The 57671-nt window shown below is 39.6% G+C and carries 55 protein-coding genes (2 of these 55 cut by a window edge); 22 read left to right on the forward strand and 33 right to left on the reverse strand.

From position 1 onward, the window contains the following. Positions 1-493, reverse strand: the 5' end (the start) of a protein-coding gene (locus AAEY55_RS07530; RefSeq protein ID WP_041455000.1) for an LLM class flavin-dependent oxidoreductase. It extends 497 nt beyond the left edge of the window; only the first 493 of its 990 coding nucleotides appear in the window; its start codon is at positions 491-493; its stop codon lies off the left edge, out of view. 128 nt (positions 494-621) lie between these two features. Beyond that, positions 622-1365: a siderophore-interacting protein gene (locus AAEY55_RS07535; RefSeq protein WP_350550683.1), complete on the reverse strand. Its 744-nt coding sequence runs from the start codon at positions 1363-1365 to the stop codon at positions 622-624. A 120-nt stretch (positions 1366-1485) separates the two neighbouring features. On the opposite strand from AAEY55_RS07535, the gene AAEY55_RS07540 reads away from it, so the two are divergent. From AAEY55_RS07540 to AAEY55_RS07550, 3 genes are all read left to right on the forward strand, one after another. Further along, positions 1486-1905 carry a MarR family winged helix-turn-helix transcriptional regulator gene (locus AAEY55_RS07540; RefSeq protein ID WP_086999137.1) on the forward strand — a complete coding sequence of 140 codons (420 nt, stop codon included), beginning with the start codon at positions 1486-1488 and terminating at the stop codon, positions 1903-1905. An 82-nt stretch (positions 1906-1987) separates the two neighbouring features. Beyond that, positions 1988-2401, forward strand: coding sequence for a translesion error-prone DNA polymerase V autoproteolytic subunit (gene umuD / locus AAEY55_RS07545; RefSeq protein ID WP_011330160.1), 414 nt, complete (start codon positions 1988-1990; stop codon positions 2399-2401). Further along, a complete protein-coding gene (locus AAEY55_RS07550; protein ID WP_350545721.1) occupies positions 2389-3648 on the forward strand; it encodes a Y-family DNA polymerase in 1260 nt (419 codons plus the stop codon). The genes umuD and AAEY55_RS07550 overlap by 13 nt, the downstream gene beginning before the upstream one ends. An 18-nt stretch (positions 3649-3666) precedes the next feature. Here AAEY55_RS07550 and AAEY55_RS07555 read toward each other — a convergent pair whose 3' ends face one another. The 5 genes from AAEY55_RS07555 to AAEY55_RS07575 form a co-directional block, all read right to left on the reverse strand. Beyond that, positions 3667-4128 carry a hypothetical protein gene (locus tag AAEY55_RS07555; protein WP_306288241.1) on the reverse strand — a complete coding sequence of 154 codons (462 nt, stop codon included), beginning with the start codon at positions 4126-4128 and terminating at the stop codon, positions 3667-3669. 200 nt (positions 4129-4328) lie between these two features. Next, complete coding sequence (locus AAEY55_RS07560) at positions 4329-4847, reverse strand: DUF4240 domain-containing protein (RefSeq protein ID WP_011330157.1); 519 nt, start codon at positions 4845-4847, stop codon at positions 4329-4331. Beyond that, positions 4847-5038, reverse strand: a complete 192-nt coding sequence (locus AAEY55_RS07565) for a YwbE family protein (protein WP_011330156.1) — start codon at positions 5036-5038, stop codon at positions 4847-4849. Before AAEY55_RS07565 ends, AAEY55_RS07560 begins: the two co-directional genes overlap by 1 nt. A 69-nt stretch (positions 5039-5107) precedes the next feature. Further along, positions 5108-5389, reverse strand: coding sequence for a hypothetical protein (locus tag AAEY55_RS07570; protein WP_350545725.1), 282 nt, complete (start codon positions 5387-5389; stop codon positions 5108-5110). Between the two features lie 96 nt (positions 5390-5485). Beyond that, positions 5486-5698 carry a hypothetical protein gene (locus AAEY55_RS07575; RefSeq protein WP_011330154.1) on the reverse strand — a complete coding sequence of 71 codons (213 nt, stop codon included), beginning with the start codon at positions 5696-5698 and terminating at the stop codon, positions 5486-5488. Positions 5699-5778: 80 nt separating this feature from the next. Here AAEY55_RS07575 and AAEY55_RS07580 point away from each other — a divergent pair, with 80 nt between their 5' ends. After that, a complete protein-coding gene (locus AAEY55_RS07580; protein ID WP_172459253.1) occupies positions 5779-6588 on the forward strand; it encodes an ion transporter in 810 nt (269 codons plus the stop codon). Between the two features lie 138 nt (positions 6589-6726). Here the strand turns inward: AAEY55_RS07580 and asd are convergent, their stop codons facing one another. Then, on the reverse strand, positions 6727-7866 hold the full coding sequence (gene asd / locus AAEY55_RS07585) for an aspartate-semialdehyde dehydrogenase (RefSeq protein ID WP_058375120.1): 1140 nt from the start codon (positions 7864-7866) through the stop codon (positions 6727-6729). A 267-nt stretch (positions 7867-8133) separates the two neighbouring features. On the opposite strand from asd, the gene AAEY55_RS07590 reads away from it, so the two are divergent. Then, complete coding sequence (locus tag AAEY55_RS07590) at positions 8134-8331, forward strand: hypothetical protein (RefSeq protein ID WP_231618002.1); 198 nt, start codon at positions 8134-8136, stop codon at positions 8329-8331. A 275-nt stretch (positions 8332-8606) separates the two neighbouring features. Here AAEY55_RS07590 and AAEY55_RS07595 read toward each other — a convergent pair whose 3' ends face one another. The 14 genes from AAEY55_RS07595 to AAEY55_RS07660 form a co-directional block, all read right to left on the reverse strand. After that, positions 8607-8954 (reverse strand): hypothetical protein, encoded by a 348-nt coding sequence (locus AAEY55_RS07595; RefSeq protein WP_089369299.1) that lies wholly within the window; start codon positions 8952-8954, stop codon positions 8607-8609. A 274-nt stretch (positions 8955-9228) separates the two neighbouring features. Beyond that, positions 9229-11952 carry a TonB-dependent receptor domain-containing protein gene (locus AAEY55_RS07600; RefSeq protein ID WP_197182647.1) on the reverse strand — a complete coding sequence of 908 codons (2724 nt, stop codon included), beginning with the start codon at positions 11950-11952 and terminating at the stop codon, positions 9229-9231. 72 nt (positions 11953-12024) lie between these two features. Continuing rightward, positions 12025-13632 (reverse strand): hypothetical protein, encoded by a 1608-nt coding sequence (locus AAEY55_RS07605; protein WP_089369297.1) that lies wholly within the window; start codon positions 13630-13632, stop codon positions 12025-12027. Positions 13633-13941: 309 nt separating this feature from the next. Further along, positions 13942-15267, reverse strand: a complete 1326-nt coding sequence (locus AAEY55_RS07610) for a lipopolysaccharide assembly protein LapB (protein ID WP_192531745.1) — start codon at positions 15265-15267, stop codon at positions 13942-13944. Positions 15268-15318: 51 nt separating this feature from the next. Then, a complete protein-coding gene (locus AAEY55_RS07615; RefSeq protein WP_011330148.1) occupies positions 15319-15924 on the reverse strand; it encodes an energy transducer TonB in 606 nt (201 codons plus the stop codon). Between the two features lie 9 nt (positions 15925-15933). Further along, entirely contained in the window at positions 15934-16344 is a 411-nt protein-coding gene (locus AAEY55_RS07620; protein WP_011330147.1) for a biopolymer transporter ExbD, read from the reverse strand. Positions 16345-16398: 54 nt separating this feature from the next. Next, positions 16399-16926 carry a MotA/TolQ/ExbB proton channel family protein gene (locus AAEY55_RS07625; RefSeq protein ID WP_089369295.1) on the reverse strand — a complete coding sequence of 176 codons (528 nt, stop codon included), beginning with the start codon at positions 16924-16926 and terminating at the stop codon, positions 16399-16401. Positions 16927-16929: 3 nt separating this feature from the next. Further along, on the reverse strand, positions 16930-18297 hold the full coding sequence (locus tag AAEY55_RS07630; RefSeq protein WP_179806785.1) for a MotA/TolQ/ExbB proton channel family protein: 1368 nt from the start codon (positions 18295-18297) through the stop codon (positions 16930-16932). A 10-nt stretch (positions 18298-18307) separates the two neighbouring features. Continuing rightward, positions 18308-19060: a DUF3450 domain-containing protein gene (locus tag AAEY55_RS07635; protein ID WP_011330144.1), complete on the reverse strand. Its 753-nt coding sequence runs from the start codon at positions 19058-19060 to the stop codon at positions 18308-18310. Between the two features lie 298 nt (positions 19061-19358). Beyond that, positions 19359-19973 (reverse strand): DsbA family protein, encoded by a 615-nt coding sequence (locus AAEY55_RS07640; protein ID WP_350545736.1) that lies wholly within the window; start codon positions 19971-19973, stop codon positions 19359-19361. Positions 19974-20076: 103 nt separating this feature from the next. Next, positions 20077-21966: a methyl-accepting chemotaxis protein gene (locus AAEY55_RS07645; RefSeq protein WP_350545738.1), complete on the reverse strand. Its 1890-nt coding sequence runs from the start codon at positions 21964-21966 to the stop codon at positions 20077-20079. Between the two features lie 278 nt (positions 21967-22244). Next, positions 22245-22757, reverse strand: coding sequence for an RNA methyltransferase (locus tag AAEY55_RS07650; protein WP_339683759.1), 513 nt, complete (start codon positions 22755-22757; stop codon positions 22245-22247). Beyond that, entirely contained in the window at positions 22757-23269 is a 513-nt protein-coding gene (locus AAEY55_RS07655; protein ID WP_011330139.1) for a YcgN family cysteine cluster protein, read from the reverse strand. Before AAEY55_RS07655 ends, AAEY55_RS07650 begins: the two co-directional genes overlap by 1 nt. Before the next feature lie 93 nt (positions 23270-23362). Continuing rightward, on the reverse strand, positions 23363-25216 hold the full coding sequence (locus tag AAEY55_RS07660; protein ID WP_339683756.1) for a DUF885 domain-containing protein: 1854 nt from the start codon (positions 25214-25216) through the stop codon (positions 23363-23365). 157 nt (positions 25217-25373) lie between these two features. Here AAEY55_RS07660 and AAEY55_RS07665 point away from each other — a divergent pair, with 157 nt between their 5' ends. Further along, positions 25374-26645 carry an amidohydrolase family protein gene (locus AAEY55_RS07665; protein ID WP_011330137.1) on the forward strand — a complete coding sequence of 424 codons (1272 nt, stop codon included), beginning with the start codon at positions 25374-25376 and terminating at the stop codon, positions 26643-26645. A 293-nt stretch (positions 26646-26938) separates the two neighbouring features. Next, positions 26939-29359, forward strand: a complete 2421-nt coding sequence (locus AAEY55_RS07670; protein ID WP_339683753.1) for a TonB-dependent receptor domain-containing protein — start codon at positions 26939-26941, stop codon at positions 29357-29359. A gap of 73 nt (positions 29360-29432) precedes the next feature. Here AAEY55_RS07670 and adhP read toward each other — a convergent pair whose 3' ends face one another. Beyond that, positions 29433-30443: an alcohol dehydrogenase AdhP gene (gene adhP / locus AAEY55_RS07675; protein WP_011330135.1), complete on the reverse strand. Its 1011-nt coding sequence runs from the start codon at positions 30441-30443 to the stop codon at positions 29433-29435. Between the two features lie 225 nt (positions 30444-30668). On the opposite strand from adhP, the gene AAEY55_RS07680 reads away from it, so the two are divergent. Further along, positions 30669-31214, forward strand: coding sequence for a GbsR/MarR family transcriptional regulator (locus tag AAEY55_RS07680; RefSeq protein WP_011330134.1), 546 nt, complete (start codon positions 30669-30671; stop codon positions 31212-31214). A 64-nt stretch (positions 31215-31278) separates the two neighbouring features. Here AAEY55_RS07680 and AAEY55_RS07685 read toward each other — a convergent pair whose 3' ends face one another. Then, positions 31279-32295 carry a lytic murein transglycosylase gene (locus tag AAEY55_RS07685; protein ID WP_350550688.1) on the reverse strand — a complete coding sequence of 339 codons (1017 nt, stop codon included), beginning with the start codon at positions 32293-32295 and terminating at the stop codon, positions 31279-31281. Next, positions 32288-32569, reverse strand: coding sequence for a YcgL domain-containing protein (locus tag AAEY55_RS07690; RefSeq protein ID WP_179806791.1), 282 nt, complete (start codon positions 32567-32569; stop codon positions 32288-32290). Before AAEY55_RS07690 ends, AAEY55_RS07685 begins: the two co-directional genes overlap by 8 nt. Positions 32570-32724: 155 nt before the next feature. On the opposite strand from AAEY55_RS07690, the gene minC reads away from it, so the two are divergent. The 3 genes from minC to minE are packed head-to-tail and all read left to right on the forward strand — an operon-like array spanning position 32725 to position 34512. Further along, complete coding sequence (minC, locus tag AAEY55_RS07695) at positions 32725-33429, forward strand: septum site-determining protein MinC (RefSeq protein ID WP_309217400.1); 705 nt, start codon at positions 32725-32727, stop codon at positions 33427-33429. A gap of 5 nt (positions 33430-33434) precedes the next feature. Beyond that, positions 33435-34244: a septum site-determining protein MinD gene (gene minD / locus AAEY55_RS07700; protein ID WP_011330130.1), complete on the forward strand. Its 810-nt coding sequence runs from the start codon at positions 33435-33437 to the stop codon at positions 34242-34244. Position 34245: 1 nt separating this feature from the next. After that, the gene (minE, locus tag AAEY55_RS07705; protein ID WP_024604840.1) at positions 34246-34512 is read left to right on the forward strand and encodes a cell division topological specificity factor MinE; all 267 of its coding nucleotides are present in this window, start codon (positions 34246-34248) and stop codon (positions 34510-34512) included. A 213-nt stretch (positions 34513-34725) separates the two neighbouring features. Here the strand turns inward: minE and kch are convergent, their stop codons facing one another. From kch to AAEY55_RS07725, 4 genes are all read right to left on the reverse strand, one after another. Beyond that, positions 34726-35901 carry a voltage-gated potassium channel protein gene (gene kch, locus AAEY55_RS07710; protein WP_011330128.1) on the reverse strand — a complete coding sequence of 392 codons (1176 nt, stop codon included), beginning with the start codon at positions 35899-35901 and terminating at the stop codon, positions 34726-34728. Positions 35902-36089: 188 nt separating this feature from the next. Further along, a complete protein-coding gene (gene rnd, locus AAEY55_RS07715; RefSeq protein ID WP_011330127.1) occupies positions 36090-37220 on the reverse strand; it encodes a ribonuclease D in 1131 nt (376 codons plus the stop codon). A 51-nt stretch (positions 37221-37271) separates the two neighbouring features. Next, positions 37272-38924, reverse strand: coding sequence for a long-chain-fatty-acid--CoA ligase FadD (gene fadD / locus AAEY55_RS07720; protein ID WP_089369289.1), 1653 nt, complete (start codon positions 38922-38924; stop codon positions 37272-37274). A 114-nt stretch (positions 38925-39038) separates the two neighbouring features. Then, positions 39039-39890 (reverse strand): alpha/beta hydrolase, encoded by an 852-nt coding sequence (locus tag AAEY55_RS07725; protein WP_309217405.1) that lies wholly within the window; start codon positions 39888-39890, stop codon positions 39039-39041. 328 nt (positions 39891-40218) lie between these two features. On the opposite strand from AAEY55_RS07725, the gene AAEY55_RS07730 reads away from it, so the two are divergent. After that, the gene (locus tag AAEY55_RS07730; protein ID WP_179806857.1) at positions 40219-41508 is read left to right on the forward strand and encodes an alkaline phosphatase; all 1290 of its coding nucleotides are present in this window, start codon (positions 40219-40221) and stop codon (positions 41506-41508) included. Positions 41509-41600: 92 nt separating this feature from the next. Here AAEY55_RS07730 and AAEY55_RS07735 read toward each other — a convergent pair whose 3' ends face one another. The 3 genes from AAEY55_RS07735 to AAEY55_RS07745 form a co-directional block, all read right to left on the reverse strand. After that, on the reverse strand, positions 41601-41930 hold the full coding sequence (locus tag AAEY55_RS07735) for a hypothetical protein (protein WP_086993466.1): 330 nt from the start codon (positions 41928-41930) through the stop codon (positions 41601-41603). Between the two features lie 76 nt (positions 41931-42006). Continuing rightward, positions 42007-42711: a tRNA (adenosine(37)-N6)-threonylcarbamoyltransferase complex dimerization subunit type 1 TsaB gene (gene tsaB, locus AAEY55_RS07740; protein ID WP_197183009.1), complete on the reverse strand. Its 705-nt coding sequence runs from the start codon at positions 42709-42711 to the stop codon at positions 42007-42009. Between the two features lie 9 nt (positions 42712-42720). Next, complete coding sequence (locus AAEY55_RS07745) at positions 42721-44637, reverse strand: ATP-dependent DNA helicase (RefSeq protein WP_350550695.1); 1917 nt, start codon at positions 44635-44637, stop codon at positions 42721-42723. Positions 44638-44971: 334 nt separating this feature from the next. Between AAEY55_RS07745 and AAEY55_RS07750 the strand changes: the two genes are divergently transcribed. Continuing rightward, positions 44972-46255 (forward strand): sodium:proton antiporter, encoded by a 1284-nt coding sequence (locus tag AAEY55_RS07750; RefSeq protein ID WP_350550698.1) that lies wholly within the window; start codon positions 44972-44974, stop codon positions 46253-46255. 283 nt (positions 46256-46538) lie between these two features. Next, the gene (locus AAEY55_RS07755) at positions 46539-48395 is read left to right on the forward strand and encodes a cytochrome c/FTR1 family iron permease (RefSeq protein ID WP_350550730.1); all 1857 of its coding nucleotides are present in this window, start codon (positions 46539-46541) and stop codon (positions 48393-48395) included. Between the two features lie 75 nt (positions 48396-48470). On the opposite strand, the gene AAEY55_RS07760 is transcribed toward AAEY55_RS07755, so the two are convergent. After that, positions 48471-48707, reverse strand: a complete 237-nt coding sequence (locus tag AAEY55_RS07760; RefSeq protein ID WP_002960256.1) for a hypothetical protein — start codon at positions 48705-48707, stop codon at positions 48471-48473. A 418-nt stretch (positions 48708-49125) separates the two neighbouring features. On the opposite strand from AAEY55_RS07760, the gene hisG reads away from it, so the two are divergent. The 8 genes from hisG to AAEY55_RS07800 all read left to right on the forward strand — a co-directional run. Next, entirely contained in the window at positions 49126-50025 is a 900-nt protein-coding gene (hisG, locus tag AAEY55_RS07765) for an ATP phosphoribosyltransferase (protein ID WP_350550701.1), read from the forward strand. Positions 50026-50030: 5 nt separating this feature from the next. Further along, the gene (gene hisD, locus AAEY55_RS07770; RefSeq protein WP_350550704.1) at positions 50031-51332 is read left to right on the forward strand and encodes a histidinol dehydrogenase; all 1302 of its coding nucleotides are present in this window, start codon (positions 50031-50033) and stop codon (positions 51330-51332) included. Then, a complete protein-coding gene (hisC, locus tag AAEY55_RS07775; RefSeq protein ID WP_350550707.1) occupies positions 51322-52431 on the forward strand; it encodes a histidinol-phosphate transaminase in 1110 nt (369 codons plus the stop codon). Before hisD ends, hisC begins: the two co-directional genes overlap by 11 nt. After that, positions 52428-53489 carry a bifunctional histidinol-phosphatase/imidazoleglycerol-phosphate dehydratase HisB gene (gene hisB, locus AAEY55_RS07780; protein WP_192531739.1) on the forward strand — a complete coding sequence of 354 codons (1062 nt, stop codon included), beginning with the start codon at positions 52428-52430 and terminating at the stop codon, positions 53487-53489. The genes hisC and hisB overlap by 4 nt, the downstream gene beginning before the upstream one ends. Then, entirely contained in the window at positions 53486-54076 is a 591-nt protein-coding gene (gene hisH / locus AAEY55_RS07785) for an imidazole glycerol phosphate synthase subunit HisH (RefSeq protein ID WP_041454940.1), read from the forward strand. The genes hisB and hisH overlap by 4 nt, the downstream gene beginning before the upstream one ends. Positions 54077-54109: 33 nt before the next feature. After that, positions 54110-54838, forward strand: a complete 729-nt coding sequence (locus AAEY55_RS07790; RefSeq protein WP_011330113.1) for a 1-(5-phosphoribosyl)-5-[(5-phosphoribosylamino)methylideneamino] imidazole-4-carboxamide isomerase — start codon at positions 54110-54112, stop codon at positions 54836-54838. A 561-nt stretch (positions 54839-55399) separates the two neighbouring features. Next, a complete protein-coding gene (locus AAEY55_RS07795; protein WP_350550710.1) occupies positions 55400-56467 on the forward strand; it encodes an efflux RND transporter periplasmic adaptor subunit in 1068 nt (355 codons plus the stop codon). Between the two features lie 11 nt (positions 56468-56478). Next, positions 56479-57671, forward strand: partial view of an efflux RND transporter permease subunit gene (locus AAEY55_RS07800; protein ID WP_011330110.1) — the beginning only. It continues 1873 nt past the right edge of the window; the window shows 1193 of its 3066 coding nt (coding positions 1-1193); the start codon lies at positions 56479-56481; the stop codon falls past the right edge of the window.

The following is a 57671-nucleotide window of genomic DNA, read 5'->3' on the forward strand; positions in this document are numbered from 1 at the left end:
TAGGTATATTGGTATCCTCACCGGGTATAGCCCGTATTGGGTGAGTGCCATTATAAGGCCCTAATAAGGTTTGCAGTTCGGTTACTTCTTGAGGGAAGCGCTCTGCTCGGCTCATGTCTGAATTTAAAGCTCTACTCGTAATAGGATCGCTTCCTGGTGCACGGCCAAGCCCTAAATCAATACGCCCTGGGTATAAGCTCTCTAATGTACCAAATTGTTCGGCTACAACTAATGGCGAGTGATTCGGCAGCATAATCCCCCCCGAGCCTACACGTATTCGATCTGTTTTACTGGCTATATGGCCCACTAAAATAGAGGTAGCTGCACATATAATGCCTGGCATATTATGGTGCTCTGCTAACCAAAAGCGATTAAAACCTAGTTCGTCGGCTCTTTGAGCGTATTTAGTACTTTTATGTAGTGTTTCGGATACCGTTGCCCCTTTGGGCATCGGGGCAAGCTCTAATAACGAAAAGGGAATATTAGATAACAAAATAGCAGCTCCTATAAATGGCATGCTTATGGTGTGCTATAACCACAAGCATAAAAACTAGAGATGGGTGTGCGTTACCTGTAATTCAAGATACTAAAGGTGCTAAACACTAAATAACCTGAGCATATTTAAGCGGGTTGTGCCGCTTGCTGACGTTGCTGTTTATAGCTCTCTGAATTTAGCCCTTTTTTCCAATAACCCGATGCCACAATATACGTACGTGGTATGGCGTATAGCTCATTAAGTTTAGCTTTTACTTTGCGCACTAAACCTGCCTCTAGCGCCATAAAAACAATTGGGGGCTGTACACCTATTTTTAAACTGTTTAATGCATTTAGCATGCTTTCATCTGGGGTATTGGTAACGAGCCAATTTACAGTGCGCGGCGTATCTAAACTAATAATGTCTTGAGCGCTAGGAGCATGAATAAACATATCAATTTTCGCGCTATGCGGTAACTGCTGAGCATAGCCTTTCACTGCATTAACTGAAGTTAAGTCGCCAAGGAGTACGTAGTGCGAATGGCTATAATTATCGAGTTTTTTAGAGCCCGGGCCAGCTATGGCTAGGGTGTCTCCTACTTTTGCTGTTTGCGCCCAGTTTGTAGCAGGACCTTGATGCATATTAATTACAAAGTCGAGCGTGAGCGCCCCCGTTTGCTCATTAACATGGTTAATAGTATAGGAGCGCATAAGCGCCGTTTTTATGTTTAAATCAAGTTCACCATTATGGGGCAGTAACACTTTTACATAGTGGCCTATGTAACTTGGCGTAAGATCTTTAAATTCATCAGAACCTACCACAATGCGTTGTAAGTGCGGTGTAATTTGCTTCGTACTTAGCACCTGCGCTTTGCGTATTTGTCTACTCATGTATTACCTCGTTTTACAAAAAGTTTAAATTGCATGCAGCAACATTTGCACAACGCCCCATTGGTTGATAAAATCAACTATAGCAATTTAATTGATATTGTCAACCATTTGGTAATTACTATGAAATCATCTCTACCTAATACACTCTTTATGCTAATGCAAAGCTACCGCGTAACAACGCGTGATGCGATTAATGCGAACGACCTTGGTTTAAACGCTATGCATGTGCGTTGCTTGCATATTATTGCAGCAACGCCGCAGTGTACTGCTAACGATATTGTTACCCAAACTCAACGCGACAAAGCACAAATTGCCCGCTTAATTAAAGAGCTTTTAGCATTAAATTTAATCAACAAATGTGCCAGTGAGCACGATAAACGCTGTTTTATTGTCTCTTTTACTGCCTCTGGCACTGCGCTTTTTAACAAATTACTAAGTGCCGAGCGCCAGGTTAACGAGCAAATGTGTAAAAATTTAAACTCGACGCAAATCAACGACTTCTTAAATACCGCACAAACAATGATCAAAAACATGCAGTGATCTTTCATTCATTACTTGGCAAAAGTAAAACAAAACGCATATACTGTATACTTGTACAGTATATGCGTTTTGGTTTATCTTTATGTTTGTTATTCCCATTTATATAGAAGCGGGTGTGTGCGGGTTTGAATCGCCTGCTGCACCATATAGCGAGCTTGGTGTGTCGCTTGATGAGCTATTAATAAAGCACCCCGACGCCACTTTTATTGGCGTTGCCTCTGGCAGCTCAATGCAAGACGTGGGTATTTTTGAAGGTGACTTGCTAATAGTAGACCGCGCTGAACAGGCTAAAAATGGCGACGTTATAGTTGCTAATTTAAATGGCTTATTTGTGTGTAAGCTACTTGATAAAACCAATGCTCGGCTGCTCTCGGCATCCCCTTTGTATAAACCAGTACAACTAACCTCCTGCGATGAGTTTCAGCTTGAGGGCGTAGTGACACGCTCAATTCGCCTGCACCGCCAAAGCCCTGAGTTACTGTTATGTATGCCCTAGTAGACGCGGTGGCCTTTTATGCCAGTGCTGAAAAAGTATTCGATCCGGCTATTCGCTCAAAACCTGTGGTGGTGCTTACCAATAACGACGGTTGCATATGCGCGGTTTGCCCCATTGCTCGGCGTTTAAATATTCCTAAATTTGCGCCTTACTTTAAAGTTAAGCAGTTACTTGCGCAAAATAATGTAGTAATTCGTTCTAGTAATTACGAGCTATACGCAGATTTAAGCGACAAAATGATGAACGTTATTGGCCGTTTTTGCGACGTGCAACACGTATACAGTATCGACGAATCATTTTTACACTTTAACGGTTACACCCCTGTTATTAATGACTGGTTTGCATACGGGCACACTATTAGGCGCACCGTATGGCGCGAAACTAAGCTCCCCGTTGGTGTTGGCTTTGGCTCTACGGCTACTTTAGCAAAAGCGGCAAACCATGCCGCTAAAAAATTATCCGGATTTAATGGCGTCGCTGTTATTAACTGCGAAGCAAGCCGTAAAGCTATTTTACAAAGAATGAGTTGCCAAGATATATGGGGTATTGGTAAGCGTTTAGCAAAAAAATTAAAAGTAATGAACATACACACTGCATGGCAATTAGCGCAGCAAAACCCTAACAGTATGCGCCGTGCATTTAGTGTGGTGGTAGAGCGCACTGTAAATGAGCTTAATGGCATACCTTGCTTAAATTGGGACGACGTACGCCAAGATAAGCGCGAGATATTTTCGACCCGAAGCTTTGGTGAGCGTATATACGAGCCAACGGCACTTAAAACCGCGTTAATTAATCACGTTACTGTGGTTGCTAGTAAATTAAGAAAGCAAAAATCGCTTACCAAACAACTTTATATTTTTGCGGCGAGCTCGTCTCACGAAAGCGTTTTTTATAAAAAGTCGTATATGTATACATTTGCCAGCCCCACTAACGACACCTGCGTAATGGCTAATGCTGTATCTCAAGTGTTTGAGCAAATATACCAGCCGGGTATTCGCTATTATAAATGTGGTGTAGGTGCTTTAGAGCTTATTGCGCAGCAATTTCAACAAGACGATTTATTTAATGAACGCACCGACAATCCACCACTAATGAATTGTCTTGATGCAATAAATAAACGCTACGGTAAAGGAATGCTTAGTTTAGCAAGCAGTAAATTAAATGAAGGTTGGCATATGAACAGGAATTTTTTATCCCCGCAGTACACCACGCGCTGGCGTGATATACCCAAAATATATTGTGAGTAAGTACAGCTTACCTATGCGTTACTGACTGTCGGGCACTTTTTTAAAAGTGCATGCAACGCTTGGCTGACTTAAAGTATATTTAAGTGTGTCGTTAGCTAAAAAGTAAATGCTTTGGCTAATTATTTTTTCGTTAGCTGGATTTTCGCAGCGACTCATTCTTAAGCCGTTTTCAATGCCGTCGCTTTTGTATTTTAATGAGCTAGTAACAAAACAAAAATCGGGCTTTTTAACCGTTTGTGTTCCGTTATGTAATGAGTCAAAAATAATTTGCCCACCTAAAGTAAAACCGGCATCTTCATTATCTGGATTTACTAAACTCAATTGGCTATTAACGCATAACGCTGAATTAGCCGACACCACCTCATAGGCACCCAGTTTTGTTTTTAAAAGCGGAATAAAACGGCTTTTATTACTTGGGGTTGCAACTGCATGAGCGCTGGTAAAAGCAATAGCTAATAAAGCAAGTGTTAAGTATTTCATTAAGTGGTTGTATCCTCGAATTAGTGGGTTAAATAATAGCGAAATGCTTGGTTGCTTAACTTTTATAACTTTTATAACTTTTATAACTATAACAGAGATTTACTTTAAAAGGAGAGAAGTCGTGTTGCTTTAAAAAGGCGCTACACACCCTAAGCGTTTTTATACGCAGTAAAAAATAAAACGATTAGGGTGTGAAAATATTACTGCCAGTACTTAGCAAATAACAGCGGATAGCTTTGCTTTAAAAACTTAGCTTTGTCTTTAAAGCGTTTGCCTCTTGGCTCGTCACTTCCTGAGGGAATAAATGGCAGTTCGTCATCGTTACGCTCCTCGTAAAGTAAACCAGCAATTAAGTCGTATTCATCAATGTACGGATAAGGCTGCTCGTTAACATGATACACAGGCGTACAGGCGGCAATTGAATCGGGGTTGAGTAAAGCACTTTCGAACACGTCTGCGCCGCGCGATATTAACCAGCATCTAAACTCACTAAAACCATATTCGTCGTTACAACCGGCCATTACAAATGCTGCGCCAAATAAATCCCAGGTGTAGCATTTACGCATACAAATACCAAAGAATTTATCAAACTCAATTAACTGCTGATCGGTTAAATCGTGCAGTTTAAGCTTTAAGTTATCACTCACATTTTGCGGATCGAGCCCTAAATCGGGGGCGGTTACTAAATCCCAAAAAGCCTGTTCTGTTAAAGTGCTCATTATAAGATCTCTTTCACTCGGCCTACTTGGCCATCGTCTAAACGTACTTTAATACCATGAGGATGGTTTGGTGACTTTGTTAATAAACGCTCAACCACACCTTGCGTTAATGTGCCACTGCGTTGATCTTCTTTTAATACGATATTTACTTTTGTACCAGGGGAGATTTGCGAACGAGTAGGGACAGCCATAATTTATACTCTAAAAAATAATTTGGCCAATTATAGCCTCCAAGCATACACAAACCAACCTAACAAAGGTTAATCGACTAAAAACGAAATGTTCGCTGCTTTAATAGCCAAACCAATTGTTGCAAGCTGTTGTGTGACCTCATTTTTAAGCGCGTCAAAATGTAACTCGCTTTTTTGATACGCTAGGTCATCGTTAAAATAGCATTGAACTTTTAAGGTGTTAGCTTCGTTATTTAAATCAACGGTATGTGTTAAATAAGCAAAGCCAAAATCGGTTTGTTTTATATTTTCACAGGCAATAGTCAGTACTTGGCGTATTTGCTTATCACGCTGTTTTTGAGTTTTTGTCATAATTTTTTAGCCATAACCTCTTAATTTATTAGTATTTGAAATTAAATAGTAATAACGCTTAATAGCCGTTATTTAATAAGAGTGATTGAATAAGCGTTACTGAGTGTTTTCGGCTCGTTGTTTTTTAAACTCTTCAAAATTAGCCTCTTGTAATTTAAGGCATTCGTAATATTCTTTGTCTGCTTTGTAGTTACACTCATCAAGACGTGCAGATTGTATTTCATGAAAGCGTGCATCAGAGCTGCAGCCAGCGAGCAAACTCAAACCGGCTACAAACAGTAAACTCGCGTTTAGTTTATTGATAATCATTAAAATTCCTTACACTTTAGAAGGTAAAAACTGTATATTAAGCGCCTCAAAAAACCTTACTTTGTACAGGACTTATTATGATGTTGCCGCAGTTGCAAAAGCAGTTTCAGCGTATAGATAAAAGCAAACTATTTCAATCATTTGTTATTGCTGTAATTGTTGTTTCTGCTCTTACCGTAGGTGCTCACACCTATTCTCTTCCGCCAACGGTAGAAATTGTCCTTAATTGGATGGATATAGGCATTACGGCGTTCTTTTTAATTGAACTCGTAATTCGCTTTATTGCCAGTAAAGGTATCAAAGATTTTTTCTCCAAAGGTTGGAATATTTTCGACACCCTTATCGTACTAGGTAGCTTATACCCTGCGGCAGGCTCAAGTATGCTAATTGCACGCTTATTGCGAATATTTCGTGTATTGCGGCTGGTGTCTATGGTCCCCGAGCTGCGTTTATTAGTTAACGCTTTACTTAAAGCTATTCCGCAAATGGGTTACATAGCCCTGCTGATGTTTGTTATTTTTTATATTTACGCCGCTATAGGCAGTATGATGTTTGCACATATAAACCCCGTATTGTGGGGTGATGTATCAATATCTATGTTGACCTTGTTCAGAATTGCCACGTTTGAAGATTGGACCGACGTAATGTACGAAACCATGCTGGTTTATAAACTTAGCTGGATTTACTACTTAACCTTTATATTTTTAACTGCGTTTGTATTTTTAAATATGATGGTTGGCGCTATTTTAGAAGTGATGTCGCAAGAGCACAAAAATGCCCGCGATGAGCTGGCCGATAACGACTCACTGCCCGCGACACAAGGGCAAGTAAACGCCTTGCAAGCACAAATTGCTGATCTAAAGTCATTACTCAAAGAAAAAGAGTATTAATTATTTACAGCCACCAGCTTAATAATTCTAAATTGAAAAATAATTAATTTAGCATTTAAAATAAAAAGGGTTAGCCAATCGCTAACCCTTTTTTTATAAAACAATTTAAGCGTTTATAGCAGTTACATTAAATTGCTATTATTCGCTATCAACAATTATGCGAAGCATACGACGTAGCGGCTCTGCAGCACCCCATAACAGCTGATCGCCAACAGTAAAGGCGCTAATATATTTAGGCCCCATGGCTAATTTACGAATACGCCCAATTGGAATACTCAGTGTACCGGTGACTTTAACTGGGGTTAGGTCGGTAGTGCTAATGTCGCGCTCATTAGGAATAACCTTTACCCACTCGTTATGCGATTCTAAGATTTGCTCTATTTTGGCAACGCTAATATCTTCACGTAATTTAATGGTCATTGCTTGTGAATGACAACGCATAGCACCAATACGCACACATAAACCATCTATTGGAATAGGTTGCTTAGCCGAGCCTAAAATTTTATTCGCTTCAACTTGCGCTTTCCATTCTTCTTTACTTTGGCCACTTGGCATAGGCACATCAATCCATGGAATTAAACTTCCCGCGAGTGGCACACCAAACTGATCTTGCGGCAGTGAATCTGATGCCATTTTTTCACTGACTATTTTATCTATTTCTAAAATAGCAGCGCTTGGATTTGCAAGTTGCTCGGCAACACTTTGATGAATTGCGCCCATTTGTGCAATTAACTCTTTCATGTTGCGCGCACCCGCGCCCGACGCAGCTTGATAGGTCATGGGGCTTACCCATTCTATTAAGTCTTGCTCAAATAAACCGCCCAGTGCAAGCAGCATAAGAGAAACCGTACAGTTACCGCCTACAAAGGTTTTAACACCTTGTGATAAACCTTGCTCAATAACGTCTTTATTGACCGGATCGAGTACTATAATGCTGTCGTTAGCCATACGCAGTGCCGACGCTGCATCTATCCAATAACCATCCCAACCCGACTCGCGCAATTGTGGATAAACAGCATTAGTGTAATCGCCACCTTGGCAGGTAACAATAATATCCATTTTAGCCAGTTCGGAAATATTGCTGGCATCGAGTAACGGCTTTGCTTCGCCCGCAATATCTGGGCCTAATTGGCCCGCTTGTGAGGTGGTGAAAAAGGTGGTGTCGATAAGTGCAAAATCACTTTGTTGCTTCATACGCTCTAATAACACAGAGCCAACCATGCCACGCCAACCGACTAATCCTACTTTTTTCATTGTGAGTTCCATTATTTGATTCATAAAAGATGCCTTAATACATTAAAAATTAAATTCATTGCGTGAGATTTAATTTTCATTAACGCTAAACTAACACTCGTAGACGGCTAAAACTAGTGAATAAAGTAGAACTCAAATTTTTTTCATAGTGTAAAAAATGCAAAGGCATGCAGTGCTTATTTTAAACTTTAATAAAAGCTTAACCTTGTTGAAACTTATATTTACCACGCTTAATAGACACATTGAATAAAGATGTTTTGTGTAATTCTACATTTAACTAAGGAAAAGATAATGAAGACATTCACTCTTGCTCTACTTACTTTAAGTTCAGTATCACTTAATGTATTTGCAGATACTACGCTTTCAGCAAGCACAGTAACGCTAAAAGAAAATGAAAAAGTATCCTTTGAGCGCGCAGAAATAAATATGGAACAGCAACAAGGCATATTGGTAAATACTGCAACAACCTATTACGCACCAAAGGTTTGAATAAATGGGCGCTTAGAGCTGTTTTTTGTGGGTTCTACAAATGGAAATCAATTTTGTGAAGAGCGTGGTCACAATCAAGAAATTTCTGGAAGCACAATTACCTGCGGAGAGGATGAAAGCGCTTATGGTAACTTTGATTGGTATAACCAATTATGGACAATGAAAAGCACTGGTAGTAAAAACCAATGCTATCAACTTTATGCAACTATAAAGTGTCAGTAGTATATAAAATTGTAGCCCTATACTAATTATGGGGCTACAAACAATTTAGTACATTAGAAGCGATGAACTGATCCTATATAGTCAGTAACGCTATCACTACAACTGCGCGCATCATCACCATTAAACTCCTCAAGTATATAAATTTTTACAGGCGTTTCTAAACTTTTTGCTTCAGCAAGCTTTTCTAAGATCTGGCCAAATTGAGTGTCTTGATAAGCTAAAGTTAACTTGTCATTAGCCATGTGAGTAATACTATTAGTTGTTTTCACAATTACCTGAGAATGATTTAGCTGGATATCATCAACAATAACAGAACATGATCTTGCAGCTAGAGCATCATTCGCAAAACCAAAAGAACCAACTATAACAACTGAGCTAATAACCTTTCTTATTAAATTCATGGATATTATTCCTTTTAAAATAAAATTATAAAACTTAATTACAGCCTGTTAAATATAAACAACAATTATGTGTTATTTGTTAAAGAGTTATTAAAGTTAAATGATTTAGAGAGAGTGTGTGTATGAAGTGAATAATGTTTAAGTTAAAAGAGATATAAAAACATCATTTATATAATCAATATTAAACTATAACTGCGTTTAAAACTGAGGTAGTAAAAAGCCCTACATATGGCAGGGCTAGGTTGTAACGGCTTATTTTAGTCGTTCAAGGGGTTTAAAACTCATAGCTAAAGCTTAAACTCAGCTCTCTAGGCGTTTCTTGAGAACGAATTAGCACATCATTTTGTTCTACTTCAAAGTTTTGTCCCAACATATTTTTCACTTTAAGTGTTAATGTAGTATTGAACGTTGGGTAGTAACTATAAACCATGTCTAACGAGTTTAAAGGTTGTTCGTAAGCGTCATCAAAATTGTTAACACCCGCAGCTAAAATACGGTCACCAAATACGTTATAAATAACTGAAGCTTGGTGCATGCCATCATGCGAATCGTAATTCAATTGTAAGTTGGCAACATACTTTGAGTGGCCAGTCATGCGTCGCTTTAGATTAGTAAGGTCAGCGCGCTGCTCTTGTGCAATTTCAACTTCTGAATCACTTACTGTTAAATTACCAGAAGTAAAAAAAGCACCTCCTAATAAATCACTATGCAACTCAGTTAACCATTCTGCTTCTATACCGTAAACATAGGCTGTATCTGCATTGTCAAACTGCAGCGTAAAACGGCCGTCACTTTCGGTTAATAATGCTTCGATTGGGTTATCTATATCTTTATAGAATGCGCCAACTGAGTAGTTATCACCATTGTCCATATAAAATTCGATACGTGCATCAAAGTTATCTAGGTAACTAGATTCTAAGAATGGATTACCAAGCGTTCGATAACCGGTCAACGGATCTTGGAATTGAACAGGGCTTAACTCACGCAAGTCAGGACGAACAACCGTGCTGCCATAGCCAAAACGAACCTGGTACGACTGCTGACTGTATGTCATGGATAATGAAGTAAAATACTCATCTTCCATCACACTTGCTTGTTTTATTGCATCTGCACTTAATTTATCTGCCAATAAAGCAGGATCGAATGCTGAGCGAGAAAAAGCGAGGGCAACTTGGCGGAAATCCTCGTAACGCACACCACCACTTAAACGCCAATCTTGAGCAAAAGTGATATCAAAAGAGCCATAATAAGCATCAATCATTTGCGCTGCTAAGTAATCATCGGCTGTAGGTTCTTGAAACAATAACTCTAAATCCGTTGAATCGATCACAGCATCATTTGCAAAGAAACTACCAATTGACAGTGCTTCTTCTTCACTTTGTGCTAAATCTAAAGACTGTGTTTGGCTAAAACGATAGTTAAAAAAGTCTGTGCGGTAATCACGCGTTTTTTCAACAAAATAGCCGCCACCCGCGATTTCAACTTCGGCGTTCTCAAAGTAAAAAACTTTATTAATATTAACGCCCCAGTTTTCAACATCGTCTTCTAGCTCAACAAATCGATACAAATAAGGGTTGCCACCTAAGCTACCATTATAAAAAGTACGTTGATATTCGCCATCGGCGTACTCATCACGCACCGTTACTTCAAGCTCGCCGGGTATACTCGTCGTCGCTGTTGAATCAGTGTATTGCCAATCTACACCGACACCTTCAAGAAAACTCCACTCTAAATTGTGCATTCCACGAAGTTGAAGTATTTCAAGTTCCCGTTCCTCAAAAGAGGTTAAGTGGCTTCGCTGTAATTGCCCAGCATCAATGCTTAATGACTTTGAAGGCTCTTGGTAAAGCGAAACAGAAGCTTCATCTTCAGTATCTCGTAGCATCATATAGGTAGCTGTTAAATCATGGCCGCCAATTTTATAACCTAAATTTAGAGAGCTATTTAATTTTATATTATGCTTGGTTGATACTTCTTTCTCTGTGGCAGAGTAACAAGTAAAATCATCTTTTGAACATTCAGATTCAGATGCGTCAACAGAAGAAAGTACTGCGCTAAACTTCTCTGCATTAGACCATTCATTTTCATAAGCAACTGATGCTAAGAAACCAAAAGATCCGTCTAGGCCAAATAAGTTATCAAATCGGTCGCCATAAACAGCTTTAATGTCTGCATCAGGGTTTAAGCTTTCTTTTTCTAAGCCAAAATCTCTTGGTAGTGCTTTTGATAAACTTTTATTTAAGTCTATTGCAGCTGCTTGACCAATATCAGTCCCCTGACGTCTTGACTCGACATCTCTTATATTTCTGTATGAGATATCAGACAAGCCATTGATATAGGTATTTAGCGCCGTTTTAACGGCTCCAGGTAATGCGCGTGTACCATCATCTTTACCTAACCAGTCGTCACTGCCGCCATTGTATGTGTAGCCTTCATCGTTTGTATCTTTATAGCTAGCACCAATCTCAACTTTAAATAAAGTATCACTTGGAATGCTTTTCGTCCTGATATTAACGTCACCACCACCAAAAGCCGCAGGCATATTAGGCGAATAGGCTTTTTGAACAGCTAAAGATTCAATAATACTTGATGGGAAAATATCAAGTGGAATTACATTTCGAGTCAGATCTGGGCTTGGAACAACCGCGCCATTTAAACGCACGCTTGAGTAACGCTCACCTAAACCGCGTACATAAATAAACTTATCGTTAACTAACGATAAGCCTGTAACACGGCGAAGTGCAGAAGCGGCATCGCTATCACCTGTTCTAGATATTTGCTCTGAACCCATTATATCAGCAACAAATGCCTGGTTTTTACGTTCATCAATTACGGCACTAGCACTGCCTTTAAGGCGTGTACCTGTTGCAACAACTTCTTCTATCGCTTCTTCATTGATTATTTCTTGTGCCTGTTCAGCAAAAGAATTAAATGAAGAAAAAAGGGAGAGCAGAGATAACGTTATTAGATTAGTTTTAAACTGCTTTTGATGTTTCATATTTATATCCTCTAAACCTAAAATTCCCTTAAAAAAGGCGCCAGAGCGCCTTATAATTAGAGCCGGTCTAGATTAATTACTAGCGCGTTGTAAAGATGCAGCTACAAAATCAGCCCATTCACTTGATTCACCTTCTTTAAGTGCACCAATGTAGCCTGCGTTAGTAAAGAAAGAGTCAACCTCACTCATGTCTTTAGCTGTTGTAGCTACCGCAGTACCTTGTGAATCTGTAATAGTTGCTGCAGTTGAAACACCATCAGCACCAAGCACATTTGCAAAATCAGCAAAACCAATCAGCTGGTTATTTTCGCCACCAGTAAACCAGGTATTGATATCAAAGCTTGCTAACGCGCCTGTTAAAGGAGTATTTACGTCTTCAAAATTCTTACCACACGCAAATATTGAACTCATAAATGCGATATCACCGTTGTTTGCATTGGTATGCACACCAGCATCTCCTGATTTATCTTTTTCATTATATAAATCAAAACAGCCAGCACCATCTACAGATGATGAGTTTACAAACAGCATATTAGCTAATTGCGCTTTACCCCATTCTTTCATTTCCATACCGGCACCAGTACGACGCCCTTCAGCACCTTGGTCACCAGTAGTAACAACGGTTGCATTAGCAATAGTTGGATTAGAAACAGTCGTTACTAAATCTTGTGCGTCTGCAGATAATGGATCAACTTTTGCGCCATCTGTTTCAAAACCATGATTTCCATATTCATTTGAACGGACAAGAATGTACTGTCCATAGCCTTTCCAACCCTCATCCCAGTCAATACCATCATCGCCTGTATCAGTAACAACGATGTGTTTAAGGTTAACACTACCACCAAAGAGCTCTATACCATCATCAAAACCATTATGTACATGGACATAATCAATTGTTGTGCCTGAGCCAACAGCATTTAGTGTTAAACCATTTAGCTCATCACCTTCAACACCAAATCCTGCATACTTAATAACAATATGCTTTAGAATACCGCTACTATCTTGCGGATCATTACCACCGTAATAAGATACAATACCTTCAGCTGAGTGGTTACACATGTCTTGTGCCGCAGCTGTTGCTGTACAACGAATAGAATGACCACGTCCATTTACCTGAACACCACCCCAATCCCCAATTTGAGCGGTGGTAGAATCATCACCATCAACTTCTTTAATGCTTGTGAAAATAATTGGCTTATCTACTTCACCAATTGCTTCAATATTTGCACCGCGAGCAATACGAATAAAACTCTCTGGCTTGGTAAACGCAATGGTAGCGCCTGCTTCAATAGACAATGTTGGGCCATTAACATCAATAGTGGCGCCAGTAGATGTGTCTACATCGTCACCAATAAATAAAGCACCTTCAAATACATGGGCACCGCCATCGTCTAGCGCAGGGATAACAAAAGAGCTTGTAATTTCTTTTGCATTACTTGCAAATGCTTGGCTGTATAAACAGTTAATGCCTTCTGCTTCACCCGTAAATGTAGCTCCATCTAATGTGTATGTGGCACAACTTATTGTATCGCCACCATTATCACCACCTGGGTTAGTCACTGAATTGTCTACACTGTTATCAACTGTAGTCGGTGTAACGTTAATATCACCACCGCCACAGCCTGCTAAAGTCATTGCAGTAGCCACTAGACTAACCGTAAATAAGCCAGATAATTTCATTGTTCACTCCGTTAAAGTATTTAATTATTTTGTTAGCGCATTAAGTAATAACTTAAGTCACTTTAAGGCACGACACTCATGCATTAAGGTCACTTGAGTTATCGAATAGGAGTACAATACGGGAGAGATATGACAGTGCCGTTACATTTTAATAAACACTATGTGACAATAATAAATTAAATATATTCATATGGTTAACTTTACAGAAGTAAAAAAACCGCACTAAATTAATATTAGTGCGGTTTGGCGTTGCGATTATAAACTGTTTTTATGCGCTATTAATTTAGCACCTAGCGCAAAAGTAAAACATTAAAGTAATGCTGTTTTTAGGGTTTCAGCATGTATTTTTTCGCGCTTTACATATTTAATCCATTGCTTGGCTAAGCGCTGCGACTTTTTATGTATTTGCGCTTGTTCAAACGCTAAAATAGAGGCATCAAAGTTTTGTAAATTGAACTGTGCCATGCCCAAAGCTACAAATGCGTTTGATTCAAAATCAAGGTTGCCTTTATCAAGTGCTTTACGCGCAGAGTCGGCAGCTTCTTCATATTGCTCTGTATTTACATACACTTGTGCTAAGCGCTGATCGTAGTTACCACTGCTTGATAACTGCGCCGCTTTTACAAAGTATTTAATCGATTGCGCATCTTCTTTAGCTTGGATCATGGCTTCAGCTACAAAGGCATAGTTTTTAGCGGTTTGCTCTGCTATTCCTGCCTCAATTGCTTTACTCATCACTATGGCTGCTTTATAAGCCAAGCCATTGTATAAATACACTTGGGCTAATTGGCGTAAATCTGACTTGGAGGTTAAAAAGCCTTGCTGATATGCCGCTTCAATAATTGCTAGTTGTTGTTTTTCTTGACCTGTTTCGCCATACATACCTGCTAACTGCACCCAGTATTCTGGTTTGTTATACAGCTTAACCATACGCTCTAGTACCTTTACCACTTTATCGGACTGATTAAGTGAGTAGTACATAGCACGCTGTAATACTAGCCAGTTCTCTTTTGGTACTTTGCCTTCGCTGTCACTTAGTGTAATAGCTTGCGTTATATAGTTAAGGCCTTGCTGGTAGTCTTTTAGCTGATAATAGGTTTGCGCTCTTAACACATAGTAGCTCTCTGGCTTATCTTTTGTATTAATAGCATCCCATTGATCTAAAAACGTAATTACTTTGTAGTAGTCACTGTTAGCCATTGCCAATTGAGCCAAACTAAACGTAGTGCTTAAACGTAATGTTTCTGGAATACCTTCCTCTGCGACTACTTTTTCAAACGCGGCTATTGCTTTGGGTAAGTCGTTTTCGTTGTAATAAATAAAACCATAAAAGTTATGCATCATTGCAATTTCGTAGGAGTTCATGCTTGATGCGCGATCTTGTATAGAATCAAGCGCTTCAAGGCCTGCTTTAACATCGCCATCGTCGGCAAGCTTTTGGGCTCGCGCTAACTGGCTATATACTTTTTCACGCAGGGCCGGTACTCGTTTGGTTTTTTGCTCTGCGGCTTGCGCTGTAAAAGCACTCACACCTGGTAATAAACTAAGTGCACTGGGGGTTACAATACTTGCGCTTATTGTTACGGTGCAAAAAAGTGTTAATTTAAAAATAACTGCTATTGGTTGTAATTTCATCATCGCCTCGCTTTTCTATCCATTAATAGGTTGAATTAATTAATCCAAAAATTAACCGCTTATCTGGAAAGATATTTTGTTCTGCACTCCCGCAACTTCAACGGCTTCACCATTAACTACGCGGGGCTTATATTTAAATTTAAGGGCTGCATCCATCGCCGCTCGGTCAAATAGCGATTCAGGCTCTGCCTTTAATACCTGAGGGTCGCGAACTGTACCTTGTTTGGTTACTGTAAACTCAACAATAACGTAGCCTTCAATCCCACGAGACAGTGCGCGCCTTGGGTACACTGGCGCCACTTTTACAATGGGCAGGTATTCACCATCACTTGATTCAAGGGCTAAACCACCGGCTAAATTCACCTCGGCATCAACATTGGCCGCAAAGTCAAAATTATTAGCTTTTGCATTGGCATCGCTGTTTTGCATTTTTGGTGACTCCATTGGTGGTGGCGGCTCTTTGGGTGTGGGTGGTTTTTGTGGTTTGCGCTGTTTTGTTTGTAAGCTTTCTTCTTTTTTAAGCCGTACAAAGTCAAGCACGTTCCCCTTTGCAGGTTCGCTCATTGCGCCCTCACCACCAGTAATAAGTGCCTGCATGCCTAAAAACAGCATAAAGGTTACTAAAATGGCTATTACAAATGCTATTAAATAACGCATGGCTAACCCTTAGGCTTCTTGGGCCGCAATCGACACATCAAACACACCCGCGGCGCGCGCTGCATCCATTACTTTAATTAAAGTATCCGTGGTCGACTTTTTATCTGCTTGAATAACCACGCTCCCTTGTGGGTTTTCGGCTTTTAAACGCTCAATATTTGCCTGCACCGCACGCACATCTATTTGGCGTTTATTAATCCAAATTTCACCTGTGTCTGAAATAGCGACCAAAATATTAGCGCGTTCTTTTTTAACCGCAGTGGCGGCTTCGGGGCGGTTAACATCAATACCCGACTCTTTTACGAATGAGGCGGTCACAATAAAGAAAATAAGCATGATAAATACCACATCTAGCATGGGGGTCATGTTTATTTCTTCTGCTTCGTCTTCTTGAAATAGGTTTCCTAATGGGGCTCTCATTTTTTATTCTCCTGAAATAAGTGGCTATAGATAGAGCCACTTATTAATAATTGCTTAATGGTCTAAAACCATGCTGTCTTCAAGTAGCGCTACTTCACGTTTAGCCCGGCGTTGTAAGTACGTTGAGGCAAATACCCCAGATAACGCACCGACCATGCCTGCCATAGTTGGAATAGTTGCTTTAGATACACCCGACGCCATAGAGCGCGCACTGCCTGTACCTGTAATTGCCATAACATCAAACACTTCAATCATTCCTGTTACTGTGCCAAGTAGGCCAAGTAGCGGACACAATGCAACCATCACATTAATAAGTGCTAAGTTAGCGTTAAGGCGCATACTGGCGCGTGAGATCATCGCTTGGCGAATTTGTTCTGCATTCCAGCTATTACGCTCGTTGCGCTTAAGCCAACTATTTTTGATGGTTTTTTTGTAACCACGAAAACCATTAAAAAAGTAAATAAATCGCTCGAGTATCAATAACCACATCGCGAAGATTAACACCCCAATGACCAAGAGAACTTGGCCACCAGTGTCGAGAAAATCACGGATAGCATTGATTGAATCAATCAATAGCACCATGGTTTATGCTCCTTTTTCACTTCGTTTTGCAATAATGCCCGCGCTTTGCTCTTGTAAAATAAGCAGTAAGCTTTTTGCTCGGGTGTTGAGTATGGTGTAAATAAATACTGTGGGTATTGCCACAACTAAGCCAAGTACTGTTGTTACAAGCGCTTGTGAAATACCGCCTGCCATGAGCTTAGGATCCCCGGTGCCAAATAAGGTAATGGCTTGGAAGGTATTGATCATCCCGGTAACTGTACCAAGTAATCCAAGCAGCGGAGCCACTACTGAAATAATTTTAATCAGGGTTAAATTACGGGTTATTTTTGGCATTTCGCGCAGTATAGCTTCGCTTAATTTAAGTTCTAGGGTGTCGTAGGCTACATTTGGGTAGTCGTCTTTTACTTTCATAACACGGCCAAGTGGATTGTCGTCGCGGGCAACTGTGTCTTTAAGTTGTCGGCGAATTTTGCCACCCACCAGTAATAAAGATACAAAACGCTCAATTGCAATTAACAGTGCTAATAAACCCACACCTAAAATAACGTAACCAACAGCGCCGCCTTGGTGTACTTGCTCAGCGGTATCTGGCGCTTGTACTAGTAAACCTAAAATTGAGCCACCGGTTGGGTCTAGTGCAAACTGCACAATACCGTTTTTAGCCTGCTGTAAATCGCCTGCGGTTGATGTATAGCGCGATACGGGCTGGCGAGTAAGCTCACTTAGCGTATTTGTACTTGGGCTGTACTCTAAATATTTACCGTTGGAAATAAGGTTAAAAGCACCAACACGCACAACTTCTTGCTCTGCTTTGTTACCACCTTCAATAATAACCTGAGTATTAAAGCGGCTCACTTTGCCTTGCTCGGTCATTTCACGTTGTAGCTCGTACCACACTTTTTCAATATCTTCGATTGAAGCAAGTTGTGAAGTAGATCCCATTTTTTGTGCCAGATCGTCCATAAAAACACTTCGCCCTGGTATTTCTGCCGATACCACAGAGGTAGCAAACTTATTGCTTGAATCGCCTGCCACTTGTTGCAACACACCAAACAATTCTTTAAGTGATCCCATACGCTTTGATAGGGTGTCGGTTAAATTAGCCAATTTAATTTCGTTTTCTTCAAACTGGGTTTCTAAACGCTCTGATTCACTGAGCATTTGGCTACGCTTTGCTTGCGTGTCTTTTAGCATTTGTACTTGCTCGTTTTGACGCGCAGTAAATTGTTGTTCACGCTGAGTATTTTGCACACTTTGCGCAGATTTACCTTGTTCAAGGTTTTTAAGTAATGAATCTAAATCCATTGGCTCAGCTGCTACATTTGCGCATGTAAAACTTATACTTGCAGCAAGTACGGCCATTTTTGTCATTTGAGTAAACAATTTCATTTTCGACCTCTTATCGTGCTGCGTGAACTGGCAGAGTTAACATATCTGGGGCAAGTTGCTTACGCGCAATGCGTAAACCTTTATTAATTTGGCTAATGGTTGAGTCTGGAAGTGCTGCAAACGTTTTTGTTTGTGTATCCCAGCTACCAGCTAATTTACTATCGCGGGTTAAGTAAATGAGCTCTAAGCGACCAATGCGTAAAAAATCAACTTCGCGCTCTTTACCATTTACCTCAAGCAGTGCGCTGTAAGCTTCAATAGTGCGGCCATAATCAACTTCTACTTGGTAGGCTTCGAGTACGCGGCGGAACTTTTCGCTAGAGGTAATATCGGCACGTTCCATCATGGCTTTTAAAGAGGTTAAACGCTTTTCACGTTCGTCTTTTAAAAATGGCACATCGAGTAATACAAACTGTTCAAGACCGGTGATCATACGCATCATTAGTGGCGTAATTTGACGCTCAATAATTGAAACCTGATCCATAGAGAGATTCATCGATTGCATTTCTGCAATTTGGTTATTTAACTGTTTTGTAAGCTGAGCGTTATACACAGCTAAACCATCAATTTCTTTATTAAGGGTTTTAAACTGTTGCAGACGCCCTTGCATTGAATCTGCAATCTTGTCTATTTTTGTTTGTGATTGCGCAGCCGATTTAGTAATTTCACTGCTTTTATCAATAACCTTATTTAAATCGTTTGCGTGTACAGCGGCACTTGCGGCCACAATACCAGCTATAATTAATGGTTTAACGCCTTTCATCGCATACACCTTTACTCGTTAGTTAGCAGATTTGCTAGTTTGTTTTTGTTAGCTTTAAACGTTTGATACAAACAATTAAAAACTAAATATTTTCAATGAGCGAAAGTGTATAGATGAAAAATGACAAGCATGTTGCGCAAAGAAGTCGCTTTTATGACAGCGTTAATAAATAGCCTGTCTAAGGGGGCTGTGTAAGGGGTTGTGTAAGGAGTGCTGTGTAAGAAGTGTTATAAGAGGAGTGAGTGTTTGGCAACCAAACACGCATAATTTAGCAATACTTAACCTGAGTTCAGGCTATTTAGCTTAAAATAGCATTAATTTGATTTAATGTTTTTTGCCAGTCGGTGTAGTTTATTGCTATTGGGTGCACTTTATTGTCATTTATAAGCACTAAAGATGGAAAACCCTGAATGGGCAAACTATGTACATAATTAAGCTCTGCAATTAACTCATCATTAAGCTCTTTTGATTGAAGCCTATTTGCAAACTGCGCTTTATTTAAACCTATTTGCTCGGCTAAGCTAATTAATGTGCTTTCATCTGAGGGGTTTTGAGCATTTAAATAGTAAGCTTGCTGAATGGCTGCAACCATTGCACTTTCTTTGCCCGCTTTACGCGCAATAAGCGCCGCTCTACACGCCGGGTACGTTGAGCGCCTTGGTTGGCAGTTGCGCCAAAAATCAAAATTAAACTCAGTGCCCAATTGCGCTGCTATTTTATGCCAGGTGTTTTGTAGCATATCTTGCATGTTTTGTGGCATGGGATCTTGGCTGTCAGGAGCAAGCCCTCCAACTTTGTATTCAATTACTAGGTTACTCTCAAGAGCGGCTTTTAACTTAAGCCAGCTTGGCGCATAACCCCAGCACCAACTGCACATAGGGTCGTGTACATAAACAAGTTTACTTTGAGCCATTTGCTCCTCCGTATTAACAGCTCGTGCTTAATCTAAGCCACCAGCATTTACACATACTATAATGATTAATAGCTAAACTGTTGTTAGCGTTTGTTTTTAAAATTTAAACTTTAAACTTTTTAACCATACGCTCTAAATCGCTAAATTGTTGTTTAAGCTTGGTGCATTCATCCAAGGTACGGTTTAAATTAGCTTTGCCCTGTATTGAAAGCTCACTAATATTATGAATGTCTGAATCGAGGGATTTAACAACCTGATTTTGCTCATCGGTTGCACTAGCTACAACATGATTCGCATCGCTAATTTTTTGTATTGCATCTATAATCTGCTGCATTACAACACCTACTGCATCGGCTTGTTGCACGCTTGTTTCGCTGTCGCTTAAACTGGTTTTCATTAGTTCTACCGCTAAATTAGAGCCTTTTTGTAATTGGCTTACGGTGTCTTCTATTTCTTGGGTTGATTGCTGGGTTCGGTGCGCTAATTGACGAACTTCATCAGCAACTACAGCAAAACCTCGCCCAGCTTCACCAGCCCGTGCAGCTTCTATTGCAGCGTTAAGGGCAAGTAAATTTGTTTGCTCGCTTACCCCTTTAATTACCTCTAGCACTTGGCCAATACTGGCTGTATGCACGTTTAAGCTATTAATAGTTTGCTGTGCCTGTTCCATATTTTTTGATAACTGATGAATACTGGCCACATTATTACTGAGTGTTTGCTGGTTTTGCGCTGAGTGCTGATCGGCATTTTTAGCTAACTTAGAGGCACGCTCAGCACTGTTTGATATTTCCATTGCGGTGGCAGAAAACTGATTAATTGCAGTAGCTACACTGTCGGTACGTTTAGTTTGGTCTTCGTACATTAATAATGTTGAGTCGGTTTGCGCCACTAAACTCGAAATAGCCACATCTAATGACTCTGTGGTGTGCTTTACTTGCTCAATAGAGTGCTGTATTTTTTCAATGAATAAATTAAAAGAATGACTTAACTCGCCGAATTCGTCTTCATTTTCAACTTCTAATCTACACGTTAGGTCGCCTTCACCTTGGGCAATGTTTTTAATAGCGTCGTTTAATCGCTGCATTGGGCGCATTAAATAGCGCAATAATAGTTGCATCATAATAATGATAACAACTATACCAATAAGCATATATATAGCGGCCGTTTTACCAAAGGCCGACACACTGGCAAAGGCTTTATCTTTATCGATTACCACGCCTAAGTACCAGTCAACATTTTCTATACCGCGTATTTTTGTATACGATATAAGCTTACTTTGCCCTGCCACTTGATACTCTGTAAATTCGCTTTGTAAAGCAGTGTGGGTACCAAATAACTCAGTAGTATTTTTTAAATTAAGTGCTCTGTTAGGGTGGCTTAACACTTGGCCGTTACTGTCAATTAAAAAGCCGTAACCTAAGCCTAAAAAATCTATATCGTTAATAATTTTTGTAATAATGCTCATTTCTATATCGGCGCCCGCTACACCAATAAACTGCTCATTTTGCTGCATCGGCACAACCGCAGATATAGTAAGTTCATTGCTGGTTACATCTATATAAGGGGTAGTAAAGGCAGTATTTACTTTGTTTTCTACTAGCTTGTACCAAGGGCGAGACGTGGCATCAAAATCAGCGGGCAATACTACGCTTTGATCGTTTAATATAAACACGCCATTGGATTTACCAATATAGGTATTTTTAAAGTTTCCGGCCAACTCAGCGGTATTAAGCTGTGTAAGGGTAAGCGCTTTGCTATCACCAGATTGGTGCGTTTTTGCTATGGCAATAACAATTGCCAGTTTGTCATTTAGCCAATTAGCAATGTTTTGCGAAACAGATTCTGAACTTTGTTGCAGTACGAGAGCAAGTTGCTGCTCGGTTTGATTACGCATAGATACATAGTTATTAATTGTAAAAACACCAAGTACCAACACTAATACCAGTGATGCAGCAATAGTGACCTTAGAGGTAAATTTTAACGAGCCAAACATAAGTGCCCTTTTTTAATTGTTATTATTAGCACCTACAGTTTTAGCAAATATTTAACTAAATGTCTTAGTTATTAAAGCTTACAAGCAACAAAAGAGCTAAAACAGTAATAAAGGCTTAATTATGATTATTCATAAACTTAGAAGGAACGGGGAGATTAAGGTGTGTTGTTTAAATTGTGTACTTAAAAATACAAGCCCCTTACGAGGCTTATTACTGATTGCACTTAACTACGGGGAATTTATGTCGTTTTAAAATACGCTGCACAGCGACTAAAACGCTATGCTTTTTCCCATTTCATTTTATTATTGGTATCGCGCGAATTGATAATTGTAGTATCACTGCTCTCTACGCCGCCTAGTTTTGCTAAACGGTCGTATAGCACCACATTACAAGTGGCAGCGAGGTTCATGCAGCCAATAGTAGGAATATACACGACTTCGTCGGCCCACTTTAAAACGTCTTTAGACACTGAGCCATCCTCTGGGCCAAACACATAAAATGCGTTTTCTGGGTGGGTAAACTCAGGCAGTGGCGTTGCACCTTCAATTAGCTCAATAACCACAACCGTGGCACCTTGTGGTTTTACCATCTCTAAATTATCGGTGGCGGTTAGTGAAATTCGCTCAACCACATTTTTTGTATCGGTATGAAACTTTTGTGCATTTAAGTAACGGTTTCCGGTAAAAAACACCTGCTGCGCGTCGTAGCAACCTGCTGCACGTAATACACCGCCCACATTAGTTGGACTTTTGGGGTTTAATAAACCAATAACAGCCTGTTGCTTACTCATTAATCACTATCCTTGGTTGGCCACTCTGCTATATATAGGTCAAAGTCATCGAGCTTAACGTCGCAATCTTTTACGGTTTTGTCTTTTACCGAAATGCCCTGCTGATGCATTTTTGTTTTGTCGCCATTATTTAACAGCGGATGCCACGAGGCCAACCCTCGCCCTTCGTGCAAACGGCGATAGCTGCAACTTTGTGGCATAAAAAAGATATCTTTGAGGTTTTCTTTGGTAAGTTTTACACAAGATGGTACCAGCGTTTGACGATTTTCGTATTCGCTACAACCACAGGTATTATTATCGAGATACTGACACACAATATTAGTAAATATTAACTGCTCACCTTCGCGTAGCTGATCGGTGGCGGTAAATTCATCTTCATCTTCGCTATCAATAAAGGTATTTAAGCAGCATTTCCCGCAGCCGTCACAAATGGCTTCCCATTCATTTTGGTTCATGTCGCTTAGGCTTTTTTCAAGCCAAAATTGTGTATTTGCTAATTGTTGATCAAACATAATGTACTCGCGCCCCTAAAGAGCGCGCATTCTACCGTATTGCTGCAAATGGCGCAAAGCCAATACCTTGCAGGTAAGGGCTTTGCCTAAGCATTATTGTACTGATTTAACCCAGCGCTTTATTTTCTGTTCTAAAATTGGCATAGGTAATGCGCCATCTATGAGTATTTGCGTGTGAAACGCTTTAATATCAAACTTATTACCTAGCTGTTTATGTGCGTAGTCGCGCAGCTCACTAATTTTAAACTCTCCTAATTTATATGACAGCGCTTGGCCTGGCCATGCTATGTAACGCTCAACTTCGGCTATTACATCACTTTTAGCCATAGACGAATTAGCTAGCATGTAATCAATACCTTGCTCACGCGTCCAGCCTTTTGCATGAAAACCAGTGTCGAGTACTAAACGCATAGCGCGTAATTGCTCATCTGATAAACGCCCATACCACATATACGGGTCGGTAAATAAGCCAAGCTCTTTCCCTAAGCTTTCGGCGTACAACGCCCAACCTTCGGCAAATACGGTGTAGCCACCAAATTTACGAAAATCTGGCAGGCCATCTATTTCTTGCTGTAATGCTATTTGAAAGTGATGCCCAGGTGCTGCTTCGTGAATCGATAGTGTTTCGAGTAAAAACTTAGCCTGCGCCTTTAAGTTATAGGTATTAATATAAAAAACACCTGGGCGAGAACCATCTGGTGCTGGAGACGCATAAGATGCGCCCGCAGCCGACTGTGCTCTGTAAGCTTCTACTGCTTTTACAACGTATGGCGCTTTTGGTGCTATGTTAAAAAGCAGTGGCAAACGCGCATCAATTTTTTGTTTTACGTTTTCGTATGCCGCTATTAACTCTTGCGGCGTGTTGTAATAAAATTCGTCCGAATCACGTAAGTGGTCAAAAAATGCAGATAAGTCACCTTTAAAGCCAACTGTTTCTTTTACTTTTTTCATTTGAGATAAAATACGCGCTACTTCACTTAAACCAATATCATGAATTTCGTTGGCAGATAAACTAAGCGTAGTGTGTTTTTTAATTTGGTATTCGTACCACGCTTTACCGTTAGGTAAATCGCTATAACCAATACTTTCTCGGCTATTAGGAATATATTGATTAGTTAAAAACTCGCTCATGCTGTTATATGCAGGTACTAAACGCTCTATAATCAATTTTCTATATTGTGCTGTAATTTGTTGCTTTTGCTGTGCTGTAAACGACTCTGGGAAGTTTTTAATTGGCGCCCAAAATAGTGAGTCTTCAGCGTCAGTTACCACATGGGCTGCAAATTGTGGTTGCAGCTTTTTAGCCAGTGGTCTTGGTAACACTACGCCAAGCTTTATGCCTTGCGCCATTGATTCTTGCACACTTACAAGCCAATTAATAAAGCCCTCACTTCGGGCTAAAAAGTTGGTGTAATCTTCAACTGTATTAAAAGGTTGTGCACTTTGTCCCGAGCCAAAACCAGCAAAGGTGTTATGTGCCCCTGCCATTTGATTAATTGGCAGTAAATAATCTGGGTATTGCATTCCTTCAAGCTTAAGCGCTAAGTCTTGGGTTAATATTTCAAAGCTTAATAATGCTTGTCCTACTAGCTGCTCTTTATCTATAAGTGTTAAGCGCTGTTGATATTTTTTATAAAAAGCGGCTTTTTTATCACGGCTAGCCGATGAAATAACAGGCGTAAATTGGTTATTAAACTCATTACGGCCATTGTAAGTGGCACTGAGAGGGCTAAACATAAGCGACTCATCGTAATATTGCGCTACCAGTACATCAAGCTGTTGTTGTGCTGAAAGCTCTGACACCACTGCTTTGGCAGTATTAGCCATGCTCAATTGCGCGTGGCTACTGGTGGTGTTACTTTCATGCTTACTTTTATTTATATTAGTGCAACCACTTAAAGCAAGCAGTACACCACTGGCTATAACCGCCAAGTTTATTAATTTCATGCTGATACCTTGTTAAAATTTACTTATCGAGTATGCGTAGTTACATCAACTAAATAAAGAAATTACGATAGATAACAGCCATCGCTATTTATTTGCAGTTTGTGTTTAGCTTGGTAAAGTCGAGTTAATTTAAAATACTAATAAAAGACCCCCTAATATGAAAAAACAACTACTGTCTGCTTCTATCGCACTTTTATGTTTAAACAGTATGAATGCCTATGCTGTTACTTATGTATCTGCTAAGGCAATGCTTGATGTTCAAAGTGGTAAGTTAATACAGTCGCCCCTTATTACCATAGATAATGGCGTGATCACCGCTATTGATAGCAATAAAACGCCTAAGCTTAATAAAGGAGATGAACATATTAAGCTGCCTGAACTGACACTTATGCCAGGATTAATGGACATGCACGTGCATTTAACCAGCGATCCAACGGTACCTCGCAGTGAGCGTGTAGGACAATCGGTACCGCGTATGGCTGTAAAAGCAGCGTACTTTGCGAAAAAAACCCTTGAAGCTGGATTTACTACCGTGCGGAACGTAGGCGCAGAAGGTTACAGCGTAATTGCAGTACGAGATGGAATTAATGCAGGCGATATAATTGGCCCTCGTATTTGGGCAGCAGGCCCCTCTTTAGGTATTACCGGCGGCCATTGTGATAACAACCGTTTGCCACCTGAGCTTAAATATACCTCGCAAGGCGTTGCCGATGGTCCATGGGCGGTACGCGTTAAAGTGCGCGAAAATATTAAATACGGTGCCAACGCCATTAAATTTTGTGCCACAGGGGGAGTATTTTCAAAAGGGACTAAATTGGGCGCACAGCAGTACTCGTTTGAAGAAATGAAAGCCATTGTAGATGAAGCGCACCTTCGCGACTTACCAGTAGCCGCGCATGCTCATGGTACAGATGGTATAAAAACCGCAATTAAAGCCGGTGTTGATAGCGTAGAGCATGCCAGTTATTTAGATGACGAGGCAATTAAATTAGCTAAAGATCATGGTACTTGGCTTTCAATGGATATTTACAATACCGAATATACACTGAGTTTTGGTGAGCAAAATGGCGTAGATGAGGAAAACCTAGATAAAGAACGCCAAGTATCTAAAGTACAGCGTGATAGCTTTAAACGTGCAGTGAACGCCGGCGTAAACATGGTATTTGGCACCGATGCTGCTATTTACCCGCATGGCGATAATGCTAAACAGTTTTCTCGCATGGTTGAGTTTGGTATGACTGAACTGCAAGCAATTCAAGCATCTACTGTAAATAGCGCAAAGCTATTAAAAATGGATAAGCAGTTAGGCCAACTTAAAACCGGCTTTGCAGCCGATATTATTGCAGTAAAAGGCAATCCGCTTAAAAATATTGCAACACTTGAGCACATTCCTTTTGTAATGAAGGCAGGGGTAGTTTACAAAAATTAGTAACTCTTTTTAGATAGCTCTACATAAGGCCCGCTTTTAATTTATAGCGGGCCTTTATTTTAAGTCTAAATAATTTTTATGCCTAAACAATTAATAGCTGAAACTTTGGCCAACTTAGGCTGAAAAAGCTAATCGTACATTTAAAAAGCATAAGTTACGCTTACCAATTTCAACACGCTTAAAAAACCAGCAAACAGATTGTTATTAAAGTTTTTTTTGAACTTTTTATTTATTTTAATAACGATAACCATTATCATTCACGTAACTTGTTAAATACGAATACTTACCATTATATGCATAACTTTAAATATTCTTTACTTACCCTTGCTTGTTTAAATGCACAATTAGCCTTTGCTAATGATATAAAAGTTGAAGACAACATAGAGCGCATTAGCGTTTACGAAAAACAAAACCGTGTTGTTATGAGCTCTGGCTTAGCTACTAAGTCAAACATGTCGTTAATGGAAACCCCAGCTCCTGTGGTTATTATTGACCGTGAACTTATTGAATCACAAGGGGTTAATAGCCTGCAAGATTTAGTACGCAACGTAAGTGGTTTAACTCAAGCCGGCAATAACTACGGTATTGGCGATAATTTAGTTATTCGCGGCTTAGATGCCAATTACACCTACGACGGTATGTATGGCGGTGCTGGGCTAGGTAATACCTTTAACCCGACTCGTTCACTTACTAATGTTGAATCGGTTGAAGTACTAAAAGGCCCTGCTACTGGTTTATATGGCATAGGTAGCGCTGGTGGCGTAATAAACCTAATTGAAAAAAAGCCTGAGTTTAACGAAAAACATAAAGTGGGCGTAGAGCATGGCCAGTGGGATAGTTATGCACTTTCGATTGATAGCACCAATGCTATAACCGATAATTTAGCCTATAGGGTCATGGCTAAAACAGCTTCAAGTGCCGGCTTTCGTGACTTAAAAGAAGATCGCGACGAAATTTATACCTCGCTTAAATATGTATTCGATAACAAACAAAATATTATGCTCTCCGCGGCCTACATTAAAGATGCCATTGCAGTGGATTCAATTGGTCACCCTATTCGTATTTACGATGCAAATTCGGTAAATGGACTAACGTCAGATCAAGTAACCGGTGCTGATTTAGTAAATGATCCGTCTGGCAATGGCTTGCAATTATCTGAAGCGCAGCGCATTGAGCTTGCAAATTCATTATCGTCTTCAGATGGTTTAACGCCTTACAGCTTTGGTACTAATGGTATTATTTCACCTATGGCTAAAGATAACGAAGGTGAGGAGTTGCGTTTTAAATTAACCCACAACTACTTTATTACCGATGATTTATTTTTGAATCAACAATTGCAGTATCGTAATTACACCTCAAGCTTTGCTCGTCAAACCGGAGCTTATAATTACGTGTATTCAACTCGCAGTGGAGTAATAAACCAAGATCCGCGCGCGCCACTAGTTGAAGACGGGGTACTTTACCCGTTTGCAGCACGCCGCCAAGAGTATCGCCAAGTGGAGGCCGACGAAAAGTCATGGCAGTACTTTGCCGATTTGCGTTACGACTTTTCAGTAGCCGATATAGACAACGAGTTATTAGTAAACGCTAATTATGAAGATAGAGATATTGGCTTTAAACAATACTCTATTTATGATGCCGATAAAGTGATCAACGATAGCGACGGTAACTTACTTTACCAAGGCACACTGCCCTACATTTACGATATACGAGAGCCTAACTGGCCAACCGGTAACTTTGCCGATTACGACCCACTTAAAACCAGCGACTACAATAAAAAAGTACAAGCTTGGGGGTTAGGTATTCAACATGTAAGCTATATAAATGAAGCCCTTACTACACGTATTGGGGTTGCCTATAACCGTATTAAACAAAGTTACGAGCATTTAGGTGTAGATGAGCGCTACAGTTCAAGCCGTGCAAACCCAACACCTGAGGCAAATACATCAGACAGTGGTTTAACCTATAATTTAGGTGCAACTTATCAGCCAACAGAAGATTTCTCGATATTTGTTAATCATTCTAAAGGGCGTACAGCCTACAGTGTTTTAGGCTCTGTAAGTGGTAACGAAGCCGACAGAGAAGATTCTGAATCGTTAAGTAACGATTTAGGATTTCGCTTTAAGGCCTTTGACGATCAGTTATTAGCGTCTATTGTGGTATTTGAAAGCGCACGAACTAATTTAGAGTATGCTAATCCTCTTTATGAAGCGGGTGTATCTGCAGAGGGGGTAGTTGAAAGCTTTTATAATGGTAAAGAAGAAACCAAAGGTGTGGAGCTTGATTTAAACGCTTACTTAAACGATAAATGGAAAATAAACGTCAACGGCGTATACCAAGATGCACGTGATCAAAGTAATCCTAATAGCAGCAGTTTCGATACTCGCCAAAAAGGCGTGCCCTATGTAACTGCCAGCACTTGGGTAACTTACTACGCAAACATGTTTAATTTACCAGAGGCGGTAAATATTAGCGGCGGTATTACTTTTGTAGATAACCGCAGCACTAACTCTAGCTCGTTTTCGATTCCGGATGGTTATGTACCTAGCTATACAATTTATGACACTGCTATTTCGTACACAACTGATAAATGGCATATGCAGCTAAATCTTAATAATTTATTTAATAAGCGTTATTACTCTAAAGCCATGTTTTTAGGCGGTATGCCTGGGCAAGAGCGCAATGCTAAATTGAGCTTTAGCTACACACTTTAACTAGGATTTGTCACTAAAATAATAAAAGGCGTACATACTTAATATGTACGCCTTTTATTGCCTTTTTTAACCGTTAAATAGTAACAACTATACGGCCGTTAATTTCGCCTTTGAGCATATCATCAAAAATTTCGTTAATATCCTCTAAGCGTTTTTCTTCAATAATTGCTTTTACTTTACCTTGTGCTGCAAATTCTAAGCACTCTTGTAAATCTTTTCGAGTACCTACAATAGAGCCCACAACTGACACACCATTTAATACTGTGTCAAAAATAGGTAATGGCATATCCTCTGGCGGTAAACCAACTAACACACACTTACCACCACGACGTACACTTTTATAAGCTTGCTCAAAACCAGGCTTTGAAACTGCAGTACATACAACTGCATGCGCGCCGCCTACTTGTTCAAAAATGGCTTCGCTTGGAACCACTTCTTTAAAGTCGAGGGTAATATCTGCGCCAAGCTCTTTGGCCAGCGCGAGTTTTTCTTTGCCGGTATCAACCGCTATAACATTAAACCCCATTGCTTTAGCATACTGTACAGCTAAGTGCCCAAGACCGCCTACTCCCACAATAGCCACCCATTGCCCGGGTTTAGCTCCCGATACTTTAAGTGCTTTATACGTGGTTACTCCAGCGCAAAATAATGGCGCGGCTTCTGAAAAGCCAAGCCCTTCGGGTATTTTTACCACGTAGTCACCGTGTGCTAAACAATATTCGGCGTAACTACCATCTATAGAGTAGCCGGTATTATGCTGTGACAAACACAGGGTTTCTCTGCCATCTAAGCAAAACTCACAATGCCCACAGGCACTGTAAAGCCAAGGCACACCTACGCGATCGCCTACTTCTAGGTGTTTAATATTGCTACCGACCTTTTCAATTACACCTACGCCTTCGTGACCTGGCACTAAAGGCATTTTAGGCGCAACAGGCCAATCGCCATGACATGCATGTAAATCTGTATGACACACCCCACAGGCCGCTATTTTTACCAATACATCATTTATGCCAACCTCTGGGATAGGCATGTCTATTATTTGTAATTTACCTTTAAATTCATTATTAATTGCAGCTTTCATAATCATTCCATCGTTTAAGTAATACCTATAAAATAAGTATTAATGTGTATTAAAAATAAACTTCATTGCTTTATACCCGTTACAACTTAAACCAATATAGCTGAGTGATTATTAATCTAAATTAAACTTTAGTCTGACAGTAATTACTTAACTCGCTGTAAAATCTTGCCATACTCAATAAGCGTGCTAGCATTAGTTTCTGAAATTACTAAAAATTAAGAAGCTATGAGTTTATCCGACAAAAATTTTTCCTTTGTAATGCACTGTGGTGAAATGGGTAGCCGCTGGGGATTCAATCGTACTATTGGACAAATGTGTGGCTTATTGATTATTACTAAAAATCCGATGACCGCGAACCAAATTGCAGAATCCCTCAGTATTTCACGCGGCAATGTTAGTATGGGCATTAAAGAGCTGCAATCGTGGCAGCTCATTAAAGTACAACATATTCCTGGCGACAGAAAAGAATATTATGCCCCTGCGGGTGATATTTGGGATATGGCTAACCGGGTGTTCGAAGAACGTAAAAAACGCGAAGTAGAGCCTACTCTAAGCTTACTGCGCGATAATCTATTAGATACTGCAAGCAACGAAGATGAACTTTACGCACAAAAACAAATGGGCGAAATTCATAACCTGCTTGAAACAGTGACTAAATGGTCATCTGAATTACAGCGTTTAACCCCTGAGCAGCTTAATAAGCTAATGAAGTTAGGATCTGGCATCGGTAAGGTAATTGATTTAAAAGATAAAATATTTAAAAAAGAGTAAGTAAAACCCAAAATTCAAAAAAGCCGCAATTGCGGCTTTTTTTTAGATACTTATTTAATCTGTATTATCTTTTTGGATAGCCAATTCTGTCTGACAAATAACCTACACTGGTAGCAAAGTAATACGAGCGATTCCAGTGCATAAATACTTTATAGTTATCGTAGGCTAAGTACATACGACCATTTATATCATCTGGCATTACCAACGCTGCTCGTACATCTACATTTGGCAGATCACTACCATCTGCACGGCGTACACCTAGTGCTTGCCATTCAGCTAATGAGCGCTCTGAGTCATTCCAAAATTCTAACCATTGTTTACGCGTTTTAGTACCGCGCACTAGCACGTATTTACTATCAAAGTTTTCTGGTAACTTAACCTGACGACCCCATGTAAGCGAGTCGTTCCAGCCTTCTTGCTTTAAGTAATTAGCAATAGAGGCGAATGCATCTTCTTTGGTAGTCCAAATATCTTTGCGACCATCGTTATTATAGTCAACCGCGTAAGCGTTAAATGAGGTAGGCATAAATTGCGTTTGCCCCATAGCACCTGCCCAAGAGCCTTTAAACTTATCAAGGGTAATGTGCCCTGACTTTAAAATATCAAGCGCAGCCCAAAGCTGTTTTTTATACATGGTTTCGCGACGACCATCGAATGCGAGCGTAACGAGCGATGAAATTACATTATGGCCACCTTGTATAGCACCAAAGTTACTTTCAAGGCCCCAAATTGCCACAATAAAGCGCGCTTGCACGCCAAAGTCTTTAGCTACTTTTTCTAGCACGTCTTGGTTTTCGGCGTATAATTTACGGGCGCGATCAATTTTCCATTGCGGTACGCGTTTAGGTAAATAGGTTTCGAGCGTTTCTTTAACTTCTGGCTGATTTTTATCTGCAGATACTATTTTTTCTTTATAGCTTGCACCAGCAAATGCTTGATCAATAAGCTGGCTGTCGTAACCATTTGCAATTGCTTCTTGCTTTAAAGCGTCTAAATATGTTTGAAATTCAGCTTGGGTTTTTGCCATTACAGATGTGCTTAAACATACTCCACATAAAATTATGGCTAATTTTTTAATCATTCTCGGCTCCGTTTTCTTTTCGCAATTGGCTTAACAGATTCTCTTGCGGAGGCGGTATTTGTAAATAATACCCTTTTTCTGTCAATGCTGCTTTTACGGTTTCTAAATCAGCTGTACCTAACACCTCACGTTTTGCTAGGTTTATCAGCATCACATATTTAGGTTGACCAAACATAGCCATTAAAGGTTCCGGAACTTTAGTAAAATCATCTCTTTTTTCAACAAATAAGAAGCTATCCGCTTTTTTCTTACTTTTATATACCGCAGTGAGCATTATGGCCCTATAAATTCTTGCTTAACAATGATTCACACTATAACATGAGAGCAATAATAAGTTAGAAAAATTAGATTGAAAATTTCAATAAAGGCCTTATTCAGCCTGCGTTTATCTAAATTTAATCTCTGATCAGATAATTCAATTGAGCGTGTATGTCAGAACAAATTTTTGAGCTAAAAGGGAATCTTTTTACGTTATCAGTTTTACATCTTTATAGTACTGATATAAATCTTTTAGCAGAGCAACTGTATATAAAAATAGCCCAAGCACCCAAGTTTTTTAAAGGTGCGCCTATTGTTGTTAACTTAATTGAGATAAAAAATAACTCTCTCGATTTTGTCCATTTAAAGTCATTACTTGAGCGCATGAGCTTTAATGCCGTTGGTGTATGTAATGGCTCAGACGAGCAACATACGCAAGCCAAAGCTGCTGGCCTATCGGTATTAAATTATTCACAAGACGTTAAGAGTGAATCTGTTAAAAAAGAACCCAATACATCTATTGTTGAAAAAACAGTGCACTTGCCTGCACAAATAATTAATGGCACGGTACGCTCTGGTCAGCAAGTTTATGCAAAAGATCGCGATTTAGTGGTACTAGGTGCTGTAAGCCATGGCGCAGAAGTTATTGCTGATGGCAACGTACATATATACGGAACCCTGCGTGGCAGAGCAATCGCTGGCGCAAAAGGGTTTAAAAACGCACATATATTTTGTAATCGCTTAGAAGCAGAACTTGTTTCTATTAATGGCAATTACTGGATCAGTGATTCACTGCAAGGTGAACACTGGGGTAGCGCTGTGCAGATACAACAAAAAAATGAATCATTAGAAATTTCAGCTTTGGTTAAAGGATAAATCTCATGGCAAAAGTTATTGTCGTTACCTCGGGTAAAGGTGGCGTTGGTAAAACAACGTCAAGTGCCGCAATTGGTACAGGCTTAGCATTAAAAGGCTACAAAACAGTTATTATCGATTTCGATATTGGCTTACGTAATTTAGATTTAATTATGGGTTGTGAACGTCGTGTAGTGTACGACTTTGTAAACGTAATTAATGGTGAAGCAAATTTAAATCAAGCACTTATTAAAGATAAGCGCGTTGATAAACTATTTTTACTCCCTGCATCACAAACTCGTGATAAAGACGCCCTAACACGTGAAGGTGTTGAGCGCGTGCTTAACGAATTAAAAGAAGACTTTGATTACATTGTTTGTGATTCACCAGCGGGTATTGAAGCTGGCGCTATGATGGCTATGTACTTTGCCGATGAAGCAATTGTAACAACAAACCCTGAAGTATCGTCAGTGCGAGATTCAGACCGTATTTTAGGTATTTTACACAGTAAGTCTAAGCGCGCTGAAGAAGGCTTAGAAAACATAAAAGAACATCTATTAATTACTCGCTACAATCCAGATCGTGTTTCTAAAGGTGAAATGTTATCGGTTGAAGATATTCAGGATATTTTAGCGATTGATTTATTAGGCGTTATTCCTGAGTCTCAAGCAGTATTAAGCGCATCTAACTCTGGCCAACCTGTTATTTTAGACAGCGAATCTGATGCAGGCCAAGCTTATGCAGATGCGATTAGCCGCTTACTAGGTGAGACTGTCGACTTTCGCTTCTTAGATGTAGAAAAAAAAGGTTTATTCAAACGGATATTTGGAGGTTAACGTGTCTTTACTTGACTACTTCCGCTCAGAAAAGAAAAACAGTGCGTCATTAGCAAAAGAGCGATTGCAGATCATAGTCGCGCACGAACGTTCTCAACGAGGAACGCCGGATTACTTGCCACAATTAAAACAAGATATTTTAGATGTGATCCGTAAATACGTTAACGTGAGCAGTGACGCAGTCCAAGTTCAATTTGATCAGAACGAAGATGACTTAGCCGTGCTTGAGCTAAACGTAACCTTGCCTGACGAAGAGCCAAAAGTATAAGGCAGTAATTAAGCATTAAATTACTGCTCGCAAAAAAGCCGTTCATTAAAGTGAACGGCTTTTTTATGTTTAACAATTTTACTTTTTAGCTTCACCCTAAAATTAAAATAAGAGAGTTATTTAAACTCTTATATTTCAACTTGAAGTTGACTAGTTTAGTTAACACTTAAGGTTATTATATAAGTAGTTAAGCATTGCCGTAATTAGCCGAGCTTATTCTGCATCACCAAAGAACAATTTAGTGATCAATTTATTATCAATAGTCTCACCCTTTAGCGTTCTCACTAACAGCTCACTACCGAGTAGTTGCAATGAAAATACCACGTCAGGTTTTACGCGCTTAATTTGCGGAATATGTTTACTTGAATTAACCAAAGCAATTGTTTTGGTGTCCTCGCCAGCAACTTCTTTAGCCGCTAAAATACTAAACGCATTTTCAGCATCATCATTGCGTAACGCTAAAATATAATTTGCCTTTTTAGCGCCCGCTTCGATTAAGATATCGGCTGAGCTTGAGTCGCCATAAACAATGTCTGCATCTACCGGATATTCGTGTTCAGACCCTGTTGGGCACACTAAAGTAACTGCATCGCCACGCTCTACCAAACCCGCATAAACACTGTGTGCGGTGGGTGAAATACCTAAAATAATAAAATGATTTTTTCTCATTACGTTCGAAATCCTACCTTTAACAATTTTTTTAAGATTACCACCAATCACAGGGCCTATAATAGCACTGATCGAAGTAGCAAAAACGGTAATACCCATAACAATAATTGATGCGGTAAATAGTCGCGCTGTAGACGTTACAGGGTAAAGATCGCCATAGCCTACCGTCGACATGCTCACAATAGAAAAGTAAAATGCAGTGGGTAAATCGGTAATAGGGGTACTAAACTCGCTGCCTAAATACAAAGTGCCAAACACAGCATAAAGCATTAATGCGCCTGTACTCGTTAGAGCAAACAAACTACCTGCGGTAATACTAGAGCCATCAAAGCTTTTCCAGTATACGAGTAATAACATGCTCACAACCATAGTGTAAGACAATAATATTAGCCCAGAGCTTGACGATGAAATACTAATAACCGCGACCACTATTAATAGTATCAGTGAAAAAGCCCACGCTAAACGTGCTTTTAAAGCTAAGCCAACCGACATTATTATTAAGCCTGCACCTAAAATAAAGCGCGGTAGTTCTGTTATTCCTATTTTATCAATTAAATTTAACCAATCGAGCGACCAGTTTAATACACCCGGTAGCATTTCGAGCATACGTGCAACAACAGGTTTAATTAGCCAGTAACCATTAAAAGCAACCAAAATAGCTAATATCCAAGCTGGTTTACATAGTTCTAATAGTTTACGTTTTATTGTTTCAACTTTCATAAAAAGCACTTTAATAACAGTGGTATATAAAAAATACCACTAAATGAATAGCAAATAAATTAATAAAGCTATTATAACTGCCTCCCAATAATAGGTGCACTTATAATAGTTTAGTATTTATACCTGTTAGCTCAATACACTATTAAGTAAGTTATCTATGTAAGCTAACCTTAGATACTTAAATACGATCAAACATCCCATTCTTTTAGCGTATCTTTTACAAAAGAATAGCGCCAAGAACTAAGCAAATCTGGTTTAATATGCTGCTCTTTTTGTGCTGCAGATAATTTCCAATTCCAACTAATTAGTTGATTAACCTGCTTTTTAGAAGCCATTACATCCTCTGGAATATTATGTTCTTTGGCAACTTTATTAATTTTTTGTTTTATCTCTTTCGCTACTTTTTTGTAACTAGGAAAGTCTATTAAACGCTTTAAAATTGCTGGGTGTTGCTCCTCAGGCAATGCTTTTGCTTGCTCAATACACTTTAGTATTTCGACTCCCGAGCGGTTCACTTCTATCGCCTCAACGCCCGGAATTTGCCTTAATGCATTTAAACTTGCTGGCCCTCGTTTAGCAATTTCTGTCATATTATGTTCTTTTAATACAAAGTTAAGTGCTAAATTTTTACGAATTGCTTTATTTCGACGCCAAACAGCCAGCTCTCTTAATATTGCAAGTTCATGTGGCCTTAGTTGCCACGCATTTTTAATGTCTTTATAGAGCAGTTCATCTGGGGTTTGAAATTCACGCTTATTAGCCACTAACTCACTTTCGCTAATAACAATATTAAATAAATCGGCGGCTTTTACACTGTCAATAATAAGATTAAAACAGGGTAATAAATGATAGGCATCGGCAGCAGCGTACTCTAATTGTTTATTTGTTAATGGCCGTTGCAACCAATTTGTACGTGATTCACTTTTATCTATTTCAATATCCAGTAAGGTTTTTACCATAAGGGCAAAGCCCATGCAGTTTCCTTCGCCTAAAATTTGCAGTGCAAATTGAGTATCGAATAACGGCGTAGGAACAAACCCAGCGTACTTTTGAAAAACTTCGATGTCTTCTGAAGGAGAGTGAAATACTTTTAAAACAGCAGGATCTTTTAAGATTTGCCAAAAATCGAATAATGACAGTTCTGCCAGTGGATCTATAAGTGCTAAATGCTCGCCATCATAAACTTGAATAAGTGCAACTTCTGGGTACAAAGTACGACGACGCATAAACTCTGTGTCTATGGCTAAAACGGGCTTGTTTTTAATTTGCTCAACAAAAGTATTAAGCTGATTTTGGGTTTCAATTAATTGGTAGTGCACTTAGTCTCCTACAATAAAAAAGCCGACATATGTCGGCTTTTTTAATGGTTGCTAATCTTTCAAGGCTCTTCTGAGTATTTTACCTACGTTAGTTTTAGGTAACTCATCCCTAAACTCAACAAGCTTAGGCACCTTATAATTAGTTAAATTATCACGACAGTGTTTTATTATATCTTTTTCAGTTAAAGAAGGGTCTTTTTTTACAACAAAAACTTTAACTTGTTCACCACTCGTATCGTGAGGGATACCAATAGCTGCTACTTCAAGCACTCCGTCGTGCATGGCAACAACTTCTTCAATTTCGTTAGGGAATACATTAAAGCCCGAGACAATAATCATATCTTTTTTACGATCGACTATATAAAAGAAACCTTCGTCGTCATAAGTTGCTATGTCACCGGTAGCAAACCAGCCATCTTGTAAGCTCTCAGCGGTTGCATCTGGGCGTTTGTAGTAACCAAGCATAACTTGCGGGCCTTTAACCCAAAGCTCTCCTGGTTCACCTTTTGCTGCTTCTTGGCCATTATCAAGAATTAATTTGATTTCAGTACTTGGAGCCGGTAAACCAATTGAGCCATTATATGCCGTTAAGTCATAAGGACTAACGGTAACTAAAGGAGAACACTCGGTTAAACCATACCCTTCCATTAATTTAGATTTTGTAACTGTTTGCCATTTTTCAGCAACTGGGCGTTGTACAGCCATACCGCCGCCTAATGACATTTTTAAGTGACTAAAATCAAGTTCGGCAAATCCTGGCGTGTTTAACAAACCATTAAATAAAGTATTTACACCCGTAATAGCAGTAAATTTAGCTTTACTTAATTCTTTAATAAAACCAGGCATGTCGCGTGGGTTAGTTATAAGTACATTTAGGCCACCGTACTTCATAAATGTTAAGCAGTTAGCCGTTAATGCAAAAATATGGTAAAGCGGTAACGCAGTTATTACCACTTCTTTACCGCGCTCAAGCACTGGGTCTAAACATCCTGAAACTTGCTCAAGATTACCTACCATATTACCGTGGCTTAACATTGCGCCTTTAGATACACCCGTTGTTCCACCGGTATATTGTAAAAAAGCTAAATCACTTAAGTTAACCTCTGGACGTACATAGGCATTTTCGTCGGCTTTAAGTAAGTCGCAAAAATCAATGGTATTTGGCAAAGTATAGCTTGGCACCATTTTTTTAATGTACTTAACAACAAAGTTTACAACATGCTTTTTAATCCCACCCATCATGTCGCCCACTTGGGTAACAACAATATGTTTAACATCGGTATGCGGTAGCGCTTTTTCGAGTGTATCGGCAAAGTTAGCCAATATAAAAATTGCTGAAGTATCAGAATCTTTTAGTTGGTGCTCAAGTTCACGCACTGTGTAGAGTGGATTTACATTAACAACAACACAGCCGGCACGTAAAATACCTAAAATAGCAATGGGCGTTTGTAACAAGTTAGGCATCATAACTGCCACTTTGTCACATTTTTTAAGGCCTAAATCATTTTGAATATAAGACGCAACTTTTTTAGTTGCAGTATCAATTTCATCATAAGACAAGGTTTTACCCATATTTGTAAATGCGGGTAAATCTTTGTAGTCGGTAAAACTTTTTTCAAACACTTCGAGTAATGAGGCGTAGTGCTCAGGATCGATAGTTTCAGGCATACCTTCTGGGTAGCGCTTAAGCCAAATTTTTTCCACTCTTAGCCCCTGTTTATAGTTATATTTTTATTAACCTTAATCTAAGTAAGGCACTTTGACAATTGAGCAAATACTCTAATGAAGAATAATCCCACATTTAACGCTAATATACAATTAACACACGCTACTTTGCACCATAAATGCTTGAATCTGTTCAAAACAGTGCGCACTACTTTGCATATGACAGTGATGCCCGCCCTCTACAGTTATTACGTTTAAGCTATTGTAATATTTAGCATAGTTTTCTAAATTTTGTTTTACAAAAGTGTAGCCTGTATCCCCTAGTATTAACTGACATGGCGCAATTAAATTTTTTATTGCACCAATACATTGCGCCTCATCAAACCTAAAACCTGAATGATTTTTAAGCTTTGGGTCGGTTGTTAATGCAAATCCATTTTTAATTGTTTTAATATTGCGCGCCATTAACACCTCAACAAGCTGGCTACTTAAATCTGTTGTTTGCGCACGTGCTTGGTGTATTTGCTCTTTAGATTGATACACTCTTGGCTTTTTATTTTTTAGCCTGCCTCGGTTTAAAATAGCACTTTTAAGTTTTTGCGTTACTTCTTCACTTGGGGTTGTTACGTACCCAATCCCTTCTATAAATGTTACAGACGTTACATAATCACTAAAACAGCTTGCAAACAACCCCGCCACCATAGCGCCCATAGAGTGCCCTACTAGGTGTACTTTTTTTACCCCTAAAGCATTTATAAACTGATATATATCATCAATATAATCTACAAAATAATAGTGTGCGTCGTCGCTACGCCACGACGACAAACCGTGTCCGGCAAAATCAAGGCAATACCACGTTTGCTGTACTTTGGCATTTGCTAACATAGGGATATAACTTGCACTATTATCAAGCCAACCATGCAGCGCAATTACAACTTCATCTCCACTTCCCGCTTTTAAACCATGAATATTTAAATTATTGATTTGAATATTAAATGGTTCCACAGCATACCCCTATTAATTTTATTAATGATTATTTATAACTGTTAGCTCTAACGTGTTTTAAAAGGTGTTTTTAAATCTATCTTTCAGTAGTTATAGACAATGTAACCTTTAATGATAGGTATTTGCTACCAGCTAATTTAAAACAAAGGAGTAATTATAACTAACTAAGCAAGTAAATTAGTTTATATAATCCTGATTTAATAAAGCTTAAGCGCAATATAACTTTAACACTTTGCTTTAGTCGTTCATCGATATTAATTTATTTATCATATTAATTGTATACAATAACTCCAAGCTATTAAATTAAGTACATTTAAAAGGTACAAACATGAAAAAACAGCTCAGTTTATTGGCGCTTTTATGCAGCGCAACAGGTGCTTATGCAGATTCGGCACCAAAAAACATTATTTATATGATTGGTGATGGTATGGGCCCAGCTTATACAACTGCTTATCGTTACTTTAAAGACGATCCAAACACAAAGGCAATTGAAAGCACTGTATTCGATACTATGTTAACCGGTATGGCACACACCTACCCAGACGATCATACTTATGTTACCGACAGCGCAGCAAGCGCTACAGCTTTAAGTAGTGGTCATAAAAGCTATAACGGTGCTATTGGCGTAGATACCAATAAAAAGCCCGTTAAAACGATGTTAGAAATTGCAAAAGAGCGCGGTATGACCACTGCACTTGTCGCTACTTTACAAATTAACCACGCCACACCGGCAAGCTTTGCGGCTCATAATGAATCTCGCGGTAACTACGATGAAATTGCTAACGATTACATTGATAATAAAATTGCCGGCAAGCTACCCGTTGATTTAATGCTAGGTGGAGGGACTAAATATTTTATTCGTGAAGACCGTAACTTAATTGAAGAATTTAAAGCCGCTGGTTATCAATACTCCGACGACATTAATAACCTAGGCCAAATTACGCAGCTCCCTGCCATTGGTTTATACGCCGAAAAAGGCCTTCCATACGCAATTGATGAACACCCTACTCGCCTTGCAAGATTAACCACTAAAACACTTGATTTGTTAGATGGCCAAAACAAAAAAGGCTTTTTTGTGATGATTGAAGGCAGCCAAATTGATTGGTGTGGCCATGCTAACGATATAGCCTGTGCTATGGCAGAAATGGACGACTTTGCTAAATCGGTCGAAAAAGCAAAAGCATACGTTGATAAAAACCAAGACACGATTTTAATTGTTACCGCAGATCACTCAACAGGTGGTTTAACACTTGGTGCCCACGGACAATACAAGTGGGATACCGAAATAGTTAAAGGCGTTAAAGCCTCGGCTGGTAAATTAACCTCGCTATTAATGGATGCCAGTGATTTAAAAACAGTTTGGTCGGCTAATACTAATATTGAGTTTAGTGCTGAGCACCAAATTAAACTTGAGCAAGCTAAAAAAATGGGTAAAAAGCCTTTAAATTTAGCCATTAAAAGTATTATTAACGATGCCAGTTTTACTGGCTGGACAACTGGTGGCCACACAGCAGTTGATGTACAAGTATTTGCCTATGGTAAAGGTAGCGAGCAATTTACGGGCTCACAAAACAATACTGACATTGCCGATAAGCTAATTGCATTTATAGAAAAATAACGTTATTAAATACAATAAATATGTAACAAACAAAAAGCCCGAGCATCTAATATGTTCGGGCTTTTTATTTTTAAATTTTATGCTTGAGTAATTTAAGCGTAAATGTCTACACCAATTAAATCTTGCACTTCAGCACGTCGTTCTAAATTTGCAAATTCGGTATAAGTGGAAATAGCCTTGCTTACTTGTGCTGAGGGTTGGTCGTAAATAGTTTGATTATATTGTGTATTTGCTGCGCTCGCTTTAAAAAATTGATTGGCTAACTCTACGCCTTCACGACTGTTTTTAACATAATCGGTATTCGTTTTTGGCGCAGCAGTGTGCTCTAACAAACCTTGTGGTTTATTAGTAACTACTTTAGCAGAGCTAACTCTACCCGGAATATCTCCGGTAAAAAAACCTGAACCAATAGGCAGCGTCATTACGCGTCTCCAATCTTAATCTATTTAAAATTATGATTTAAAAACAACCAATTTGCAAATACTCGTTATTTAATTTTCACTCTCGACCTGGAAGCTTTTTCCAAGTAACAGTATCACGTACATATTTAGGCTGTGCATCGCTTGCTTTTACAACGTTACCTGCTAAAAAGCCTGCTTCTACAAATGCTAGCATGTAGCGTGCATCAGGCAGTGTGATCTCGCTATTTATAGCTACGTTATTAAAATCATTCAACGCATCAGGGTATGTTTTAAACCCTGTACCTACAGCAACCGATTGTGGTGCACTATTGGCTATATAATCTTGATTTAACAACTCAGGTTTAATTACGCATTCTTGATTAACTAATTGCATTAAGCCGTTTTGTGCTTGGTAATGTGCAAAGTAAATCTCTCCCATGCGGGCGTCAATACTGGGATAAACACTTTCATGGCCGTGTTGCTCAAACGCTTGTTGCGCCATAATAGCTAACGTAGATACCCCTACAAGTGGTAATTTAGTTGAATATGCAAGGCCTTGTGCAATAGCTACACTAATACGTACTCCCGTAAAACTACCTGGACCTTGACCAAAGCCAATTACGTCTAAGTCTTTTAATTTACAGTTTGCGCTGGTTAATAGCTGATCTATTAATGGCAGTATTTTTTGACTATGCTGCTGTGGGCATTCTTCAAAATGATGAAATGTTTGCCCCTTAAAATGTAAAACAATTGATAGCGCTTCGGTAGACGCATCAAGGGCAAGAATATTACTTTTGATCATTTTATTACTCTAATTAATTTGTTGTAAAAATTTATTGGCATCTTCTAAGCTTCGCGTGCGGCGCATTGGCGGTAAGCTCTTTAAAAATACTTGCCCGTACTGGCGTGTAACTAAGCGATTATCGCATATTACAAGTACGCCTTTGTCTTTACTGTCGCGTATTAACCGCCCTACTCCTTGCTTAAGCGCAATAACTGCTTGTGGTAATTGTATATGTGCAAAGGGGTCTTTTCCTTGCATTTGACAGTCTTGCATTTTAGCTTGTAGTAAAGGGTCATCTGGTGCGGCAAATGGAAGCTTATCAATAATAACACAGCTTAGTGTACTGCCGCGTACATCAACTCCTTCCCAAAATGAAGCAGTCCCTAATAGCACTGCGTTACCATGACGGGTAAACTTTTCTAAAATAATACGTTTCGACATTTGTCCTTGCATATAAACTGGGTAGTCTATTTGCGTAGTAAGCCCTTCGGCTACTAAATGCATCATACGGTAACTTGTAAAAAGCACAAAACAGCGTCCTTTAGCCGACTTAATCAGTTCCAGCGTTAATTTTACAATTGCGTGGGGCATATTGTCTGCGTGCGAGTCAGGTAAGTAACGCGGCAAACACAGCAGTGCTTGGTTTGGATAATCAAACGGGCTATCTACCATCATGCTTTGTTTGGGTGTTAGTCCAAGGCTGGCGTTAAAGTGGCTAAGCTGATTATCGACGGACAATGTAGCCGAGGTAAATACAAACCCTGCGCCTGTATCGGCCATCATTTTAGCAAATTTAACTGATACATTTAATGGCGTTATATTAATAGTTAAATAACGGCGGGTGGTTTCATACCAATAACTAAAACCTGTTTGTGTGGTATCGAATACCCGCTCCAACTGGCCTTTAAATGCCAGTGCACGTTCAAACGGGTGCTCTATTTTATCGCTTCTGTCTAAGCAAAGTTTTAATACCTGATAAACAAAGTCTAGGTCGCTAATAACCCGATGCAACGCGGCGCAAATTTGCTTATCACTGAGCTTGGCGCGCCAATCACCACGGCTGCCATCAACGCCAAACTGCAGGCGTAAATCGGCAACACTGGTTTCGAGTTTATTTAAGCTTTTACCTAGCTGCAGCATGTCAGGGATTTCGGCTCGATAAATGGCGCGTAAATCGTTTATTAAATCCACCAGCTTTTTAGTGCTAACGCTTTCGCCAAAGTAATCACTAGCAATTTCGCTTAATTGGTGTGCTTCATCAAATATATAAGCATCTGCTGTGGGCATCAGCTCTGCAAAACCACTGTCTTTTACCGCCATATCAGCAAAAAATAAATGATGGTTAATTACCACTATATCGGCATCAGCCGCATTTAAGCGTGCTTTTCTTATATAACAAGCCTGAAAGTCGGGGCATTCTTTGCCTAAACAGTTGTCTGCGGTGGAGTTTACATAAGGTAATACTTTTGCATCGTCTTCTATACCAATACAGTCGGCTAAGTCGCCTGACTGTGTTTCGCTGGCAAACTTAGCCACCATAGCTAATTGGTGCATTACATCAGAATCGTCGGTAGGTACATGAGCCACATGCTGATTAAGTCGATAAGTACATAAGTAGTTTGCTCGGCCTTTTAATAATGCCGTTTTTTTAGAAGCACTTAACGCTTTTACGAGTTGAGGTAAGTCGCGATGATATAACTGCTCTTGCAGGGCTTTAGAGCCCGTAGATATGATGGTTTTACCTTTTGATTTAAGCGCGGGGGCTAAATAGGCAAAGGTTTTTCCTGTGCCCGTACCGGCTTCAACTACTAGTTGTGAGCTGTTTTTTAACGCATCAGCAACGGCAACGGCCATATCTATTTGTGGCTGTCGTGGTGTATACCCATCTAAAGATAACGCCAAAGGCCCGGTTGCACTAAACAGCTGTTTGATAATACCAATCACTTTACAATAAATAATAGCGCGATTTTACGTAAGCTAACCACCAAGGGCAAGTAATTACAAAGTAGTTTTACTTTTATGACGCTATTTATAAAATAAAATCTTCATTTTAATTATTCATCCTAAATTACCAAGACACGTTATTACTAACTTAGCTTTAAAGTTATGACAACACTATTAACAATGGCTCACTTACTATTAACCAGTTGCGATAGTAAAGTTAAATTAAACGCCTAATTCGCCTATAAATATTGTGACACTATAATATGACAGGAGTACCATAGCAGCCTTGAAACTTGCTTTTTGTGTGTCGCTTATAATTAATTAAGGTTAATCGATGAATGCTTGGTACCTCATTTGCTTTCTTTCTGCACTTGCTATTTTTATTGCATTTGCAAATCAATATATTCTTAAAATGCAAACCACTATTGCCATTACCACAGGCTCGGTTGTCATTTCATTATTGTTGATCATTGCCGTTAAATTATTAGGCGATCAAAATGCGTTAGCCATGACCCAAATTGTTTCCAGTATTAACTTTAACGAGTTATTACTCAAAGGTATGCTCGGATTTTTACTTTATGCTGGCGCATTGGAAATTAACCTTATGGCGCTTCGTAAACAGCGCTGGGAAATAACCGCACTAGTGCTATTTTCTACTATTGCTTCCACTTTTATAGTCGGTTATTTAAGTTTTTATCTATTTGCCTTATTTGGCTTTGATGTACCGTTTATTTACTGTTTATTATTTGGCGCGCTTATTAGCCCAACCGACCCTATTGCTGTACTTGCTATTATTAAACAAATGCGAGCGCCAGAAGGAATCTCAGTTCAAGTAGAAGGTGAGTCACTATTTAACGACGGTATTGGTTTAGTAATATTTACGACCATTTTTTCAGTTGCTTTTTATGGCACCGATGCACAATTTGGCGATATAGCAGAACTCTTTTTTGTAGACGCCCTAGGCGGCATTGCGTTTGGTTTGGTTATTGCTTTGGTTGGCCACTTTTTAATTATTAACAGCCGCGATGTAAACATTCGCTTATTGATAACCTTAACTATTCCTACCGCAGGTTTTGCTGCTGCAAATATTTGGGAAATATCAGGCGCACTTGCCATGGTAACGAGCGGCATATTAATGGGTAACATTACTCGTACTAAAGCAACTGAGCGCACGGGGCCTGAAGACACTCGTTACGTAAAAGATTTTTGGCATGCAACCGATAGCTTTTTAAATGCCCTACTGTTTTTAATAATAGGTATGCTAATAGTGACGATGCCAATCACGCTTGGTGAAATTGGCTTAGGCTTACTAATGGTACCTGCAGTATTACTAGCACGCTTTATTAGCGTAGGCGCACCCTTTGTTATCTTTAAACGCTTTAGAAGTTACGATAAACACAGTGTTAAAATTTTAACCTGGGGTGGGCTACGCGGTGGTCTTGCACTGGCAATGGCGGCAGCAATCCCGCGCGAGCAAGTTTTTGTAGGCGGCTCTGACCTACATAACCTAATCGTTATTGTTACTTACGTTGTGGTTATATTTTCTATTATTGTACAAGGCTTAACTATTTCGCCGCTTATTCAAAGCAGCATTAAGTCAGCTGAGCAATCAAAGTAATAAATGCTTTGTGAGCAATCAACTCAGTAACCAAGTTATTACATAAATCACTTGGTTACTGTTACTCACGTGTTACAAAAACACTTTAAAGTTCTATAAATTGTTATCCTTTTTATTTATCTTCTTTGTTTAAATTAATCCGCTTGAAATGCAAATGAAAACAATTATAATTTTGGCTTTTCCTCTGTAGGGCTTTTCAATGTCCAAAAATAATTCTCACGTGTTTTTTAATTTGGTATCTCTGGGCAAACGACAATTTCATTGTTTTTTTGTGCTTTTTATAATGGCTATGGCAAGCTTTAATGTGTCGGCCTCACCTAATGAGCAAACAAAAATAAAACAAATTGCACAGCTTGCAGAGTATGTAGGTGTAGATTACGTGGCAGCTGTTGGAAATGGTGAAATACTAGACCCCGACGAATATCAAGAAATGACTGAGTTTTCGCACGTTATTATTGAGCAAGCTGGACAGCTATCAGGCCAAGCCAATGAGTTTGATACAGTAAAGGCACAAGCTAAAGCACTGCATACAGCGATTGCTAATAAAGCGAGTGTTGCCGATGTACGTGCAGCAAGCTCAGCGCTTCGTGAGTCGCTGCTTACCTTTATGCCACAACTATCGTTACCTACATCGCTGCTTCCGGTTGAGCAAACTAAAGCGCTTTTTGCTACTAACTGCTCAATGTGTCACGGCCCTAGTGGTCAAGGCGACGGTCCGCTTGCAAAAAATTTATCGCCAGAACCTACCAACTTTACCGATGAAGAACGCGCAACTAACCGCTCATTAATGGGGTTATTTGACGCTGTAAGTAACGGCATTGACGACACACCTATGGTTGCTTTTACCCAATTTAATGAACAACAACGATGGTCTTTAGCTTTTTATGTAGGTAGCTTGGCATTTAAGGATGTTCAAAAACCACAAAATGTAGAACAAAACATTACCGCTTCGCAGATTGTAAACCTAAACCCTGCACAATTATCGGCAGGTCAAAGTGAAGCACAAGCACATTACGTTAAATGGCTTCGTGGTAATCCAGAGCAATTATTTAGTGCTAACAAAAATCCGATAACAGTTACTCGCACGCAGTTACTTGCAGCGCAAGCCGCGCATGCTAAAGGCAATTACTCACAAGCAAGTGATTTAGCAATTAGCGCATACTTAGATGGCTTTGAGCTTGTTGAAAACAACTTAAATGCCTACGACGAAACACTGCGTAAAAACATCGAAGTACAACTGATGAACCTGCGCCAAACATTCAAAAACGAAAAAGATACAGTCGTCGTTGCCGAAAAAGTAAGTGTAGCACTAACACAACTCGCTAAAGCAGATAGCATGCTAAACGAAACCAAGCTAACTGATGGCGCTCTACTTTCAGCGAGTTTAATAATATTACTGCGAGAAGGCTTAGAGGCACTCTTAGTTATAATTGCCCTTATGACTGTGCTTATTAAAACGAAACGTCAAGATGCGCTTAAATACGTACATATTGGCTGGGTAACAGCACTTATTGCAGGTGGCTTAACATGGGCTGCTGCACAAACATTAATAGAAATAAGTGGTGCAAGTCGCGAAGTTATGGAAGGTGCTGGCGCATTGTTTGCCGCTGTAATTTTACTGTATGTTGGCGTATGGATGCACAGTAAAACAAGTGCTCAACAATGGCAAAAATATATAAAAGACAATATAGATAAGCGTCTTGAGTCGGGGACACTTTGGGGATTAGCGGGGCTTTCTTTTATTGCCGTATACCGTGAAGTATTCGAAACCGTATTGTTTTATCAGTCTTTATTAACGCAAAGCTCGCCTGCTCAATATTCATCTATTGCATCGGGTTTTGCGATAGCTATTGCAATACTGGCTATTATCACGTGGGTATTAATTAAGTACTCAATTAAATTACCGGTTGCTAAGTTTTTTGCAATTACCACTTACCTATTATTTGCACTCTCGTTTGTGCTTATGGGCAAAGCCGTTATTGCATTACAAGAGGCCGACATAATAGGTATTGCGCCGCTACCAATGAGCTTTGATATAGCATGGCTTGGTATTAAGTCGACATGGCAAGGTATTGTGGCTCAGGTATGTGTGTTCGCTATATTTAGCTTTTATATATTAAAAAGTAAAAGTCAGAACTAATTAGTTCAACAGAAAAAGGGAAGTCTATTTATAGGCTTCCCTTTTATAATTCTAGCAATATACAGTAACTGTAACCTATGCCCATGTATCTAAATGGGGGTTTTCGTCATCGTCTACGTTAGACTTTTTTTTACTATTTTGGTCGTCAAGCATATTGAGCTTTTTCTTTTTTTGTAACTCACGCCTTTTTTTATTCTCTAGTTCAACTTTTTCAGCGGCCGATCCACTTTGCACACCCGCAATATGAAAAGCACTTTTTGACTCAACTTCTAGTCTGGTTATTCTTCCTAAATAAGGAATCATGATATCCATACACACTTCCTTAGTTTACTGTTAAATTATCTAAACGCTTGGTTTGGCTAATAAACAAACAAATATATGCAAAAAATGCACTTTCCTTCTTAATATTATCGACAGTTATAAGATATGCTTTAATTAAGCTAAAAAAACTTGCCATAATATGGCTGTTTATGTTTTTATGAATGCGAAATTTATTTAAACAGATAACAACTGAACGTTACTATAACAACGAGCAGTTAAATAGGATAAAAAATGCGCTTAAACCTGACAACAGTACATCATCACCACCATTCACCGGAATAACCTGTCAGGTCTTTCGCTGAGAGGTTATTCCTAAAAGGAACCTCTGGCGATTCAAAAAACATTGATTCATTTTCGCCCTGAGGTTCCCCTCGGGGTTTTTAGTTTTTAAATTAAAGGAAAATGAATAATGAGTAACACAAATCGTCTACGTATCGCCATCCAAAAAGGCGGCCGCCTATCTAAAGATTGTCAAGATCTGTTAAAACAGTTAGGTGTTAAGCTTAACCTTCGTGAACAACGCTTAATTGCACACTCAACTAATATGCCAATTGATGTATTACGTGTGCGCGATGACGATATTCCGGGCTTAGTAATGGAAGGCGTATGTGATTTAGGTATAGTGGGTGAAAACGTACTAGTAGAAGTGCAAGCTGAGCGTTTACGCCAAGGTATCCCAAGCGAAGTAACTAAACTGTCTAAACTAGACTTTGGCTACTGCCGCCTAGCACTAGCGTGGCCACAAGAGCTTGGTAAGCAAGACAAAAGCTGGTTTGAAGGCAAACGCATTGCTACCACCTACCCTGAAATTTTAAAACAGTACTTAAAACGCGAAGGCATTAACGCCAGCACGGTTATGCTTACCGGCTCGGTTGAAGTAGCGCCACGTGCAGGCCTTGCTGATGCAATTTGTGACTTGGTTTCTACTGGCGCAACGCTTGAAGCGAATGGATTAATGCAAGGCGATACTATTTTAGAATCAAACGCTTGTTTAATTCAAAATAAAGACCTACAAGACGCTGACAAACTAGCACTAATCAATAAGCTTATGCCGCGCCTACGTGGTGTTAGACAAGCTAAAGAAAGCAAATACATCATGCTACACGCGCCAAAAAATAAGCTTGAAGAAATTTGCGAAATTTTGCCTGGCTCTGGTCAACCTACCCTACTTGCCCTTGCCGGTAGTGATGATTATGTAGCACTGCACATGGTAAGCAGCGAAACTTTATTTTGGGAAACCATGGAGCAGCTAAAAGCCTTAGGTGCTAACTCAATTTTAGTTATGCCTATTGAAAAAATGATGGAGTAAGTAACATGCTTCGTTGGAATGAGGAATCTTCACAAGCACAAGCAGCGGCGCTAACACGCCCTGCGGTTTCGGCCAGCGCTAAGGTTGAAGCTATATGTAAAACTATTTTAGCTAAAGTAAAAGAGCAAGGCGACGACGCTTTGCTAGACATGGCTAAAGAGTTTGATAATAGAGCGAACCCACGTTTACGTGTGTCGCTTGATGAAATAAACGCATCTGAGCAGGCGCTCAGTGCAGAGCTTAAGTATGCCATTGATACCGCTTATGCAAATGTAAAATGTTTTCATGAAGCGCAATTACCTAAAGATATTAAATTATCGACCCAACCGGGCGTTGTGTGTGAACTGAAATATCAAGCCATCGAAGCTGTTGGTATATATGTACCCGGTGGCAGTGCACCGCTGCCATCATCGGTTATTATGCAAGGTGTATTAGCCCAATTAAGCGGTGCAAAAACCGTTGTACTTGCTACCCCCGTACAAGGCGATAAAGCCATTAACCCCGCTATTTTATACGCAGCAAAATTATGCGGCATTACCACGCTAATAGAAAGTGGTGGCGCAGGCGCAATTGCAGCAATGGCTTATGGCACCGAATCGGTTCCTAAAGTGAATAAAATTTTTGGCCCAGGTAATAGCTTTGTCACTATGGCTAAGCAACTTGTGGCGCAAACTGTACCTGGCATGGCCATTGATATGCCTGCAGGCCCATCTGAAGTATTAGTTATTGCAGATGAACGTGCAAACCCAGAATTTATAGCCGCCGATTTACTCTCACAAGCAGAGCACGGCGCAGACTCGCAAGTTATTTTATTATGTAACAGCGAAAGTATTATAGAGCAAACTCAGCAGGCGCTTACTCGCCAACTTGCTAAATTAAGCCGCAAAGAAACCGCCGAGCAAGCATTGGCTAACTCGTCACTTATTTTAGTTGACTCAATCGCACAAGCGTTTGACGTATCAGCGCAGTACGGCCCTGAGCACTTAATTTTGCAACTAGCAGACTCCACACCCTACCTAGATAAAGTTAAAAATGCGGGCTCAGTATTTGTGGGCGATTATACGCCTGAATCGGCAGGCGATTATGCATCAGGTACTAATCACGTATTACCAACCTATGGTTATAGCGCAAGCTATTCTAGCTTGAACTTACTTGATTTTTTTCGCACCTACACAGTACAAACAATTACTAAAAGTGGTTTAACCCAGCTTTCAAAAGCTATTTTACCCCTTGCAAATGCCGAGGGCCTTGATGCTCACGCAAATGCGGTTTCAATTCGCTTAGAGGCAATTAAAAATGAGCAATGAGAGCACGCAAGCTAATAACTTATTACCAGCAAATATTGCAGCGCTTGCTGCTTACAGCTCAGCTAAAAGTGAAAAGTTAAGCGGCACAACTTGGTTAAATGCCAACGAAAGTCCGTATGCTAAAACCATCCAGCTGAGTGTTGAAGATTTAAACCGCTATCCAGATCCACAACCACAACTGGTTATTGATCGCTACGCGGCGTATGCAGAGCTTGAAAGCGAAAACGTGCTAATGACCCGTGGTGCCGACGAAGGCATAGAGCTTTTAGTGCGAACATACTGCGAAAGCGCAAAAGACAGCATTGCGCTATTTTTGCCAACTTACGGCATGTATAAAGTCACTGCCGATACACACAATGTCGCCATTAACGCACTAACACAAGCGCTATTATTAAATGGCAGTGTTGATGAAATAGTAGATGCGGTTGGCAGCTCAAAATTGGTATTTATTTGTAACCCAAATAACCCCACAGGCAGCTTAACCCCACTTGATAAAGTGACAGCAATTGCAACAGCACTTACAGATAAAGCATTGGTTATTGTTGATGAAGCCTATATAGAATTTTGCCCAGAGCAAAGCGCTACAAAATTAATAAACCAATTTAGTAATGTAGTGGTGCTACGTACCCTTTCAAAAGCATTTGCACTGGCAGGCCTTAGAACCGGTTTTACGCTTGCACAAGCAGCAACTCTTGCGCCAATTCGTAAAGTAATAGCGCCGTATCCGGTATCTGGCGTAGTAGCAAGTATTGCAGCGCAAGCAATTGCTCCCGATGCAATTACCTCAATGCGCCGCCAAGTGATTATTTTAAACGCTTTAAAAGCTAAACTTGTACAGTGGCTAAGTGAATCGCCTGCTGTATTAAAAATTCTCACTGGTGAAGGTAACTTTGTTACTTTAAAGTTAGCCGATAAAAACTATTTTAAAATCGCACTTGAGCAAGGTTTGGTTATGCGCGCTTTTACCTTATATGGTGAAAACGACTGGCTACGCATTTCAATTGGTAGCGAACAAGAACTTAAACAAGTAAAAATTTGGCTTGATGGCCTAGCATTGCCAACAGCCTCAGCAATTTCAGCACAACAGGAAGTATCATGAGTAACCCCTATTTATTTATTGACCGCGACGGCACCATAATTGAAGAGCCAATTACCGATAAACAGGTAGACAGCCTTGAAAAGCTGGCGTTTTTACCCGGTGTAATGCCCGCATTATTACAATTACAAGCAGCAGGCTATCGCTTAGTAATGGTATCTAACCAAGATGGTTTAGGCACCGACAGCTTTCCTACACAGGATTTTGATCTAGCCCAAGACAAAATGATGGACATACTACAAAGCCAAGGCATTAACTTTGACGAGGTATTAATTTGCCCACACTTTGACGAGCAAAACTGCGATTGCCGTAAACCTAAAACAGGTTTACTTACCGAGCTAATGCGCTCAGGCAAAGTAGATTTAGCGCGCTCTTTTGTAATTGGCGACCGTGAAACTGATATAGGCCTGGCGCAAAATTTATGTTGCGAAGGTATTTTGTACGATGGCGATTGGAGTGCAATAGTTACTAAACTAACCACCGCAAACCGCGAGGGCCGCGTTACACGTAATACCAAAGAAACTCAAATAGATGTAGCAATAAACTTAGATCAAACTAAAAACGGCAGTATAGATACCGGCCTTGGCTTTTTTGATCATATGCTTGATCAAATTCGCACCCACGCAAACATTGGTTTAAACATTAAAGCCAAAGGCGATTTGCACATAGACGAGCACCACCTTGTTGAAGACATAGGTATTGCTCTAGGTGTTGCACTTAAACAAGCCTTAGGCACTAAATCGCAAATTGCTCGCTATGGTTTTGCCCTGCCAATGGATGAATGTAAAGCCGAAGCACAAATTGATTTATCGGGGCGTGCTTCGTTTGTACTTAACGCTAATTTTAGCCGCGAAAAAGCAGGCGATTTAGATGTACAAATGGTTGAGCATTTTTTCAAAAGCTTAAGCGATAACGCCGCAATTAGCCTAATTTTATCGGTAAGTGACGGTAACTGCCATCATCAAGTAGAGGGTTTATTTAAAGCTTTTTCTCGCGCACTGCGCATGGCAATAGCGCAAGATATTAGCCAGCAAACTGCTAGCTCTAAAGGGTGTTTATGATTGCGATAATAAATACCGGGTGCGCTAATATAAACTCAGTGCGTTTTGCCTTTGAACGTTTAGGACAAACGCCAACTGTAATTACCTCTCCAGAGCAGTTAGCGGGTTTTGAGCGCGCTATATTACCCGGTGTTGGCCATGCTTCGGTTGCCATGAAACGCTTAGTCGATAACGGTTGGCAACACGCTATAAACGAATACCAGCGCCCGCTAATGGGTATTTGCTTAGGTATGCAGTTACTGTGCGAAAGCACCGAAGAAGGTAACGTGCAGTGCTTAGGTAAAATACCTGGGCATGTAACAGCGCTTGATGTAGGTCAACTTACGTCACCGCATATGGGCTGGAACAATTTAACCATAAATAAAGAGCATGCCTTAACAAAAGGACTAACACCCGACGAGCAAGTGTACTTTGTACACAGCTTTGCGCACACGGTAAACAACGCCACATTAGTAAGTGGCGAGTACGGACAACGTTTTTCGGCCATAGTGGCCAAAGATAACTATGCCGGCATGCAGTTTCACCCAGAGCGCAGCGCTAAAATAGGCGCGCGTTTATTACAAAATTTTGTTGATTGGCAGTTGTAGGCTGCCCCTCATCTATTAATAAAGAGACACACTGTGATTATTCCAGCATTAGACGTATTACAAAATCAAATTGTGCGCTTATACCAAGGCAAATACGAGACTGTACAGTTTTACCCATTCGAGTTAGGCGCGCGTTTAAAAGAATACGCCGACAGCGGCGCAGGTAAACTTCACTTAGTTGATTTAGAAGGTGCCCGCGATCCAAGTAAAAAACAGTGGCAACACATTCAAGCGGCTACAAAAGCACTTAATGTGCCGTATCAAGTTGGCGGTGGCATTCGCTGTGAGCAAGATGTAAGTGATTGGCTAAAAGCCGGCGCAAACCAAGTGGTTATTGGCTCAATGGCGGTTGAAAAACGCGAACAAGTTAAAGCCTGGATTGAGCAGTTTGGCGCAGAGCACTTTGTTATTGCCCTTGATGTAAATAAAACAGCCACTGGCTGGGCTCCGGCCACCCATGGTTGGCTAACTGAATCTGAGTTTGGTTTACTTGAGCTAGTAGATTTTTATGCTAACTTAGGTGTTATCGATTTTTTATGTACGGACATCAGTAAGGATGGCACCATGACCGGCCCATCGTTCGCGCTGTACGAGGATTTAATTAAGCATAACTCAACTATTAAAGTACAAGCATCTGGTGGCGTAAGTTCACTTGATGACATTAAAAAGCTCAAAGAGTTGGGTATTGGCGGTATTATTTTAGGTAAATCACTGCTCGATGGCGCCTTTAGTGTGGAAGAAGCACTAGCAGTAACACGCTAAGAATCTAATATATATACAAAAAAGCACAGTACCTATACTGTGCTTTTATTCATTAACTTAATTATTAAGCAACACCTCAGGTAAAACCCTTAACCTAGCCTCATACAGTACTTAAAGTAGCCCTAGCAATATAGTAAGCTCTTTCAAACTCGCAATTTTGCAACATAATATACTACCTGTATCACTGAGTTACACAATCGCACAAACAAAAACATTAACGCACAGATATATTAACACATTGAATTTACAATGATATTCTTAACAATATGCGCTAAAGTATACTCTTTGTACAACAAATATTAAATTAACACTTTAATAACAATTATAATTGCAGTATTTGGCTTTATAGCGTTTACTTCTAATAACAGCATAACAATACAGAATTACACTCAATCGATTTGGTATAATTATTCATAAGTCGTTGGGAAAGTTAATAAAAGCAATGGTGATACTCCTTATAAGTAATAAGGTTATCAAGCTTATCAATAGTTACACAGTTTGTTGTAGGTTTACCGGTTTATATAGTTTAAGCGTACCTGATTTTTATAAAAGGCATAAAATATGAGTATAAAACACGTAGTAAAAAATCGATATACGCTAAGCATTGCATTAGCAGTACTACTGTCGGGCTGCTCTGAGCCTGAGGTAGATACAAAAATTGAAAAGGCCCCAAAGCCTGTTAAATTAATTACCATTAAAGATACTGCGCAATCAAACATTCTTACTTATCCTGCTACTGTCGATGCGATAAAAAGCGCAAAGTTGGCATTTCAAGTTGGCGGCAAAATAGACAAACTCAATGTTATTGCAGCGCAATCTGTATTAAAAGGTGACGAACTGGCATCGTTAGAAAAACGTAACTTTGTTAACGAAGTAAACTCTACAAAAATACAGTATGAAACAGCTAATAATGACTTTAATCGCGGAATTAAACTCTCTAAAGATGGCGTAATTTCGGCTAGAGATATAGAGCAGCTAAAATCGAAAAAAGAAGTTGCTCAATCTCGCTATGACTCAGCAAAAAAAGCACTGACAGACAGTACTTTAGTTGCCCCTTATGATGCAATTGTAGCCGCTGTACCAGTAGAGGCGCTTGAGAATGTAAATGCAGGCCAGCATATAGTTACTTTATTTGGTAAAGGCGAAATGGAAGTGGTTGTTAATATTCCATCTTCTATTGTTGCCACCGTTGACTCGCGTACAGACAGCCGTGCCTTTGTACTTTTAGAATCAGCTGCTAATACTCCTATTCCTGCTACATTTCGTCGCGCTAATTTAGAAGCTGATACGTCTAGCCAAACTTATGAAGTTAGGTTTTCATTTGCTGTACCGCAAAACCTAAATATTTTACCCGGCATGAATGCCAGTTTACGTATCGAATTTGATAATAAGTCGACTACAAATGAAATTACTCTGCCTACATTTGCTATTTTTGAAGAAAATGGCCAGCATTATGTATGGACAGTAAGTGAATCTATGATCGTGAGTAAAACGGTTGTCACCTTAGTAAACGGTATTGGTGAAGAACTAGTTGTTACCAGTGGTATAAAAGCCGGCGATGTAATTGTTGGTGCCGGTGCAAATTATGTAACCGATGGTATGAAAGTACGCGCTTGGACTAAGTCATAGGAGCTTGAGTAATGGATTTAGCAAAGTGGACTATTAATAACAAACTCATTAGTACCATAATTATTATACTGACGTTAGGCTTTGGCTTCTCTTCATATAAAAACATGGCACGATTTGAAGACCCTGAGTTTATAATTCGTACCGCACAAGTGTTTGTTCCTTACTCTGGTGCGAGCCCTTTAGAGGTAGCCCGAGAAGTAACTGAGCCTTTAGAGCGTGCTATTCAAGAATTGCAGGAAATTGATACCATATCGTCTACCTCTTCATCGGGTATGTCTGAGATCAAAGTTGAGATTAAATCGGAGTTTTCGCCGACAAAGTCTGAGCTACAGATAATATGGACCAAACTAAGAAATAAAATTAATGATGCGCGCCCTTCCCTCCCACCTGGTACAGGTACACCACAAATATTTGACGATTTTGGCGATGTATATGGTTTGAGCTATTTAATTACAGCTGAGGGTTACTCTCCTGATGAGCTGCATGCTTACGCTAAAAACCTGCAAAGTGATATTTTACAAGTTAAAGGCGTTGCTAAAGTAGCCATGACCGGTGTTCAACAAGAAGGTATTTTTGTTGAAATAGCCCGTGAAGATTTGGCTACTTTAGGTAGCTCAATCAGTAATATTTATTCAATTTTAGATAAGCAAAATACAGTAATAAGTGCCGGTAATACGCAAATTGGTGATCAACGTATTTTTATAGATCCAACCGGCTCTATTAATTCTATTGAAACAATACAAAATCTATTAGTGAGCGCCACCAATGACGGTAAAGCTATATATTTAAAAGATATTGCTAATGTATATCGTGGTTTTCAAAGCCCAGCAACTAAACTTGTACGTTACAACGGGCAACCGGCAATTTCTTTAGGGGTTGCCAGTGTGCTTGGTACTAACGTTGTTAAAGTGTTTGAGCGCGTAGATGAGCGCGTTAAACAAGCTGAAAACGTGAGACCCATTGGTATAACAGTGCATGAATATTATCATCAAGGTAAGGTTGTTCAGGCATCGGTAGATAACTTTGTAGTAAATGTAATTGTGGCATTAATTATTGTTGTTGTTACTTTACTTGTATTTATGGGGCTGCGCTCTGGGCTTGTTATTGGCGCAGTATTACTACTGACTATTTTTGCCACGCTAGCAACCATGGACTTTAGCGGCATACCCATGCACCGAATTTCACTTGGGGCATTAATTATTGC

This window comes from Pseudoalteromonas sp. 120-MNA-CIBAN-0494 (assembly GCF_040308885.1).
Lineage (GTDB): Bacteria > Pseudomonadota > Gammaproteobacteria > Enterobacterales > Alteromonadaceae > Pseudoalteromonas > Pseudoalteromonas nigrifaciens.

Bases quoted from the DNA above. Each gene is read 5' to 3' on its own strand.
- AAEY55_RS07555 (WP_306288241.1), bottom strand. From the start codon at position 4,128: ATGAAATACTTAACACTTGCTTTATTAGCTATTGCTTTTACCAGCGCT.
- AAEY55_RS07550 (WP_350545721.1), top strand. From the start codon at position 2,389: ATGTATGCCCTAGTAGACGCGGTGGCCTTTTATGCCAGTGCTGAAAAA.
- AAEY55_RS07730 (WP_179806857.1), top strand. From the start codon at position 40,219: ATGAAAAAACAGCTCAGTTTATTGGCGCTTTTATGCAGCGCAACAGGT.
- AAEY55_RS07610 (WP_192531745.1), bottom strand. From the start codon at position 15,267: ATGAAATTACAACCAATAGCAGTTATTTTTAAATTAACACTTTTTTGC.
- AAEY55_RS07735 (WP_086993466.1), bottom strand. From the start codon at position 41,930: ATGACGCTGCCTATTGGTTCAGGTTTTTTTACCGGAGATATTCCGGGT.
- kch (WP_011330128.1), bottom strand. From the start codon at position 35,901: ATGAAAGTTGAAACAATAAAACGTAAACTATTAGAACTATGTAAACCA.
- tsaB (WP_197183009.1), bottom strand. From the start codon at position 42,711: ATGATCAAAAGTAATATTCTTGCCCTTGATGCGTCTACCGAAGCGCTA.
- AAEY55_RS07600 (WP_197182647.1), bottom strand. From the start codon at position 11,952: ATGAAACATCAAAAGCAGTTTAAAACTAATCTAATAACGTTATCTCTG.
- AAEY55_RS07635 (WP_011330144.1), bottom strand. From the start codon at position 19,060: ATGAAAGGCGTTAAACCATTAATTATAGCTGGTATTGTGGCCGCAAGT.
- AAEY55_RS07570 (WP_350545725.1), bottom strand. From the start codon at position 5,389: ATGACAAAAACTCAAAAACAGCGTGATAAGCAAATACGCCAAGTACTG.
- AAEY55_RS07665 (WP_011330137.1), top strand. From the start codon at position 25,374: ATGAAAAAACAACTACTGTCTGCTTCTATCGCACTTTTATGTTTAAAC.
- AAEY55_RS07795 (WP_350550710.1), top strand. From the start codon at position 55,400: ATGAGTATAAAACACGTAGTAAAAAATCGATATACGCTAAGCATTGCA.
- asd (WP_058375120.1), bottom strand. From the start codon at position 7,866: ATGAATCAAATAATGGAACTCACAATGAAAAAAGTAGGATTAGTCGGT.
- AAEY55_RS07540 (WP_086999137.1), top strand. From the start codon at position 1,486: ATGAAATCATCTCTACCTAATACACTCTTTATGCTAATGCAAAGCTAC.
- AAEY55_RS07755 (WP_350550730.1), top strand. From the start codon at position 46,539: ATGGCTATGGCAAGCTTTAATGTGTCGGCCTCACCTAATGAGCAAACA.
- AAEY55_RS07760 (WP_002960256.1), bottom strand. From the start codon at position 48,707: ATGGATATCATGATTCCTTATTTAGGAAGAATAACCAGACTAGAAGTT.
- AAEY55_RS07750 (WP_350550698.1), top strand. From the start codon at position 44,972: ATGAATGCTTGGTACCTCATTTGCTTTCTTTCTGCACTTGCTATTTTT.
- hisC (WP_350550707.1), top strand. From the start codon at position 51,322: ATGAGCAATGAGAGCACGCAAGCTAATAACTTATTACCAGCAAATATT.
- AAEY55_RS07560 (WP_011330157.1), bottom strand. From the start codon at position 4,847: ATGAGCACTTTAACAGAACAGGCTTTTTGGGATTTAGTAACCGCCCCC.
- hisD (WP_350550704.1), top strand. From the start codon at position 50,031: ATGCTTCGTTGGAATGAGGAATCTTCACAAGCACAAGCAGCGGCGCTA.
- AAEY55_RS07565 (WP_011330156.1), bottom strand. From the start codon at position 5,038: ATGGCTGTCCCTACTCGTTCGCAAATCTCCCCTGGTACAAAAGTAAAT.
- AAEY55_RS07575 (WP_011330154.1), bottom strand. From the start codon at position 5,698: ATGATTATCAATAAACTAAACGCGAGTTTACTGTTTGTAGCCGGTTTG.
- AAEY55_RS07630 (WP_179806785.1), bottom strand. From the start codon at position 18,297: ATGAAATTGTTTACTCAAATGACAAAAATGGCCGTACTTGCTGCAAGT.
- AAEY55_RS07655 (WP_011330139.1), bottom strand. From the start codon at position 23,269: ATGTTTGATCAACAATTAGCAAATACACAATTTTGGCTTGAAAAAAGC.
- AAEY55_RS07615 (WP_011330148.1), bottom strand. From the start codon at position 15,924: ATGCGTTATTTAATAGCATTTGTAATAGCCATTTTAGTAACCTTTATG.
- AAEY55_RS07625 (WP_089369295.1), bottom strand. From the start codon at position 16,926: ATGGTGCTATTGATTGATTCAATCAATGCTATCCGTGATTTTCTCGAC.
- AAEY55_RS07580 (WP_172459253.1), top strand. From the start codon at position 5,779: ATGTTGCCGCAGTTGCAAAAGCAGTTTCAGCGTATAGATAAAAGCAAA.
- minC (WP_309217400.1), top strand. From the start codon at position 32,725: ATGTCAGAACAAATTTTTGAGCTAAAAGGGAATCTTTTTACGTTATCA.
- AAEY55_RS07670 (WP_339683753.1), top strand. From the start codon at position 26,939: ATGCATAACTTTAAATATTCTTTACTTACCCTTGCTTGTTTAAATGCA.
- AAEY55_RS07660 (WP_339683756.1), bottom strand. From the start codon at position 25,216: ATGAAATTAATAAACTTGGCGGTTATAGCCAGTGGTGTACTGCTTGCT.
- AAEY55_RS07685 (WP_350550688.1), bottom strand. From the start codon at position 32,295: ATGATTAAAAAATTAGCCATAATTTTATGTGGAGTATGTTTAAGCACA.
- AAEY55_RS07595 (WP_089369299.1), bottom strand. From the start codon at position 8,954: ATGAATTTAATAAGAAAGGTTATTAGCTCAGTTGTTATAGTTGGTTCT.
- AAEY55_RS07650 (WP_339683759.1), bottom strand. From the start codon at position 22,757: ATGAGTAAGCAACAGGCTGTTATTGGTTTATTAAACCCCAAAAGTCCA.
- AAEY55_RS07680 (WP_011330134.1), top strand. From the start codon at position 30,669: ATGAGTTTATCCGACAAAAATTTTTCCTTTGTAATGCACTGTGGTGAA.
- AAEY55_RS07535 (WP_350550683.1), bottom strand. From the start codon at position 1,365: ATGAGTAGACAAATACGCAAAGCGCAGGTGCTAAGTACGAAGCAAATT.
- AAEY55_RS07605 (WP_089369297.1), bottom strand. From the start codon at position 13,632: ATGAAATTATCTGGCTTATTTACGGTTAGTCTAGTGGCTACTGCAATG.
- AAEY55_RS07690 (WP_179806791.1), bottom strand. From the start codon at position 32,569: ATGCTCACTGCGGTATATAAAAGTAAGAAAAAAGCGGATAGCTTCTTA.
- umuD (WP_011330160.1), top strand. From the start codon at position 1,988: ATGTTTGTTATTCCCATTTATATAGAAGCGGGTGTGTGCGGGTTTGAA.
- AAEY55_RS07620 (WP_011330147.1), bottom strand. From the start codon at position 16,344: ATGAGAGCCCCATTAGGAAACCTATTTCAAGAAGACGAAGCAGAAGAA.
- minD (WP_011330130.1), top strand. From the start codon at position 33,435: ATGGCAAAAGTTATTGTCGTTACCTCGGGTAAAGGTGGCGTTGGTAAA.
- hisG (WP_350550701.1), top strand. From the start codon at position 49,126: ATGAGTAACACAAATCGTCTACGTATCGCCATCCAAAAAGGCGGCCGC.
- AAEY55_RS07645 (WP_350545738.1), bottom strand. From the start codon at position 21,966: ATGTTTGGCTCGTTAAAATTTACCTCTAAGGTCACTATTGCTGCATCA.
- AAEY55_RS07590 (WP_231618002.1), top strand. From the start codon at position 8,134: ATGAAGACATTCACTCTTGCTCTACTTACTTTAAGTTCAGTATCACTT.
- AAEY55_RS07640 (WP_350545736.1), bottom strand. From the start codon at position 19,973: ATGGCTCAAAGTAAACTTGTTTATGTACACGACCCTATGTGCAGTTGG.
- hisH (WP_041454940.1), top strand. From the start codon at position 53,486: ATGATTGCGATAATAAATACCGGGTGCGCTAATATAAACTCAGTGCGT.
- adhP (WP_011330135.1), bottom strand. From the start codon at position 30,443: ATGAAAGCTGCAATTAATAATGAATTTAAAGGTAAATTACAAATAATA.
- hisB (WP_192531739.1), top strand. From the start codon at position 52,428: ATGAGTAACCCCTATTTATTTATTGACCGCGACGGCACCATAATTGAA.